The organism is Ochrobactrum vermis (assembly GCF_002975205.1).
In the GTDB taxonomy this organism is placed as follows: Bacteria; Pseudomonadota; Alphaproteobacteria; order Rhizobiales; family Rhizobiaceae; genus Brucella; species Brucella vermis.
Genome location: NZ_PCOC01000002.1, coordinates 346,030 through 401,135 on the forward strand (window position 1 = coordinate 346,030; position 55,106 = coordinate 401,135).

A 55,106-nucleotide genomic window follows, 5' to 3' on the forward strand; every position below is an offset into this window, starting at 1 on the left:
TTTCGCGGCGTCATGGCTGGTGCCTCGCCTGGGCCGATTTACCAGTAGGCAACCAGGGATAGAGGTGAGGGTTGAAGCAACGGCGAGCCTCGTTGATTTACAAAGGGACCGCGTAGATATCGCAATCCGGCATGGCCTGGGCAACGATCCCGGCCTTGTCGCTGAGCACCTGATGGCCCCCGTGCTGCTACCTGTTGCAAGCCCAAGTCTGCTGGGCGCCGGATTGCCGATTACTGATCCGGCTGGATGCCTGTCCTATCCGCTGCTCCAGGACTCGGATCGGGCAGATTGGCGTTTGTGGTTCAAAGCTCTTGGTGTTGCGGATGATCCGCGCGCCGAACGCGGAACTGCCTTCGAGGATGACTTCCTGCTCGTCCGCGCTGCGATAGCTGGCCAGGGTATCGCACTGGTACGAGATGTTTACGCGGCTGAAGAAATTGCATCGGGGCGCCTCGCTCTTGCACTAGATCAACCTTGGCCCACTGTGTTCGCATACTACGCGATGACGTTGCCGAATGCTGCCAAGCGACCGGCAGTGCTGCACTTCATCGACTGGCTGAAAGAGGAAGCAATGACCTGAAGAAGGTGTCGGTTCCGTTCGCATGCTGGTCTCAAAACCATCCGTGTCGAACGGCGGCGGCATCGCAATTTTGAAACCCGGCTCCTTGCCAGTCTCGACGGGTTGATGGCCAGCATCGAACTCGGCTTCAAGGAGCATGACCGGTTGCTGCTGGCGCGCCAGATGATGGAGCGGCGCCTTACGGGCCGACGCGCGTCCTCAAATCTTCCAGATATCATCGACCTCGTGCTTGCCAGGCTGTTGGTTTCGGGCATGGGGTGTATTGTGTGCTTTAAGAATAGTATCGAGATAATCATACTCACCGCGTGCCGAATGGACGACGTATTCATCTATAGAAGAGGCCATCGATGGCATCGAAGACGACGTTAAATGCAAAAAACCTTGAAGCTCTTGGCGTGGAACGTTTGGCCGAATTGTTGATCGAAATCAGCACCGGCAACGCTAATCACAAACGCCGTCTTCGAATGGAGCTTGTTGGCAATTCGAGCGGGGTGGAACTGGCGAGAGAAGTTCGCAAGCGTCTGGGCAGTATTGCGCGCGCAAAAAGCTGGATCGACTGGCAAAAGGTAAAATCAGTAAAATCTGATCTGGAAGCGCAGCGTAAAACGATTGCTGAGAAAATCGGTTTTTCTGATCCGGACGAAGCCTTTGAGCTGATCTGGCAGTTTCTTTCGCTTGCAGATTCGATATTTGAACGATCCCATGACGGCAGCGGTACACTGATTGAAAGTTTTCATGCAGCATGTGACGATGCCGGACGTATCGCGATGTTGGCAAAGATTTCGACGCAGCGTCTGATCGACAAAGTATTCGCGGCTCTTCAGGATAATGGCTATGGTCAATATGACGGATTGATCAATGCAATGGTTCCAGCTCTCGGTGAGGTTGGTCTCAGAAAACTTCAGAACGCGCTCGAACGCTGGGCAAAAGAACCAAAGTCCAGGATTGCCAATGCTGACAGGCAGGTTGTTGGCTGGAGCATGAACGGCCCCGTTTATCGCGAAGTGCTTTATGCCAATGGTCAGTCGATTGCGGTAAAAGTCGCGCTTGAGCAAATAGCGGATGCGCTTGGTGATGTGGATCTTTATGTTGCACAACAATCGGAGGCATCGAAGACGTTCGCAACGGTTGCGACTGAAATAGCCCAGCGGCTGTTGTCGGTGGGCCGAGTGGATGAAGCCCTGGATGTGCTCGATAAGGCCGAATTCGACAATCGGCGTGAAATCTCGTCACAGTGGCAAGCAGTGCGCGCGGAAACGTTGGAAGCCCTTGGCCGTTCACAAGAGGCGCAACAGTTTCGCTGGAATAGCTTTGAGCAGTCACTCAATGATGAACTCTTGCGCGCGTACTTAAAGCGGCTTCCTGATTTTGATGACATGGAAGCCGAAGAAAAGGCATTCGATTATGTTCAGCGCTTTCCTGACGTGAACCGTGCGCTTTCTTTCTTCATTCGTTATCCATCGCTCCACGAAGCATCAAAGCTTGTGCTGTGTCGCGCATCGCAGATGGACGGTGACCAGTATGAGCTCATGTCTGCCGCTGCAGAGGAGCTCGCTCAAAAGTACCCTTTGGCTGCGAGCATGCTTCTACGGGCGATGATCGACTTCACACTGGATGGTGGTCGGTCCAGTCGTTACAAGCACGCGGTGCGCCATTTGCTGGAATGTGGGACATTGGCTCGTCATATTACGGACTACGATGCGATGGTTTCTCACGATGTCTACATCGCAGGCCTTCGAAAGGTTCACGGACGAAAGCACGGCTTTTGGGCTCTGATGGATGAACGCTGAAGGTGACACGCTTGGTTGGGTTGGATCCGTCGTTTGACGCGGCGTTGATCCTGTTCACCGAGGTTGTTCATGTATTTGCTGGACCATCAGACCCCCAAAAGTCTCAAATCATTCGACGATGAACACTATGGGCCGTGTTGCCGTTGTGGAGGGTTAACCGCCAAGAATCTTGACTGGCAATCTGATATAGGTGTGAAGCGCATCTGCGCCACAACTGCCAGATAGAACTTGTCCTATCAATAGACTTGACGACGCGCACCTGACCACTGCGCTTATTTGAGATAGTGAATATGAGGCCGCCCGCTATATGGAGATGGTTCCACACGCGCATCGATCGAGAAAACTTGCTTGAGAATATTCTCGTTGATCACTTCTTCTGGTGTTCCCGAAGCCACGATCTTTCCTGACAACATAACGATCAATTCATCGCAGAACATGGCTGCATGGTTGAGATCATGCAACGCAATGATGCTTGTAATCGGTAGGCAGGAAATCAGCTTCAGCAAACTCATCTGATGCTGAATATCCAGGTGGTTGGTCGGTTCATCGAGGATAAGTTCTTTCGGTGCCTGCGCCAGCGCTCTTGCTATATGTGCACGTTGCTTCTCGCCGCCTGACAGGGTTTGCCACGGGTCATTTTTCTTGGCCGTCATGCCGGTACGTTCGATGGCATCTTGCACAGCTGTCTCGTCCGCACCCGTCCAGCCAGAGAACATCGACCTGTGTGGAAAACGTCCAAGTCTGACAACGTCCACCACCTTGAGATTGGTGTTTGTCGTTGCATGTTGCTCAACAAAAGCAATACGTTGCGCAATACTGCGCCGGGTAACGGTGCTGATATCTTCTTCATCAAGCAAGACACGCCCGGTGTAGGGGCGCTTTAACCCGGCGATCAGGCGCAGCAACGACGTTTTCCCAGAGCCGTTTGGCCCCAAAAGCCCCAGCATCTTTCCGGGCTTCGCTTCGAAAGTCACGTCTTCGATTATGGCTTTCTTGCCAATCTTCCAGATAAGGTTTTCGGCTTTGATCGTCATGATGGGCGCTGAAACCGGTAAAGAATGATCGAAAAGAATGGCACGCCGACGAGGGCGGTCACCACACCAATGGGCAGAACCTGTTGCGGTATCAATGCGCGCGAAGCGATATCGGCTAGCACCATGAAGATTGCACCGACAATAGCACACGCAGGTAACAGTCTTATGTGCAGTGGCCCGACGATGAAGCGTGCAGCATGAGGGACAACGAGCCCCACGAAGCCTATCGAACCAACCATGCTGACGATGGTGGCCGTCATCATTGCAGTGAGCGCAAAGAGAACGATGCGTGCGCGACCGACATTCACGCCTAGCGAGGAGGCGGCTTCATCGCCGAAAGCAAATGCATCCAGAACATGGGCATAGAGAAGGCAGGCGATCAGCCCGAACGTGATGACGACGGACACCAGCATGAATTCCGGCCAGCGAACGCCACCGAAGCTGCCAAGCAACCAGAACATCACGTCGCGGGCCTGCTGCGCATTGCCGGATGTGGTGACGATGTAGGATGTAGCGGCGTTGAAAAGCTGCGATGCAGCGACGCCTGCCAGAATGGTGCGATCCGCTCCACCCCGTGTGCCATTTGAGAGAAGTGCAACGAAGAAAAAGGCTGCAAACGCGCCAACGAATGCGCCTGCCGACAATGAAACAGCGCCAGCACCGATGCCGAGAATGACAACCGTTACAGCGCCGGTTGATGCGCCAGCGGAAATACCCAGAACATAAGGCTCGGCAAGGGGGTTGCGTAAAAGCGACTGCATAATCGCGCCCGAAAGAGCGAGACCCGCGCCGCAAAATGCTGCCACCAATGCGCGGCTGAGACGGTAATCCCAGATCACCGTCTCATGAATGCGATTAAGTTCGACTGAACTCCATCCCAGACGATTGGTTATTGCTGTAAACGTTGTCGATAAGGGGATCGGCAAGTCGCCAATTCCGACGCTGATACCCACCACGAATCCGATGGCGACAAGCGACGCCAGCAGCAATATGCTGAAGGCGCCCCAATGCCTTAAAGACTGGGTGGAAGCACTCACTTGAGAATCCCGAGTGCTTTCAATTGTTCTGCGACCTGTTCGGCACCGTAAATCGTACGGATGGTCGGGTTCATGGCTTGACCATCCATGACGGCTATTGACTTGTTCTTGACGACTGGCATCTGGCTGACCGCAGGATCTGTATTGAGAAACTGAATCTTGGCTTCAGGCTTGTCGAGCTCCCAACGATTACGGTCGAGATTAGCAACAACAATAACGTCGGGGTTGGCGGCGATAATGCTTTCCCAGCCCAGCGTCGGCCATTCAGCTTCCGCCTTGATTGCGTTTTCACCACCCAGAACATCCGCGATGAAGCTTGAGGCGCCATTTCCGCCGCCCAAATAGGCGTCTGCCGATGGTGACGGGCTGGAGAACCAGAATAGGTAAGAAAGCTTCTTGCCGCTTGCAGGAACGCTAGCGCGCAAAGCTGCCTCGCGTGCCTTGAAATCAGTGATGAGCGCCTGACCACGATCTGAAACATCGAAAATCTGCGAGAGTTCGTTGATCTCCTTATACAGAAGCTCCATGTTCCACAGCTTGTCGCGGCTGCCATACTCATCCTTGACTTGCTCTGTGCTCAGACACGTGCTCGGCGAAAGATAGGTCGGAACACCGACCTTATCGAAATCGTCGCGCTTTGCGACCTTGCTGTTTGGTCCGATCAGGCTTGGAAGGGCCGCTGCTACGAAATCTGGGTTCTCGGCTAGGATTGACTCAAACGTCGGGAACTCAACGGTCAGAAGTTTCACCTTGGAATTGGCAGCCTCAAGCTGCGGCAAAACCTTGCTTGGCCAGAACGCCGTTCCCGCCATTTTGTCCTCAAGGCCCAGCAGCAACAATATTTCGGCGCTGTTTTGACCGAGGCCGATAGCTCGTTCCGGTGCTTTCGCAAAGGTAACTTTCGTTCCGCAATTGTCGAGTGTCAGTGGATACTGCGTGGCCGCTGCTGCTGGATTGTTCTGGAGAGCGAACAAGGCGACAAGGCCTGTAGCGGCCATCAAAGTTTTCGTTGCGATCACTGATAATATCCTGAATTGCGGGTCGCGGTTTACCGTCAGCCTTGGGAAACCGGTTTCTCTATAATCTGAATATTGTTTTTAAAACAAGAGTTAATTGATCCTGTTTTATCCCTTCATCCTCCGGTTGATTGTGGCTGCGGCTTTTGGTTCGCTAAAGCGCGAGCCTGGTCAAGAAATCACAAACGACCTTGACCACGTAGATGGCGATCGTTCACAAGATGACGGATGATTAGCAGCTAATGGAATTTCTCCACGAGCTTCTAGCTAAGGTTAACGGAAATAATCATGCATGACATCATCTGCCCTCATTGCAATAAGGCATTCAAGATCGATGAAGCAGGATATGCTGATATCCTGAAGCAGGTTCGAAATAGCGATTTCGAGAAGCAACTGCATGAGCGCCTCGAGTTGGCTGAGCAGGACAAGCGGAACGCCGTTGAGCTTGCACAGGCTAAGGTTGCAAGTGAGCTGCAGAAAACTGCGGCAACCAAGGACTCTGAAATCCAGGAACTGAAGGCTAGACTTGAATCTGGTGAAGTTGCGCGAAAACTTGCAGTAACCGAGGCTTTGAGCGCTGTCGAGAAAGAACGTGATAATCTTTTGCACGAGCTTGAGAACGTCAGACGTGATCAGGAAGCTGCGTCAAAACTGGCTGAGATGAAGCTCTTTTCCGCATTGCAGAGCGCGGCGACTGCCCAGGACGCTGAGATTCAGAGCCTAACGGCCAGACTTAATGCAGGTGAGCTTTCGCAAAAGCTTGCCGTCACCGAAGCTGTCAGCGCGATTGAGAAAGAGCGTGAGGAACTGAGGAATGGACTCGCTCGGGTCGAACTCGAGAAACAGCTTGCGGAAACAGCCCTTAAGGACAAGTACGAAACGCAACTCAAGGATCGTGACGACGCAATCGAGCGTCTGAGGGATATGAAGGCTAAGCTATCGACAAAAATGATCGGTGAGACGCTGGAACAGCATTGCGCAACCGAGTTCGGCCGAATTCGCGCTACCGCTTTCCCGCGCGCTTACTTCGAGAAGGATAATGACGCGCACAACGGTAGCAAGGGCGACTTTATCTTTCGCGACACTGACGATGCAGGTTCTGATATCGTTTCGATCATGTTTGAGATGAAGAACGAGAGCCACGAGACGGCGACCAAAAAGAAGAACGAAGACTTTTTCAAAGAGTTGGACAAGGACCGCAGTGCGAAAGCCTGCGAATACGCCGTTCTGGTCTCGCTGCTTGAGCCCGAGAGTGAGCTCTACAACACCGGGATCATTGACGTATCTCACCGCTATCCGAAAATGTACGTCGTTCGACCTCAGTTTTTCATCCCAATCATCACACTACTGCGTAATGCGGCCTTGAACTCGCTTAAATACAAGACAGAACTGGCATTGGTGAAAGCGCAAAACGTTGACATTACAAACTTCGAATCCCAGCTCGATGACTTCAAAGCTGCATTCGGGCGTAACTGGCGTCTGGCTTCAGACGGTTTTGAGGAAGCCGTCAAACGTATAGATGAAGCCATTAAGGATCTGGAGAAGACGAAGGAAGCGCTTCACAAATCGGCCAACAACCTGCGGATTGCAAATGATAAGGCCGAGGATCTGACGGTCAAGAGGCTCACTCGTGGGAACCCGACGATGGCAATCAAGTTTGCTGAGCTCAATCAAAACGATAAGCCGGATACAGAATAAAGCAACCAAGCTCATCTTGACGATCTACAACCGTCCATCTCCGCAGCTGAGATGGATGCTTAGCTAGGTGGATGTTGTTTTATTTCCCTCAAATGTCAGAGGCTTATGTTACTGGCCGGCGACCTGGAAATGTAGCTGCACCACTCGGTATGAGCTGGTCGGCCAAGTTTTGACGCAACGCCAAATCAGAAATAGCCGACAAATTGCCCCGCACGCCAGTTCTGGTATGTGGACAAATTTGTTGGTTGTGTCGGTTTATTGGGGAACGGTTGTAGCGCAGCCGAGGTGAGGCAAGCGTAGGGGCAGCTGTGCGGCGGTTCACTGATAATCAGGAGTCGACAAACATAATCAGGGTATGGTACAAAATTCTCATTGGTCCAATTGTTGGACCAAATTGGAGGAAGTATGAGCCGAACATCTGCGGTGCAGGAAATCGTTCAGACGTTGCGCGAGGAGATCCCTCAGGAATACAAGCCAGGCGACCTCTTGCAGAACGAGCGTTTGATTGCAGAGCGGTTCGGGGTAAGCCGCAACACAGTTCGCGAAGCGCTCATCCATCTTGAAGCGCACGGTATCATTGAGAAAACCCAAAGAGGGCCCCGCGTTTGTGCGCCGGACGTTAGCGCTGTCTTCCACATTATGGATCAGTATTTCGATCGCAGCCCCAAGACCTGTGGCGATCTTCTTGAATTCAGGCGAATGATCGATATCGGTGCGCTACCGATGGTCATTGAAAGGATCACTGAGTCAGACATCGCTGTCCTCGGAAAACATGTCGACAAGGTTGAGCGGGCGCTAACCGCCAATCAGGCAGCTCAGGCTGATTACGCATTCCACAACGAGATCATCAGGATCTCAGGCAACAGTGTTCTCGAGAAGCTCTACACTGTTCTTTCTCATACACTCATTTTCTATATGGAAATAGGTAAGACCAATCCGACCAATAGTACAAAAACGATTGACGATCATCGGGCCATTATTGCGGCTCTCGAAGAACGCTCTCTCGCTAAGGCCATAGCGGCATTCACCGAGCACTACGACTACAGCGCGCGCAGTGTTGCTGCCGCATTCGAGAAGAATGGCCAAGCGGAGGAAGTGTGATGAAGGCGCTTCGAATAGAAAAGGAAGGCATTACACGCTTCCACAATTGCGAACGCCTCAGTCTGAATGCAGGAGAGGTGCGTGTTGCGGTACGCCATGTAGGACTTTGCGGCAGCGACTACAACACGTTTAAGGGGCTAAATCCGCTGGTGCAGCTGCCGCGAACTCCGGGGCATGAGATCGGCGGGGAAATCATCGAAGCGGCAAGCGACGTTGCGAGCGAGTACTGGCCGGGGCAGAGAGGAATTGTCATGCCCTACACCAGTTGCGGCGAATGCAGTTCATGTCGCAAAGGTCGGTTGAATGCATGCCGATATAATAAAACACTCGGTGTTCAGCAGGAAGGTGGCCTTGCCGAAGAGATTGTGCTGCCGGCGGAGAAATTTATCCTGAATGATACGCTCGAGCCGCGCCATCTGGCGCTTGTTGAGCCGCTATCAGTGGGATTTCACGCGGTCGAACGCGGTCAGGTCAAAGCTGGTGACACGGTTGCGGTACTAGGTTGCGGTATGATCGGGATGGGCGTTGTGATTGGCGCTGTGGCCAGGGGCGCCCGCGTGATCGCTATCGATCCGAGCGAGGACAAGCGGCGCCTTGCTTTGCAGTTGGGGGCTACTGAGGTTTTACCGGCTGGCGGCGAGGAGCTAGTGGCGAGAGTCCTCGCGCTTACCGACGGCGACGGCGCCGACGTGGCGTTTGAAGCTGTTGGACTGCCAGCGACGTTTGTCCAGACTATCGAACTCGCCGGTTATGCAGGGCGCGTTGTCTATGTCGGCTATTCCAAAGCGCCGGTTTCATATCAGACCCAGTTCTTCAATCTGAAAGAACTCGACATTCTCGGTTCACGCAATGCGACCAAACAGGATTTCTTGAATGTAGTCGCTTACCTTGAGGGAACCGGTGGCACAGTTGATCTGCTGATAACCAGGACATTTCCATTCGAGGACGCCGAAAGCGCGTTGCCGTATTGGGACAATCATCGAGATACACTAAAAATCGTAATCGAACGGAAATAACATGGCACAGCACATTGCTGCAGGCGGATCCTTGTCGCCGCTCGAAGAGGTATTCGGTCTTCACGGAAAGCACGCTTTGGTTACTGGCGGAGGAAGTGGCCTTGGGCGCGCAATAGCCTCTTGCCTTGCGCAAGCGGGCGCACGTGTCACCATCGCGGGGCGCAGAATAGACGTGCTGGAGCAAGCCGCCAGCGAGCTCGGTGCGCAAGTCAACGCGGCCCGTGTGGACCTGTGTGATATCGGATCGATCCAGGGATTTGCTGCGGAAGTCGAACTCAATCATGGTCCGGTGGACATATTGGTCAACAACGCCGGCAATACGGTCAAGAAGCCGTTCGAAGATCAGACGATCGAGGATCTTGACCACGTGTTTGACGTACACGTTCGCGGTGCGCTTGAGCTCACACGTTGCATTGTGCCTGGCCAAGCATCAAGAGGGCAGGGGTCGGTGCTGTTTATCGCGTCGATGACATCGTTCATCGGTCAGCCGTTCATTATTGGGTATACCGCCGCCAAATCTGCACTGACAGGTGTCGTCCGCGGGCTATCCGCCGAATATTCGAGCCGGAATGTGAGGATCAATGCGATTGCTCCCGGCTGGATCGACACGGAGCTTTTCAGAGCAGCCACATCTAACGACAAGTCCCGCTACGAAAAAATACTCGGTCGCATTCAGATGGGACACGTCGGACAGCCCGTGGATATCGGGTGGGCATCTGTCTATCTCGCATCACCGGCGGCTGCATACGTGACGGGCCAAACCCTTGTCGTGGACGGTGGAGCGTTGATCGGATTCTAATGTTCTTTGGGAGGAAGAATAAATGAATTTACTTCTGAAATACACCTTAGCTGTCGGCCTGTTACTGACCGGCAATGTAGTGGCCTTGGCCGATACAACTACCATCAAAGTTGCGTATGAGAACAATCCCGGTGAACCGGTTGATCAGGTCATGCACCATTGGAAGGAAGACCTGGAAAATCGTTCGGGGGGCGAGATCGTGTTGGAGCTTTATCCCTCCTCACAGCTCGGCTCCAAGAAGGACGTGACAGAACAGGCCATGATGGGCCTCAATGTTATTACCATCACGGACGTTGGCTTCCTGGCCGACTATGATCCTGACCTCGGCGTTTTGTTCGGGCCCTATCTGGCGGATGACCCGTCCAAACTCTTCAAGATCTATGACGGTGATTGGTTCAAGCAGAAGTCCGAGGCGCTCAAGGCCAAAGGCATTCATGTGGTGATGCGCAACTATCTCTACGGTGTGCGACAGCTGATCACACGAAAGCCGGTGCGTAATCCTGATGACCTGAAAGGGCTGAAGATCCGCGTGCCCAATAACAACATGCAGATCAAGATTTTTGAAGCCATGGGCGCTACTCCCACACCTATGCCGCTTGGTGAGACCTTTCCGGCACTGGCACAAGGTGTAATTGACGGTGTCGAGAATCCCATCTCCGTGCTGTACGGCCAGAAGTTTCATGAGGAAGCAAAAAACCTTAGCATGATTGGCTATCTCACCAATACCGCCATGTTCGTAGGTGGCGAGGCCTTCTTCTCAACTCTTACAGAAGAGAAAGTGAAGCTCATCGAGGCCACTGCTTACGATGCCGGTCTCTACAGCCAAAAGTTGACCACCGATCTCGACAACCAGATGATCGCAAAGATGAAAGAAGCCGGTGTCGAGGTGATCGATGTCGATAATACACCGTTCAAAGAATTGACGAAGAAAGTCTACTCGGAGTTCCCCGAGTGGTCGTCCGGCCTCTACGACCAAATTCAAGCGGAGTTGAACAAATAAGCGTGCTGGAAGACCAGGGAACGTGGGCCGGTCACGTACCCTTGACCGCGAATATTAATCAGGGCTGTCCCATTCCTAAAAATGGTGAGCAGCACTCGCCGGGCGTGCACCACAATGGACCACTCCCGGCATAGGAACGCTTCAATGAAACTCATATCCCGCTTAACGGACTGGTTGGCGGCATTGCCGCTGCTTGTCCTACTCGTAATATTCAATGTCGCCGTGGTGATGCGCTATTTCGTCGATAGGCCGTTGCAATGGACCGAGGAGGTCGCCGGCCTGCTAATGATCTGGATCGTTATGCTGGGCGGCATCGCAGCTGAACGCGACAATCAACATCTTGCTATCCCGGCGGTGGTAGACCTTTTGCGGCCAAAGGCGACCGCTGCCATCAACCTCGTCGTCTCGCTGCTGTCTGCAGCTTTCCTGCTCTATGTATCCTATGTCGGCCTGATTCTGGCGTTGACCGTGAAGTTCAAGGTCACCGACATACTACGTATTTCCTATTTCTGGATTGACCTCGCTATCCCGGTCGGCTTCGTCGCCATAGCCGCCTACATGGTAGGGCAAGGCGTCGCCCAAGCGCGCAAGGCGTTTGCGGAGGTTGTTCAATGAACCTGACGATCATTTTCCTCGTTATGTTGGCCCTCTTCGCACTCAACATGCGTCTTTACGTGGGCATCCTCATGGCGGTGTTTGCCTATTTCGTCTTCTTCAACCACATCCCAATCGCCATCGCCGTGCAGCGATTCATTGGCCCGGCGCAGAACACCTCGCTGCTGGCTATACCCTTTTTCATCATGCTGGGAACAGTTATGTCACATACCGGCATAGCCGAGCGTATGATCAGGGTGTCGGACCTGCTGGTTGGCCGCCTCCGCGGCGGCATGGCGCTAACCAACATCATGGTCTCGACGCTGATGGGCGGCGTCAGCGCCTCCAACCTCGCCGACAGTGCAATGTTGACGCGTATGATGGTACCCGAAATGGAAAAGCGAGGCTACGACCGCGCCTTCTCATGTGCCGTCACTGCTGCCGGTTCGCTGGTCACGCCGATCATTCCGCCCGGTATCGCGCTCATTATCTATGGTCTGATCGCTGACGTCTCTATCGGCAAAATGTTCATGGCCGGCATCCTGCCCGGAATCCTCGGCGCCATCTTGTTGATGGTGGCCGCCTACGTCACTTCGGTACGACGCGGCTACAAGCCGAGCCGCGAGCGAGCGCTTACTGGCGCCGAAATCCGGCAGACGCTGGGTTCGGCCTGGACAGCCGTACTGCTGATCGTAGCCATCCTGGGCGGCATACGCGCCAACATCTTCACGCCGACAGAGGCTGGCGCTGTCGCCGTCACTTTTGTGCTTATCATAGGCTTCTTCATTTATCGTGAGATGAAGTTGAAGCATGTGGTAGAGTCGCTAATCGAGACGGCTAAATCTACTTCTTCGGTGCTTTTGGTCATTATGGCCTCGTCTGCGCTTGCCTGGGTGTTCTCGTTGGAACAGGCGGGTCAGTCTCTGGCCACAGTTATCTCCACCGTCACGGATAATCCCTACCTGTTTCTGCTAGTGGTCAACGTTGTGCTGTTGTTCCTCGGTATGCTGATCGAGGGTACCGCGCTAATGATCGTGCTAGTTCCCTTGCTTATGCCGACCGTCAAGGCGATGGGAATCGATCCTGTTCACTTTGGCATCATCGTCATCGTTAACCTGTCTGTTGGCACTCTGACGCCACCTGTCGGAACGGTGATGCTCATGGTTTGCAACATCGCAAAGGTGAAGGTGAGCGATTTCACGCGTCAGGCTTTCAGCATGTATGCGGGGCTGTTCGTGTTTCTATTAATAGTCACCTACGTACCAACCATTTCCACTCTCCTAGCCAAGTAAAGGATTGCCCATCATGTCCGCTCTGAACTTTTCCTCTGACAAAACGATTTTTGAAGCTCTGAGGACTGAGCTGTTTACTGCCGTCGTTGGCGATGTTCTCGACGTGCTTGGCCATCGCCACCAGTTCCTGCCAGCTGGCATCGCACCGCTCCAGCAAGATATGAAAATAGTTGGCCGTGCTATGCCGGTGCTGGAGGCCGACGTGTTCTCCGATGGCTCATCGACGGCCCATGGCCCGTTGGCCAACAAACCTTTCGGTCTGATGATGGAGGCGCTGGACGATCTCCAGGAAGACGAGGTCTACATCGCTACCGGCGCATCGTTGCGCTACGCGTTGTGGGGCGGACTGATGTCCACGCGAGCTCAGCACCTTAAGGCGGCAGGCGCTATCCTCGACGGGTATGTCCGGGACACCAACGAAATCGAGAAGCTAGGCTTCAACGTATTCTCACGCGGGATTTATGCTCAGGACCAGGGACCACGTGGGAAGGTGATCGATTATCGTTGTGCTATCGAGATCGATGGCATCCGCATCGAACCGGGTGACCTAATCTTCGGTGACCGTGAAGGCGTGTTGGTTATTCCGCGGGCCGTCGAAGCCGAAGCCGTCGAACGCGCTTTGGAGAAGGTGCGTACCGAAAGCGAAGTGGCCGTTGCCATCCGCAAGGGGATGAGCGCCTGCGAAGCCTTCAAGACCTACGGGGTGATGTGATGTCGGCTCCGGATGCGCCACACGAAGTTACCGACACTGATAGCCGGCTGCTACTGCTTTCGGACACAGACAACGTGCTTGTTGCGCGTCAGCCCATCGCCGCCAGCGAGACCATTCGCGTTTCCGGCGTCAGCGTACGGACGGAAAAGGAAATTCTGCTGGGGCACAAGGTGGCCCGGCAGGCAATTACAGAAAATGGAAAAGTGTATAAATACGGCGCACCGATCGGTTCCGCTACTCGCGCCATCGCGATTGGCGAACACGTGCATGTGCATAACATGAAGAGCGACTACACCAAGACACATACCATAGATGCGTCGAATGAGGAGAAGTCGAAATGAGCGAAACCGCCGACCTGAGAGGTTACTTGCGTGCCGACGGCCGCAAGGGCATCCGTAACATCGTGATCGTGGCCTATCTAGTAGAATGTGCTCATCATGTCGGGCGCGAGATCATCGGCCATTTTCGCGGCAAGGACGTACACCTCATCGGTTTTCCCGGTTGCTTTCCCAATGAGTACGCGCAGCGCATGATGGAGCGGCTTTGTACTCATCCCAATGTGGGGGCAGTACTTCTGCTATCCCTCGGATGTGAGAGCTTCAACAAATTTTCACTTTCCAAGACCGTTGTAGCCAGCGGCCGCCCCGTGACGACGCTGACTATTCAAAACAATGGCGGAACGCTCTCAACTATTGAGGATGGAACTGCCTGGGTCGGTCAGCAGCTTGAAGTGTTGGCGGAAGCCGAGACCGTGCCGATGCGACTAGACGAATTGGTGATAGGCACCGTCTGCGGCGGCTCTGACGGGACCAGTGGGTTGACCGGCAATCCGGCAGTGGGTCGCACCTTCGATCGGCTGGTCGAGGCGGGCGCGACCTGCATCTTCGAGGAGACGGGGGAGCTGATTGGCTGTGAGGAGATCATGGCCGACCGTGCGATCACTCCACAGCTAGGTGACGAATTGCGTGGCGCCGTTGCCAAGGCCGCCCGCTATTATGCAACGTTAGGCTACGGTAGTTTTGCGCCAGGGAACGCGGATGGCGGGCTCTCTACCATCGAGGAGAAGTCGATGGGCGCCTATGCAAAATCCGGGTCGTCACAAATTTTAGGCATAATCAAACCCGGCGATATTCCACCGACCGGAGGATTGTTTCTGATGGATGTTGTGCCGGACGGCGAGGTGCGCTTCGGCTTTCCCAACATTTCCGACAATGCTGAGATCGTGGAGATGATTGCCTCCGGTTGCCATCTCACCCTGTTCGTCACCGGGCGTGGCTCGGTGTCGGGCTCTGCCATCTCGCCAGTCATCAAGGTCTGCGCCAATCCAGAGACCTATCGCAAGCTTGCAGGTGACATGGATGTCGACGCTGGCAGAATCCTCGAGGGTCGCGCCACGCTGGACGAGGTCGGCAATGAAATACTACATCTCATAAAGGACGTGGCGCGCGGTGTAACTACCAAGTCGGAGCATCTGGGCCACCGTGAGTTCATTCTGACGTACAAGACCTTTGAGCCGGTAGGCCCTGCTTGCCTACCTACGATCGCGACAAGAGTTTAAGAGCGGCGGCAGAACCTCTCACAACTCGCCTAATTGAGGATTGAATCTTATGAGATCTGATCCAGGCCATAGAATAATCACACTCAATTTGCAAAACTTACTGCAAAAGGGTGCGGACGGCTTCAGACTAATTGCGCTCATAGATGCCATCGGCCGCTTGGCAACGTGTTCCTGATCATGGGGGCTGTATTATGAAGACATTCGACGCCATATTTATCGGCGCAGGCCAGGCGGGGCCCTTTCTTGCTGCCCGCATGGCAGCGGAGGGTCGCAAGGTCGCTCTTATCGAACGAAAATACCTCGGTGGCACCTGCGTCAACGCCGGATGCATGCCGACCAAAACGCTGGTCGCGAGCGCTAGGGCAGCGCATATCGCCAGCCGAGCAGCGGAATTCGGTGTGACAATAGGCGGACCCGTCGGCATTGATATGAAAACCGTTCAGGCAAGAGCCGAGAAAGTCATATTGAACGCGCGCAACAATCTCAAAACATGGTTCGACGGGCTCGATACGTTGACTGTCATACAAGGACAGGCAGAGTTCGAAAACGCAACCACGGTCTCCGTCAATGGAGAGAGGATAACAGCACCGCAGATATTCCTCAATGTCGGAGCGCGTCCCGTCATCCCCGACTATCCGGGCCTTGAAAAAGTGCCCTATCTGACCAGTACGTCGATCATCGAGCTTGATAGGCTGCCGCATCATCTCGTGGTCATTGGCGGTAGTTATATCGGGCTTGAGTTTGCGCAGATGTATCGCCGATTTGGCTCCCAAGTCACCATTATTCAGCGAGGTCCCCGTCTTGCCCCACGCGAGGATGATGATGTGTCGGAAGCCATCGCAAAGGTCCTCGAAAACGAGGGCATCACGGTGTGCACGAATGCGAATATTGTTTCATTTGCCAACAAAGGGCCGGATATTGAAGTGACCATGGATCATGACGTGGTTCTCGGCAGTGATGTCCTGATTGCGACTGGACGAAAGCCCAATACCGATGATCTTGGCCTGGACACCACAGATGTGGAGACCGACAAACGTGGCTTCATCGTTACGGACGATACGCTATCGACCAATGTCGATGGTATCTGGGCACTGGGTGACTGCAACGGACGGGGTGCATTCACGCACACGTCCTATAATGATTTCGAAATCGTGGCGGCAAACCTTCTGGACGGGGCGGACAGAAAAGTGAGCGACCGCATTCCCGCTTATGCACTCTATATTGACCCGCCGCTTGGCCGGGTCGGCATGACGGAGCGAGATGCACGGGCATCCGGCAAAGACATTCTGGTTTCCGTGCGACCGATGAGCCGGGTCGGTCGCGCAATCGAACGTGCTGAAACGCAAGGTTTCATGAAACTCGTTGCCGATGCCGCGACAGGCCAGATACTTGGGGCGTCAATTCTAGGTATCGAGGGTGACGAAGCTATTCATGGTATCATCGATGCCATGAACGCACGCGTTTCCTATAGAGACTTAAAATGGGCTGTACCAGTACATCCAACTGTTTCGGAATTGATTCCCACGTTGATTGGCGATCTCAAATAAGGCGGAACAAGAAGCCATTCCAGTAGGCGCACTGAGGTCGATCCGCCTCGCAAGTATTATAGGAGGCCTTGGTGATAACAATACTACTGGGTTTCACCGAAGTCATTTACTTGCTGGCCGCCAGCGAATATTATTCATGGTAATCTCTAATTGTATATAGTACGATAAGATCGTTCTAATGCCGTATAGATCGACTATCGTCTGGGCCGAAATGAAAATAGCAATACCATTGTTTTCCTGTTTGAAGATGACTTCTCCGTCGGCAATGAGAAAAAATGTCGAGCCATGTCTGACAGAAACTGAGTGACAGAAAGGTTTAATTTTGTCTCCTATTCGCCTGGAGACCGCAATTGGTTCCGCCGAACGGATAAAAGTCTCTGCATTCAGTTCGTGCATTGCCAATCCTTTTCCTTAGTCTAGAACGTGGCCCAAACGCGCTTATAAGCCCAACTCCGCGGCTTTGATTTTCGCCTTCTTTCCAAGCCCTCGAACAGCATTGAAGGTGCTGATGTCAACAACTCTCCGCAATGAGGCCAGCAGCCCTACAAAACTTCTGAAACCGTCTTCGTCTTCCAGAGGTACTATTATTCCCATCGCAAAGCGGAACTGTCTGAGAAATTCAAGAAAGTCCTGACTTCGACTATCTCTATACCGGTCGTAAGTGCTGTCCCAGACAAATGCACGATTGCCACCTAATAACTGTGCGAGAAGTACATCATTCTCGATCAGGTTCATGCGCTTATACTCGCGCATGACGTTTAACGGGATCGTGCAGTACGTTGGGTCAAGCAACAACGCTTCTCTAGGTCGTAAACTCATAAAAGATGGCTTCAAACGGTCGTCTCGTCCAACTCGTCACCGCTGTAGATGTCGAGGTCGAGTTCCAATCCACGCAGTCCGATCGCGCAGGTTGTGGTTGGAGAAAGGCTTTGGCCCTCATTAAAGCCTGAGAGGAACAGGCCTACGAATATGTTTCCCCGGAAGCGTAAGGATAATGCTCTCCACGCCTCCAAATCCGTGCTCAAGGCGGCAAAGAGAGTGGCAACCTGCTTGTCGAGTTCGCCAGGACTTTCATCGGGTGCGGACAGCATCCAGTAGCCGCTCCAAGCCACAATTTCTTTCCCTTTAGGTGTAGTCCAAGTGCCGCCTTTTTTCACGCCCTTCGTCGGCTGCACCCCAAGAATGCGCGATATCTCTTCTGGATCGAGATCGTCCCCGTGAAAGCGGAGGGATGCAGCAGTTCGGTGCACTTCAGCCATTAGTCCTCAAGCCTTTCTGTCTTATACACGAGCGCGATTCCAAGCCGCTCAAAATCACTTTCTCCTACGCACAGTTCATGATTCAAGGGCCTTTATTTGAAGGAGGCAATTTATGACCCGTCGGCGTTTTGATCTGACCGATTTCGAGTGGGGTATAATCCAGCCGCTACTGCCGAACAAGCCGCGTGGAGTGCCACGGGTTGATGACCGTCGAGTGATCAACGGCATCTTATGGCGGTTCCGGACAGGCTCGCCATGGGCAGACGTTCCGGATCGATATGGTCCGTATACCACTTGCTACAACCGGTTCGTGCGATGGCGCAAGGCGGGTGTCTGGGATCATGTTCTGGGCGAGATTTCCAAGGCTTTCGATGGCGATATCGTCATGATCGACAGCTCCTGTGTCCGTGTTCATCAACATGCGGCGACAGGAAAAAGGGGGATCAAGACGATGGCTGCATGGGACGTTCCCGTGGCGGCTTGACCACCAAAATCCACGCAGTTGTCGATGCCGATGGTCGACCGATCCGCCTCGCACTCACAGCCGGCCAAGCCCATGATGGCCGCATGGCAGAACCATTGTTACAGACAATCTCCAAGGGTGCGATCCTGCTGGCGGACAAGGCCTACGATACCAACGCTATAAGAGCATTTGCAAAGCAACGGCAGGCATGGGCCAATATTCCTGCCAAGAGCAATCGGAAGGGAAGCTTCCCTTTCAGCCAATGGGTTTACCGACAGCGCAATCTCGTTGAGCGATTCTTCAGCAAACTCAAACAGTTCAGAGGAATCGCCACCCGTTACGATAAAAACCCGATGAACTTTCTCGCCGCCGTCAAATTGGCAGCAGCAAGAATTTGGATCAGATCGTTATGAGTCTACGGCCTAGTAGACTTGTGACAAGAGAGGATGAGGGCATCAAAACCAAGAGCGGTACAGGACTGGTCAAGTGCGGTGAAAAACTCCCCCGCATTCTCTGCGTTGTCAATCAGGTCTTCGATATTCTGAACGTGCGTAGAACGGTCACATAATATTCGAGGTACGTCCTCCGCATCCACATCGTGTGTAACGTCGAATGCCGCTGGCTCATTGTTGATGAGGGGAGATATCGCGCGCTGTCCCTTGAACAGCGGAATTTGCGATTGGCGAATGGCCTCAACGATTGCGTGTGTCTTATTCGTAGCTCGCAGCTTGATACGGGAATTTCTTAGATGAGTAATTACGGTCGTTTCCCTGATTCCGAGTATAGCAGCCACCTCCCAATGGGTCTTTCCTTCGCCCGTCCAGTAAAGAACACTTCTCTCCTGAGGGGTTAACGATCTTCGATTATCATGTCCATATAGTCCATCTATCTGCAACTGCTGAACCTCTGGTTGGGGCGAAACAGAACCGTATGGCTGCAGTGTGGTGGTTTCCTCTCTGAATGCCGCAGGAGCAAAACACGTCTGTTCGGCCCCGGCGCGCAAGCTGGTTGATTCAGTTATGAGGAGTATCGCGCTAAGCGGTGGCACTTCAAGGCCACGGGATACGTTTGATTACTATAGTAGGTAGCTATTTACGCAGTAATTGGGATTGTTATTATCTATGAGACTTACCGCCATCTTTGCGAGAAATCTGCGACTTTGTCGCCAGGAAGCCGGCCTTACTCAGGAACGTTTGGCCGAGTTTGCCGGACTTGATCGTAATTTTATTGGGAAACTTGAACGAGAAGACAGCTGTCCCACCCTTCAGACTGTCGAAGCCTTGTCTCTGGCTCTGCAAGTCCACCCTGAACGACTTATTGATCGCGATCCACCAACAAGAAAAAAATCAAGACTATAAGCGGAATTTACCTTTTCTTATCAGGCGCTTGATTTCGACGCAGGAGATCCTCAAGTTCAACGCCGAGCGCATCGGAAAGCGTCATAAGCGTCAGAATCGTTGGATTGCGCTTTCCCGCTTCCAACCCACTTATATAGGCGCGCGTCGTGTCTGCACGGAAGGCGAATTCTTCCTGCGATATAAGGCGTTCTCGCCGAATTCTCTGAACGTTAAGACCAATTACCGAACGTATATCCATACAACCACGGTTGCAGGGACGTACACTATATGACGACACACTATAGTGAACATTTCGCTTGACACTGCGCCTGCGGGAGGATTGTATTGCGCATTATAAGGAACACTGTTCTCATAATAGGAACACGCTATGAGCAGCAATCTGTCGCTGGAAAAAGGACTTCTTATCCTCAATTTGCTTAAAGAGGCACGTGAGTCTCTCGGGGTGCGAGAAATTGCTCGACGGCTTGATCTGACTCCCTCAGTAGCTCAAAGGCTGCTGAATACCCTGGCATCTCACGGATATGTCGAACAGGAAAGTAACCGCCGCTATCAAATTGGCTATGCCGTGCTTGGACTTGCTCAGCATGTATTCCAGCGCGGCAGGCTTCTGGCGCTTGCGGAAGAAGAGCTCAAAAAGTTGGCAGCGGGCGGCTGCTTCAACGGCTTCCTGGGCATCAGACGTGGATCGATCGGCGTATATGTCCTTGCCGTTCAATCTGATAGCCCAGTCGTCATCCGAGCTCAACCGGGCGAAGCGATGGCCCTCCACTCCACGGCTTTAGGCAAAGCACTGTTATTGGGTATGGGCGATACAGGGATCAGGACGCTGCTTGGAGATAAGCCGCTTGAGCGCCTTACGGAACGGACCGTCCTGGAGTTGGACAGGCTTGTCGATCAGCTACATTTGGGACGTTCGCTTGGCTACACGACCGCAATCTCTGAAAACCTGGAAGGTGTAATTTCGGTTGGTGCACCGATTTACGACGCATCAGGCACTGTAACGGCTGCAATTAGTGTCGCGTTCCCGCGTGCCGTTTACCCAAAAGTTAAAATCACCGACGTCGCACAAAGTATCGTCGCTGCCGCCCGCCGAATCTCTTTGGGGTTGGGCTTTGAACGTCAACGGAATTCTGAGGAGGAAGAAACAACAGATGTTGCTACATGAAGAGCGTATTCGCACTGCGATGACTAAGCATGATCTGGCCGCGGTGGTGGCCACGTCTCCAGAAAACGTTCTTTACACAAGCGGCTTCTGGTGTCTGCCACAATGGATCAGACGTGGACCGCAAGCATTTACGTTGCTCAGCGCAGAGTGTTCAGCTGCCTCATCGGTGGTAATAACCGGAACGTCGACACTTGATCTTCTTGCCGATCAGAATGTCGAAACAAAAGTCCGCCGCTTTGGTTCGTTCACTGTCGATAATCCCACGTTGCTTGATCTCGATGAGGTAAGCTTCAGGCAAAAAATGCTCTTCAGTCTTCCAGATGATAGGAGTGCTATTGACGCGCTCGTCGCAGAAATCAAATTACAGAAACTCACAAAGGCCAATGTTGGTATTGACGAAGCAGGTCTGTTGTCTGGCGATATGGAGAAGCTGCGTCGTGAATTGCCTGACGTTATGTGGATTATGGCTGCGTCGCTGTTTCGATGGGTTCGTGCGGTCAAAACCGCCGAAGAAGTGGAAAGGCTTGCGACCGTTGGTGCGATCACGGAAAGGTCCATCGGGGCTGCTTTGGAGATGGCCTCAGCTGGCGCATCAGAACGTGATCTCGCAAGAGCATTTCATAGCAGGACTGTCGGAGAGGATGGCTTTCCGGTCCTGGGATGCATCGGGTTCGGAGAACGCAGCGCACTCATGAACGTCCAGCCATCGGACCGTACTCTCAAAACAGGGGACATGATCCGATTTGATGTCGGAGGGCATTTCAAACACTATCGTGCGGACATTGCCCGGAATGTGAGCTTTGGAGAGCCGTTGCGGGAAAATCGAATAAAATACAATGCATTAAATCGTGGCGTTCAGCGCGGTATCGAGAAAATACGTCCTGGCATTTCTGCATCAGAAGTCTTCGAAGTGGTTGTCGATACTGTCCGCAAGGAGGGTATTCCCCATTACCGTCGCAGTCATGTTGGTCACGGTATCGGACTAGATGGTTATGACCTGCCACTTCTTGCTGCGAGTAGTTCTGACATCCTGGAAGAGGGGATGGTCCTGTGTATCGAGACACCCTACTACGAACTGGGGTGCATCGGTCTGCAGGTCGAAGACATGCTGGTTGTGCGCTCAGGTGGCGCGGAAATGTTGACCAATAACGGCGACAGCCTGGTGGTGCTTTGATGATGGGCCGGATCGCAGCATATTCCTGTTACCGGTGTAGCAGTGAGTTTCCGTCCAGCCTGCCGATTGACTCACGCGGATGTCCCTCATGTCTGGAAACCGCGCCATCGAACTTGCGGCTTGTTTATCGCACCGCCGAGTTGCCAGTACCGAACGACGAAAAGAAACCCGAACTGCCTTCGCTCTGGCGCTACGCTGAAAAACTCCCCTTCGACTCAAGAACTGCGATCTCAATGGGGGAAGGGCTGACACCACTTCTTCGTTCAGAACGGATTGGTAATGAGATCGGAGTGACAGATCTTTTCATTAAAAATGAGAGCTATAATCCAACCTGGTCACATAAAGATCGGTTCTCGACCGTAGCGGTAACCGCCGCAGTCGATACGGACGCACACGTGGTTGCAACAAGCTCGAGCGGAAACGCTGGGGCATCGCTCGCTGCTTATGCAGCGCGGGCGGGACTGGAATGTGTTGTCGCAACCATAGCCGGGTCAGCCGGACCAATGCTCACCCAAATCCAGAAATATGGCGCAAGAGTCGTAGCGTTTGAAAACAAGCATGATCGTTGGCCGTTTCTCGCTAAGGGTGTCGAACGCTACGGCTGGTTTGCGACGTCCCCTTACAGGCAACCCGTGGTCGGAAGTCATCCGATCGGTATCGAGGGGTATAAAACACTTGCCTTCGAGATCATCGAACAGTCTAACGGAACTGTACCGGACTGGTGTGCTTTTCCTGTTTGCTATGGAGACGCATTGGTGGGCGCATGGCTTGGCTTTTGCGAGTTGTTGGCGGACGGTTCGATTAATCGGATGCCCCGTCTCCTAGCGGCCGAAGCCTATGGTTCGCTCGCGCAAGCGCTTGAAACTGGGAGCGACCAAGTATCAGACATGACGGCGTCATTCAGCACATTGGCCGTTTCAGTTGGTGCAACGAGAAGTACCTATCAAGCTCTTAAAGCGCTACGTGTGTCCAACGGAGCTGCCGTTCCGGTCACGAATGAAGGTCTTATTTCCTTTCAAGACCGTATTGCGGCGGCGGAGGGTACGTTCTTGGAGCTTTCCTCCGTGATGGCGCTCGCTGCAATAGCGAAAGCACGACGTCAAAACATAATCCAGGGATATGAAAGTGTCGTTGCGGTGGTCACGGCTTCTGGCTTGAAGGACGTCGACAAATCCGTTTCGGGCAACAAGCTCCCGCGCTTCGTCAATATCGAAGATGCCCTAGAGCATTGCAGCATCTAACGAGGAAATATCGATGCAGATGCCATTCCACTAGTCAGTAAAAGGGGAAGCATTATGAAACGACGGAAATTTTTGGCTGCAACAGCCTTTTTGATAGGGTCTGGCCATCGTTTGGCATGGTCCACCCCACAACAATATACAGCAGGAAACCCTATGCTGCTCGTAGGTTTTGCTGCTGGCGGAGCGGGAGACATCGCATCGCGCGTTGTCACGAATTTTGTCAAGCAAGAACGCGGTCTCGCTGCGATGCCGGATTTCCGGCCGGGGGCGGGCGGCACAATTGCAACCGATCAGGTGCGTAGAGCGCCAGCTGATGGCTCGATCCTATCGTTATATTCGGTCAGCCCGATATTGGTCGCGCCTCATCTGCAGAAAGTACCGTACGACGTCACAAAGGACTTCACCTATATTGCAAGTTACGCTGGAATTTCTGTTCCCTGTTTCGTTCGCAAAGACAGTCCATTAGAGACTTGGGATCAACTTTTGGACTATTGCCGTAAAAGTCCATCGAAGCTGAAATGGGCGACTGCAGCACCGCGTGGCCTTGCTCATATCGCCACAGAGGCGGCGTTTCGCGAGGAGACTGCCAAAGCGACATTCGTACCCTTTCGCGGTGGTGCCGATGCTGTGACCGCACTCCTTGGCGGGCACATCGACATGGTAGTCTCATCAGATTTCGGTCCCCATCTGGCCGCTGGATCAATACGCCTTTTGGCCGAGACCAGTCCGAACCCGAGAGTCAGCCGACCTGGCATCGTGAGTTTTGCGGAACGCGGCTATCCAGTTGCAATTCCCGCTTCATATGGACTGTTTGGTCCAGCGGGGTTGCCTTCCGAAATCATCTCCTGGTGGGAAAGCGCCCTCAGAGAAATGGTGGATAGTCCGATGTATTCTGACTTTTTGAAACTCATTAACGGCTATCCGTTGTTCCATAAAAGTGAAGAGTTCACACACATGGTTAGAGAGGGATATACGAATATCGGACATCAGATCGAGACGATGGGGGTGCATCTGTGACCCTTGCTCGCCTCGTTCCTTACGCGCTGTCAATGATCGGACTTGGAGCCGCGGCAAGCGGATTTCGCATGCATCTATGGGAGAACGGCGAACCTGCAGCTGGTCTGTTTCCGTTTCTTGCCGCTCTGTTGTTGATTTTCACAAGTTTGCTCTGCACGGTACAGGCTGTCCCCGCCGAAGAGCCAGTCGAGCTCCCGCGCGTCTTCGCTTATTGCGCAGCGCTTGCGCTCTTCTGCGCGTCGCTAGAAATACTGGGATTTGCCGTCGCGACGTTCCTGTTCCTTGCGGGCGTTCTGATGTTCATTGAGAAAATGAGATGGCATGCCGCGGGATTGTTTGCGGCTGGGGCCGCGCTATCAACGTGGATTTTGTTTGAAACCCTTCTCTCCGTTCCACTGCCGCATGGCGTTTGGAGGCTGTAATGTTGGATTCCCTTTCGCAGCTTATGATGGGCCTCAGCATCGCTCTCGAACCGACCAATGTCGCAGTTGCTCTTCTCGGTGCTGTTTTGGGCACAGCTGTCGGGGTTCTTCCTGGCCTTGGACCATCGGCGACAGTCAGCCTTTTATTGCCTGTTACGATGGCACTCGATCAAACAAGTGCCATCATTCTACTCGCAGGCATCTATTATGGATCCCAATATGGTGGTTCTATAACGTCAGTACTCATGCGGGTTCCAGGTGAGGCTTCCAGTGTGATGACCTGTTTCGACGGCTATCCGATGGCCAAACAAGGCCGAGCTGGAGCCGCACTCGGTATTAGCGCGTTTGGAAGCTTTATCGCAGGTATTTCGGCAACCCTGGCAATCGCCGTTGTGGGTCCGGCCTTTACCAAAGTGGCCCTTGCATTTGGGCCAGTCGAAAAATCGGCGATTGTTTTGTTGGGGCTTGTACTGGCCGCCAGCGTTGGCGAGGGACCGCGTATCCGGGCTTGGGCTATGGTCGCGCTTGGCTTGCTTCTTTCAACTGTTGGCGTCGACCTGATATCCGGGCAAGAACGGTTTACTTTTGAAGTTAGCTTCCTGCGCGATGGGTTCGATATAGCTGTTCTCGCGATGGGTCTGTTTGGCATGAGCGAGGTCTTGATGCTGATACAGCGGAAAGAAGCGCACGAGACAACAAAAATGCCTTCGTATCGATTACGTGAACTACTTCCGAGCCGAACAGAATGGAGGGCGTCAGGCGGGCCGATTGCGCGTGGGACGGTTCTTGGCTTTTTCCTCGGTCTTCTGCCTGGAGGGGGTGCACTTGTGGCGGGCTTCGCAAGCTACTTGATGGAGAAAAAGCTGTCTCGTTCGCCTGAGCGCTTCGGGAAAGGGGCCATTGAAGGAGTCGCAGGTCCGGAAAGTGCCAATAATGCTGCTGCACAGGCCAGTTTTATTCCGATGCTCTGTCTCGGAATTCCAGCCAATGCCGTGATCGGTATCATTATGGGAGCGCTCTTGATGCAAAACGTCGTTCCCGGGCCGCAGATAATCTCGGAACATCCGCAACTCTTCTGGGGCATTGTCGCAAGCATGTTAATCGGCAATGCAATGCTCGTTGTTCTCAATGTGCCTCTGATCAGGGTTTTTGTCCTTCTATTGAAGGTTCCGCAAACCGTCCTGGCGCCGCTGATTGTCCTGTTTTGCGTCATTGGCGCATTCAGCCTTAGCAACAGCATGTTTGATGTTGGTGTGGTCGTCGGATGTGGTGTATTCGCCTATGGATTGCGCAAAGCTGGCTTCGATATGGCCCCGCTTCTGCTCGCATTTCTGCTAGGCTCCTTGCTTGAGGAAAATCTGCGACAAAGTCTTATACTTGGTGAGGGTCATCCCGTGATTTTCCTAGAAAGCCCAATCAGTGTCTGCCTTATTCTGTTTACCCTAGCTATCCTGATTGTGCCTCTGGTAAAATCCATCGGAATGCGGCTCGTCAGTGGAACGGCATAGCAAGATTGGTGCGCCAGCAAATGAGCTGTCGTGCTCTGACCGATCTTCTTAAACTCGAACACTTTCCCGGCACAGTGATGAAGCTTGAATCATGAGTGCCAATCATATGCGACAGAAACATGAGAGACGGATATGCAGAACGAGTACCTCAAAACGATCGAACAACGGCTTTTGTGGCTTTCGCATTGGATGATCCACCATGCCAACCACGTCCGACCTAAAGAAGACGGGATCAAGGTAGGTGGTCATCAGGCTTCTTCTGCCTCTCTGGTGTCGATTATGACTGCCCTTTATTTTTCAGCGCTTCGTCCGCAGGACCGTGTTGCAGTCAAACCACATGCCTCGCCGGTTTTTCACGCAATTCAGTATCTAATGGGCAATCAAACGCGAGAAAAGATGGAGAACTTTCGAGGGTTCCAAGGGGTACAGAGTTATCCCAGCCGGACGAAGGACGTGGATGACGTTGATTTCTCGACGGGTTCCGTTGGCCTTGGTGTTGCGATCACCTCCTTTGCCTCACTGATTCAGGATTATATCGTTTCAAAGGAATGGGGCAGGGATGAATTTCCTGGCCGTATGATCGCACTGGTGGGCGATGCCGAACTTGATGAGGGGAATATTTACGAGTGCCTGCAGGAAGGTTGGAAGCACGGCTTGCGCAACACCTGGTGGATTATCGATTATAACCGACAATCGCTGGATGGGATTGTTCAAGAAGGATTGTTTCGCCGGATTGAGGACATTTTCAATGCTTTCGACTGGGATGTCATCAGGATCAAATATGGTGCGCTACAACGTGCCGCATTTGAAGAGATGGGCGGGGAACAGCTTCGGGATTGGATCGATAACTGCCCGAACCAGCTTTATTCTGCGTTGACGTTCATGGGCGGCGCTGTCTGGCGCAAGCACCTGATGGATGATCTGGGCGATCAGGGCGACGTCTCCGCCCTGATCGAAAGGCGCAACGATGTTGAACTTGCAGAATTGATGGAAAATCTTGGGGGCAACTGCGTCGCCACTATGGCCGAGACGTTCGCTGCGATTGACCATGACAGACCGGTCTGCTTCCTCGCTTACACTATTAAGGGTTGGGGCACGCCGATCGCTGGGCATAAGGACAATCATGGCGGCCTCATGACCAGGGCTCAGATGTCGGCATGGCAGTCACATATGGGTGTTTTAGAAGGAGAGGAATGGGAGAAGTGGGCAACCGTCGCTGCCCCCCAGGAGCTTCAGTCTTTTCTTGATACCATACCGTTTTTTACTGGTGGCGAACGCCGTTATCATGACATTCCCGTCCCAGTGCCTTTGATCGTAGCAGGGGAGGAACGGGAAATCTCGACGCAGATGGCGTTTGGTAAGATTCTGGACGAATTGTCGAAGTCCGATTCGGAGCTTGCTGCGCGCATCCTGACCGCGTCGCCTGACGTGACCGGTACGACCAATCTTGGACCCTGGGTCAACCGGCGAAAACTGTTTGCCCGCGATCAGCGTCCTGACACTTTCATAGATCAGAAGATCCCTTCGACCGCGAAATGGGAATTTGGGCCAACTGGCCAGCACATCGAACTAGGCATTGCTGAAATGAACCTGTTTCTACTGCTGGGAGCGGCTGGTCTATCGCATTCTCTTTTCGGAAAGCGGTTGATACCGATTGGGACGGTTTACGACCCATTCGTGGCACGAGGTTTGGATGCATTGAATTACGCCTGCTATCAGGATGCGCGCTTCATGATCGTAGGAACCCCATCAGGTGTGACATTGGCGCCGGAAGGCGGTGCCCATCAATCTATCGGATCTCCCTTGATTGGAATCTCACAGGATGGACTTGCGGCTTTTGAACCGGCTTTTGCTGACGAACTTGCCGTAATCATGGGGTGGGCATTTGACTATATGCAGCGGGATGGAAGTGCTGATCCTGATGAACGGACCTGGCTAAGAGATGAAACTGGTGGATCGGTCTATCTGCGGCTTTCAACAAACCCGATCGAACAACCGGCAAAGCGGCTCGACGATAGTTTTCGACAGGGCACCATTGATGGCGCATATTGGCTACGTAAGCCTGGACCGAATTGTGAAGTAGTCATAGCCTATCAGGGAGTGATCGCTCCTGAGTCCATTAAAGCTGCCGGTCTCATCGGCGAGAGTAGGCGCGATATAGGGGTGTTGGCGGTAACATCTGCCGATCGCTTGCATGCAGGCTGGACTGCGGCGCAGCGGGCCCGTGCTCGAGGTATCACACAAGCTGAGTGCCACGTGGAGCAACTGATGAAGGACGTCCCTTCGCACTGCAAGCTTGTGACAGTTATCGACGGCCACCCAGCAACCCTGTCTTGGCTTGGATCAGTCACAGGCCACCGAACTATCCCGCTCGGCGTCGAACATTTTGGGCAGACCGGAACTATCGGCGATCTTTATCGCCATTTTGGTATAGACGCCCGAGGGATAGTCGAGAAGGTGAATGGGCTGACTCCTGGCAAACCTGCGCTGGACTTCGTTGCCTGACGGAATTCACCACGCTATTTGCCTTCGGCTGGAGCGCGTTCGTATACCAATGCGCTCCATTCCTACTTTTATCTAGCTCGATACGATTTGTTTCTAATCCATAGTCATCACGGCAGCATTATCGGTGCTGCTGAAGTTGCGGTTCAGTGACAACCTCCACAATCTTGCGTGAGCGAATAAAGCCGCCAAGGTCTTTTCCATGCATTCCGTTGAAAAGATTAACGAGCGTTCTGCGAGATATGGGTTTGGTACGAAGCTGCACGATCTTCATGTCTCGCAGTGGTTGATCTCTATCTTCATCCTCGATCAACGAGTTGCGAAAAGAGACTAGATCCTCGCGTGCTTCCTCGCGCGTTTCATAAAACTGTCGCGCAGATTGTGCCGGATCTTCGCCGTAGGTGTAAGTGTAGAAAGTGAAGCAATGCCCGGCTTCCTGTTTGGTAATAGCCATTTTTCACGGTTCCAGTTAGAGCAATCGCGGTACGCCCCCGCTTCAATGCTCATTGACCCCTTGGTGATCGGGGAGTTGCAACCGTCACGAAACGGCCCTGTGGCCTTTAGCCGGAGGCCTGTTGCATACGCCACAGGCTCCCCGACCAGAAGGTCAAGGAGAAATGGTGCCGTAGCAGCCGACACCAACTTTCGTGAGGGGTTTGCACGCCCCAAGGCAGCGCGTCACTGCCTTAAGTTCACTCTAGTATACTGAACTCACGTTGTCGCTTTCTTTCTGCAAGCAATTTCATGCTTCAACAGCTTCAACCAAGCTAATAGCGGCGGCGCAGGCGTACGATTGGGGAAACCGCAGTCATCCGAATAAAGCGTGACGTCGGTTCAGTCAGCTAACCGTCGCCGGGCCCAGTCCAGGCAGGTCCAGTCGGCTTCACCAGCTGGCGAAATGTCTTGAAGCCGGGTCGGCTCCCGCTTTTTGACAATTGGCCATTCAGACGAATGGCTGCTCAGCCAATCGTCTGAATGAACAGTTGATTGGTAACGATATCCCTCGTCGGCCATTATCGAGACGATTGTCTTATCCGGCGCCTGTCGCGCTAGCCAGCTTCCTACAAGAGCAGACGCTCCGCTGGTGGGGCCAACAAATATAGCCTTGTTTCGATACAAACTACGCGTTTTTGAAAAGGCTTGTAGAGCTCCGATCCAATGTACCTCATCAATCAGTTCATGATCGAGGTTTTTCGGTAAGATGCTGTTTCCAAGTCCGCGTAAGAGACGCGGACCGGCTTGTTGTCCAAACAATACGCTGTTGTTTGTATCGACCGCAACCGCCCGCATTTTAGGGTAGATTTCCCTTAGATAACGGGTTGTACCACAGAGTGAGCCGCCGGATCCAACGCACCCAACCAAACAATCGATCTGGCCCAAATGATTAACGATGACTTCCGCAAGCCGCGAATAAGCCGCCGAATTGTCAGGATTGTCGTACTGTCTCGGCCAGTAGGTCCCCGGTTTCTCACCAAGCACGCGATATAATTCAGCGAGGCGGCCGTCCTGATTTCCTGTTTGACCTGGATCTTTCACCAGCTTCACTGTGCTACCCAGTTGCTCGAGCCGGTTCTTGAACGGTTGATCCATAAGACTTGTGGCGCTGACAACGGTAAGTTGATAGCCTCGGATGGCTGACAGCATTGCTAGTGCAAGCGCAAATGTTCCGGAACTCGTTTCAACTATATGACCACTAGGCTGTAACAAACCGTTTTGTTCTGCTCTGTCCAACACGTAACGGGCCGGTAGTAGTTTCATCAGGCGGAACTGTGCTGCATAAAAATTTGGACGCAGCTCGATTATTTGTGGTGTTTCGTAACCATGGAGAAAGGACTTCGTTTTCATGGTTGTTCCTTCAGCAATTGCACGTCGAGGTTCACGGCGAACTGGTGGACGTTTGTGAAGCCTTGCTTGGAAGCTGTTTTAGCAGCCGTTTCGACCTTGTCCGCTACATCGGGGTCGCGGGCGTCCATTAAGAGGCCCATTCGGTTTCCACTGTGGGCGATTTGTACGCCGAGTGCGCCGCAATTTTCTGCAAGTCTCAAAAGGTCGGCAAGGTGCGTCTTGGGGAGATAGCGTTGGTTTATCCGCGCACTTGCTGTTGCGACGTGGCCCAGCAAACCAACGTTCTGTTCCAGAATTGCCTTCCGAGCAAGGCCGCGCAGGACGCGAAAGCTCTCGATCTCGGATCGATCGTAGCGAGCAGGTGCAAATGTGAGGGTATCTACGGGTACATCGTTGGGAGAGATGAATCCTACAATCAGCAAAGGCGGATAGTCACCAGGGAGGTATTCAATCACATGGCCTTCCCTTTGCGCGAACAGAACTGCCTGCGGGCCGAATACTATGGAGTCGCTGGCGGTTTCGGCCGCAACAGCCAGGCGACAAATGATTGCCCGGTTTAATTCAACGCCCATAGCCGCAGATACGGCTCGTATTGTCGCAACGACATCCGCAGTCGATGAACCATAACCAAGGCTCATGGGTATCTTTGATTCAATAGTAAGACAGCCTCCAGCATCAAATTGCCCTAACGCCTCGAATGTCAACCGAGCCGCACGGGCTGCTTTCAACATACCCGCCGGGCGAGTGCGGACCTCGTTTCTCTCGTCAGGCCAGAACGTGGCGACAGATTCGAAAGATGGGCAGGGCAGCGTGATTAAACCTCTGTGTAAGCGTTCGTCGTCATCAGTGAACACGCCTTGGAGGATCTCACCGTGATGAGCGGTTGCTCGACCGGTTCCGACACCAAGGGATCTTGGGTGCCGAAGGTCTCTGGAAAAACTTAAGTCATCTGGAAGTGAACGGGGAAAAGACATCGATTTTCCTCCCATAATGATGGACTTAGTAGTATGGGGACTGAATAGATTGGTGTCTCTCCTCATTTTTGAGGAGAAAATTTAACTTGACGCGCCCTACTCGAAGGAAAATTTCCTGACGGTGGACGAATTCCAGTTTGTACTAATAAAACTCTGCGCGTGAAGTATTGAGGCTAGATATCGCGTAGAGCGAAGAACGACTGCATTGTGGAAGCGCGCCTTGGCAAGGCTTTTTTACGCGCCTGCCTCTGATTTCGAACGATTGAGGCAAGGAGGGGCGTCCTCCGAGCGCATGATGGAGTGGCTGACCGTTGAACAAACGAATAGAATACCGGTCACCAGGCGAAGCGACCCTGGCTTGGCTCATAATATAAAAAATATGACAAGTTAAATCATTCTGCGGTAGAGCGGATTTGTTCAAACACATTGCGTGTGAATTCAAACTGCCGCGCAGTTCCTCGTCCCATTGAATTGCGTCCAAGTGTCTCCGTGAGGATGCCACGTTGTACTAGCTGATCCATCGTTTCGATGACGCCACCACGAGTCAATCCGGTAATTTTCATGACAGATGAGAGGGTTAAGGGTTCGTGTGCCTGATGCATCATGTAAAGTACATTCAACATCCCGATCTGTTTGATCCGGGATTGCGGAGATTCACCTTCTGTCGGTTTTTCCAAGATCTCTCGAAGGCCAAAAAGAGCCAATGCCTGATTTTGCCATCGTTCGCTTAAATTGCTTGCCATTCTTTTAACTATCGATTATTTGTATAGTAATGAAGTTAGGGCACAACGACATCTGACAACGTGTCCAACAACAAATCGGAGGATGGGAGGCATGAACAGCTTTCTCTTTCGTGGTGCCGTAGCAGCTTTCGGGTTCGCTTCATTATACCTTAGTTCGGATCAAAACGCTCGCGCCGATGACTGGGGCTGTACGGTTATCCTGTGCTTATCCAATCCCGGTGGACCGACACAATATGCAGAATGCCGTCCACCGGTGCAAAAGTTATGGCGGTGGCTTGCCAGAGGAAAGTCTTTTCCGAGCTGCAATGGTGCAGGATTTCAGTACTCCCGACCTCGTTATGATCCGTTTTATTGCAAGGACGGGTATCGTCTAACCGTCGCATATACGGGTAGAGGACGTGAAGCATCTTGCGTTTCCATGACGACGCAGGTCGTCAGCAGAATCTTGTGCAGACATAACCGCGATGGGCTAGGCAATGATGATCGCGTGATTGTCGACGCCAGATGGAGGTCGGAAAACGGATACCTTCAGTGCGTAGGCAATACGACTGCGCGACCGCGTGTTCGGGAAAAGCCAAACTATATTGATGTAACGATCGATGGAGTCGGTAAGAAGAGGGTGTGGTTCTAGTCATGCCCGTGTCTTTTGTAGATCTTGCACAAAGCTGTGCGCCGTTAGTTGCGCACGAAACACTTGCCGGTGTTGTCAGCCTCGAAAGCCGCTTTAAACCATTCAACATCCGCATCAACAGCGGCCCTTCACTAGAGCGACAACCGGCATCGAAAGCCGAGGCGATAAAGATCGCCACCGCTCTGGCCGTCGAACACCAAGATATTCAACTAGGTCTCGCGGGAATAGGTCTTGATGATCTGAGGAAACTCAAGCTGACGATTTCTGATGCTTTCGATCTATGTCTGAATCTAAAGGCTAGCGCCACACTGCTGGACAGCTTCTATCGCCGCGCAGTGAAGGCTGGTGCCGATAATGCCAGAGCCGAACGGGCAATGCTCCAGTCATTTTACGGTCGCGGAGATCCCTCTGTCGGTTCAACAGTCAAATACGACAGGCAGGTGCAGCGTGAGATTCAACGGTTGAAACCGACGATTGCCAGCTTAACTGTCGGTGATCCTCAGGACGGACCTGCTTCGCCCGACATGATCGCAGATGTTGTAGCTGAAAACTCCGACAAGTGGGGTGCCTCCAACATTACCGCACCGTCATGGGATGTCTTCAATTCTCGGCGTCGCCAGTCCTCAATCTTCGTTTTCCAGAACAAGCATGGAGAAGAATGAAATGATCAATGGTTCCCGTATGAGCTCGGCTGCAACTTCAGCCTTTATGACGGCGGCAATCGTCGCAATCCTAGTTGAACCGGCCTTCGCCCAGGCCGCCGGGGTCGAATCCATCCTTCAAAACATCGTCGATCTCCTCACAGGCAACATCTTCAAGTTGATCGCGACTATCGCGGTGATCCTGATCGCGATCGCGTGGATGTTTGGCTACATGGACCTCCGTCGCGCTGGCTACTGGATCATTGGCATCGGTGTGATCGCCGGCTCTTCCGAGCTCGTCAGCACGATTGTCGGGAGTTGAGCGATGACGATATCGAGGCCAGCGCTTGAGGAAGATACGTTGTTCATCGCCTGCACGCGACCTGCAATGTACGCAGGCGTCACCATGGAAGCCATGGGAATGAACGTCATTGCGACGACGATTTTCTATCTCGCGGCCGGTTCTGTCGCCTATGCGCTCGTCGGGGTGGTTTTTCATTTTATCTTCCGCGCACTCGTCAAACATGACCACAACATGTTTCGCATTGTCGTGGCCTGGGTCGAGACGCGTGGGCGATCACGGAATACTTCCCATTGGGGTGGTAGCTCGATCTCTCCGCTGCGACTTTCCCGCCGGTTTTGACCTGCCACTAAGAATTTCCTCCAGATTGGATTAGAGTTCGGCCCATTGAGGACGGACTTATGAAGAAGCAGAGATTTACGGAAGAGCAGATCATTGGGGTGTTGAAGGAGCAGGAGGCGGGCGTTAAGGCCGCTGATCTTTGCCGCAAGCACGGGATTTCCGAGGCGACCTTTTACAACTGGAAGGCCAAATACGGCGGCATGGAAGTGTCGGAGGCCAAGCGTCTGAAGGCGCTTGAGGACGAGAATGCCAAGCTGAAGAAGTTGCTGGCCGAGCAGATGCTGGATGTTGCCGCTCTTCGTGAGCTTCTCGGAAAAAAATGGTAGGGCCTGCCGCAAAGCGTGACGCCGTTGCACATCTGAAGGATATATTGGGTCTTTCGGAGCGGCGGGCCTGCCAGATTGTGTCGGCTGATCGCAAGATGATCCGCTATCGGTCCTGCCGACCGCCGGAGGTCGAATTGCGAGCAAAGTTGCGCGATCTGGCCAACGAGCGACGACGGTTCGGCTACCGACGGCTGTTCATTCTGCTTCGGCGAGACGGAGAGCCTTCCGGGGTTAATCGCATCTATCGGCTGTATCGCGAGGAAGGTCTTTCCGTGCGCAAGCGGAAAGCCAGGCGTCGTGCTGTTGGCACGCGTGCCCCGATCCTCGTCGAAGCAAAGGCGAATGCTCGCTGGTCGCTGGATTTCGTCCACGATCAGTTCACCTGCGGCAGACGCTTCCGCATCCTCAATGTGGTTGACGACGTCACACGTGAATGCCTGGCGGCGATCCCGGACACATCTATCTCCGGTCGCCGTGTCGCGAGGGAGCTGACGACGCTTGTCGAGCGAAGAGGCAAGCCCGGCATGATTGTTTCAGACAACGGGACCGAACTGACCTCAAATGCCATCCTCGCCTGGTCGAAGGATCACAAGGTCGAGTGGCACTACATCGCGCCGGGAAGACCGATGCAAAACGGTTATGTCGAGAGTTTCAATGGCCGCATGCGCGACGAGTTACTCAACGAGAGCCTGTTCTTTGGTCTCGATCATGCCCGGAGCGCCATTGCCGAATGGGCCGACGATTACAACAATTTCCGGCCCCACTCATCGCTCGGATACCAGACCCCGGCAGATTATGCAGGGATCATCGCCGCAACCGGCTCCAACGCTACGCAATTTGGAAGCTTCGCGTTTCCGCCGGTTGCTCCCATCACGCCATGTGGCGTATCAAAAACCGCCGAGGCTCTAATCGCAGCCGGATGAAACTTCAGTGGCAGGTCAGTTTGACGAAAGGGATCTCGGCTTTGCCTGATATTTCAACGCTCAAATCCCGGGAGCTCGGGCCAGAGACTTTCATTCCCTATGTGCGTCATATTGATGAAGTGACCGTCGCTTTGGACTCGCGGGCGCTAATAGTGATGATCGCCCTCGAAGGCGTCTCGTTCGAGACCGCAGATATTCTGGATCTCAATGCTCTACACCGCGATCTCAACACGCTTTACAGGAACGTCGCCGACGAGCGACTTGCTTTATGGACCCATTTGATCCGACGTCGCGACAATTCTTATCCCGACGGGAGGTTTACAGCGACGTTCTCCGCTCAGCTCAACGAAAAATATCGCGAGCGCATGGTGGATGAGGATCTTTTTCACAATGGTCTCTATCTGACAATAGTGTGGTCGCCGCCAAGTGACCCTGCGGAAAAGGTAGCGAAGTTGCTTTCGCGTTTAACCCGTGCTCGCCATTCGGGTGACGAACTCGATGAGGAGGCACTGAAGAAACTCCGCGACAAGGTGGTCGATATCACGGCGGGGTTGAAGCGGTTTGAACCGCGGGTGTTGTCGCTTTACGATCATGACGGTCTACTATTTTCTGAGCCAAGCGAGGTCTTGCACCAACTCGTCGGCGGGCGAAAGGAGCCGGTCCCGCTCACCGAGGGCCGCATCGCTTCCGCAATCTATTCTGACCGTGTTATTATTGGTCGAGAAACGATCGAAATCCGGCAAGAAGCTGAAAGCCGCTTTGCCGGAATGCTGAGCTTTAAGGAATACCCCGCCACCACAAGGCCCAGCATGTTAGACGGCGTCTTGACCAGTCCCTTTGAACTGATTTTGTCGCAATCTTTTACCTTCGTCTCCAAAGCCGACGCCCGGACAATAATGGGCCGAAAGCAAAATCAGATGCTCAGTAGCGGTGATAAGGCAGCGTCGCAGATCGAAGAGCTCGACGATGCCATGGACGATCTGGAATCGAACCGGTTCGTTCTCGGCGAGCATCATTTGACGCTGACCGTTTTTGCTCCAACGGTAAAAGGACTGACTGATCATCTGGCAAAGGCACGCGCGAGCCTGACCAATGGTGGCGCTGTCGTCGCTCGCGAAGATCTCGGTCTCGAAGCTGCATGGTGGGCGCAGCTCCCTGGTAATTTTAGGTTTCGCGCGCGGTCTAGCGCAATCTCGTCGCGGAATTTCGCAGCACTTTCGCCATTCCATTCCTATCCGGTCGGCCAGAAAGACGGCAACGAATGGGGGACAGCTGTCGCGCTTCTCAAAACCGCATCCGGTTCGCCATACTATTTCAATTTCCATTATGGCGATCTCGGCAACGCTTTCATTTGTGGTCCCTCAGGCGCAGGCAAGACCGTGCTGCTCAACTTCATGCTGTCCCAGCTTGAAAAACACGATCCGCATGTGATCTTCTTTGACAAGGACCGCGGTGCTGATCTCTACGTCCGTGCCACCGGTGGCACTTATCACCCCCTTAAAAACGGCAAGTCCACCGGCTGCGCTCCTCTTAAGGCTCTGGACCTGACGCCAGAAAACAAGGTCTTTCTGGCAGACTGGATCGGAAAGCTGGTCGGGTCGGCGTCACGGGAGTTGTCTGTTACCGAGTTACGCGACATTTCAGCCTCTATTGATGGGCTCGCCGACCTCCCGGTCGAACAGCGCACGATCGGTGCGCTTCGGACTTTCCTCGACAATACGAACCCCGAAGGCATCGCCGCCCGGCTACGCAGGTGGGAAAAGGGAGGTCCGCTTGGCTGGGTCTTCGACAATGTCAATGAGGAGATAGGCTTCGGAAATTTCAGCGTCAGCAGAAAGATGGTTGGATACGACATGACTGATTTCCTGGATAATGAGGAAATACGCTCGCCCCTGATGGCTTATCTTTTCCATCGTGTCGAACAACTCATTGACGGTCGGCGCATCATCATCGTCATTGATGAATTCTGGAAGGCTTTGCAAGATGACGCCTTCCGGGACCTTGCGCAAAACAAGCTGAAGACGATCCGCAAACAAAATGGTCTCATGTTGTTCGCGACGCAAAGCCCGCGCGACGCGATCAATTCGCCGATTGCCCATACCATCATTGAGCAATGCCCAACCCAGATTTTTCTCCCGAACTCACGCGGAAGTCACGTCGATTATGTCGACGGCTTCAAGCTGACAGAGCGGGAATACGAGCTGATTGCACGTGAACTTAGCGTCGAAAGTCGCCGCTTCGTTCTGAAGCAGGGGCATAACAGCGTCGTGGCCGAACTGAACCTCAACGGCTTCGACGACGAACTCGCCATTCTTTCCGGCAGGACTGCCAACGTCGAGCTTGTGGACGCAATCCGCGGCGAGATCGGCGACAGGCTTGAGAACTGGCTACCCGTTTTCCAACAGCGAAGGAGTGCAAGCTGATGATTGCGAGCAGAGTTCACGGCGCAGTAGTTGTTGCGGTGTTGATCATTTCAGCTGGTACAGCAGCAGGGGAGGGAATTCCTGTGATCGACAGGACGTCCATCCTCAAACACATAGAAAGTATCACGCAGCTGAAATCACAGCTCGATGCGCTCCATCAGCAAATCGAGCAGGCGCAGCAACTCTATGGCTCGCTCAACAAACTGACCAACATGGCCGACGTCGCTGGTGTCCTGAACGATCCGGCAATTCGCAAGGCGCTTCCGCCTGATTTCGAAGCAATCGAGAAATTATTCAAAGGCAATGGATCAGGTGCGATCGGACAGTCTGCTTCCAAATTTCTCGAAGGCAATTCGAGCTATCGCACTGATGCCGATGATTTCTATGCGAAGGAGCTATCACGCGCCCAGAATAATAATGCTGGCCAGATGAGCCTCGGTCAGCAGGTCTACGATGCAGCTACGAAACGCATCGACGGAATCGACGAGTTGCGAGAGAAAATCTCTTCGGCCGGCGATGCCAAGGAGATCGCGGACCTCCAAGCCAGGCTTCAGGCCGAACAGGCATTCCTCCAGACAGATGTTTTACGGATGGAGGGATTGCAAATGCTCCAGCGCGCGCAGACCCGGGTCGACGGGCAGCGCAAGGCGGAAGATTGGCGCAAGCGCATGGATTCCATGAAGGCGGCGCTGCAATGAGGGTTCTTGTCACGATGGTCGTGCTTCTCGTCGTGACCGGCTGCTCCGAAGAGAAAATCACGACCTATTCCGTTGAGGAGTTGACGGCGGACGAGACGTTGCTCGTACGTGTCTTGTCCGAATGCCGCAATGATCCAGGCAACCAGCGTGATACGGCCAGGTGTGTGAACGCAGAAACTACCGACGGGAAACGAAGACTGCGCAAGATGCGTGAATTGCTGGGGAATTGATATCGTGTATCAGGTGTTCGACTTCATCGATGGGCAGTTTAAACAACCATTAGAGACGTTCGTTTCGGATGGCACGTCAAATATCGCACAATGGGTGACCGGGCCGTTGACCGCGGCCATCACCCTTTACATCGTGCTTTATGGCTATCTGGTGCTGCGCGGCTCGGTTGCTGAGCCGATCCTCGAATTCGTGTTCCGCACGATCAAGCTCGCCATCATCGTAATGCTGGTCAAAAACGCCGGTGAATACCAGACCTACGTCACGAACATTTTCTTCAATGTGCTACCGCATGAAATCGCGCAGGCGCTGAATTCCGGGACTACTCCAAGCGCCAGTACCTTTGACGGCCTTCTGGATAAAGGACAGACATCTGCCACCGACATCTGGTCGCGTGCCTCCTGGCCGATTGATATCGTCACAGGCGTTGCGGGGATGTTGGTGATCGCGGTGAGCTTTCTGGTTGCCGGTATCGGCTACGTTGTTTCGCTTTATGCACGTCTGGCACTGGCCATTGTGCTGGCGATTGGTCCCATCTTCATTGCATTAGCCATGTTTCAATCCACGCGACGTTTCACCGAAGCGTGGATAGGTCAGCTCGCAAACTTCGTCATCCTGCAGGTCCTCGTCGTCGCGGTGGGGGCGCTGCTGATCTCGTGCATCGATTCCACGTTTACCGCAATCGATGCTTACTCCGATGTCCTTATGCGTCCGATTGCTCTTTGCGCTATCGGGATCGCTGCCCTTTACGTCTTCTATCAACTCCCCGGCGTTGCTTCGGCGCTTGCTGCTGGTGGAGCATCGCTTGCTTACGGTTACAGTGCTGCGCGCGATGCGCATGAGGGCATGCTTGCCCGTGGGACCAGAAGTACAGGTCGTGCCATCAAACACACGGCTCGGTTCGTTGGGCGAACGGTTGGTTCCAGGGGCATGAGTAAATGACATGCTCCACAACAACAGGAAAAGGTCTTTTCGAATGATCAGGTTTTCCTTGCTGATTGCGCTGGCAGCGGTGCTTTGTGGCTGCGCATCGCTGAACTATCCCTTGCCGAAGTGTGATGGTCAGTCCCGCCGTCCACTCAATCGCTCGATGTGGGAATGGGAAGGTGTGCGAGACCTGAAGCCCCCTCGGTTCGATACAAAATTGACGACGTCAACGACGCCTTACGCTGAGCAGACCGCTGAGTCAGCGGCCTTCGCTTGTTTCGACATCGATGCTTCGCGTCGTTCTTGCGCGGAGTGAAAAGATGGTATCGACAGAAAATCTGAAAAGCTATTTTGAAAAAGCTCGCCGTTTCGATCAGGACCGGATGATCCAGATCGAGCGATCGAACCGGTTTGCCTGGTCAATCGCAGTTGGCGCAGTCCTCATCGCGGTTGTTTCGATCGTCGCGGTTGCTGCGCTGGCACCGCTTAAGACCGTTGAACCCTTTGTCATCCGGGTCGACAATTCGACGGGTATCGTCGACGTGGTGTCCGCCCTGACGTCGACGGCTGGTACTTACGATGAAGCAGTGACGAAATATTTTGCTGCAAAATATGTTCGCGCCCGCGAAGGATATGTCTGGAGCGAAGCACAAGAGAATTTCAGAACTATCGCGCTCCTGTCCACACAAGCCGAGCAAGATCGTTTTTCGAGCCACTATCGAGGAAGCAATCCGGAGTCGCCGCAAGTTATCTATGGTCGGTCGGCGACGACGATTATTAGGATCGCTTCGATCTCGCTGATCAATCAGAACGTGGCTTCAGTGCGTTATATGCGCACTGTCACCCGAGGAGACGAAGTCCGCACAACCCACTGGGTTGCCAGCCTGACTTATGCTTACGCCAATGCACCCATGTCCTCCACGGACCGGCTTGTGAACCCACTCGGCTTTGCGGTTAGCGAATACCGCTCCGATCCGGAGGCGATCAATTGATGCGAAAGACAGTCCTTCTAACCGCTCTGTTTGTAGGTATCGCCTCCATGGGTCATGCGCTCGAGGTTCCGCACAGCGCCTCGCAGGATAGTCGTGTCCGCTTCGTGAATTATCATCCTTACAACATTACCAGGATCGTCGGATCGTTGCGTTCTTCCGTGCAGGTGGAGTTCGACAGGGGCGAGGAGATCGCTCATGTCGCACTTGGCAACAGTGTGGCCTGGGAAGTCGCGCCGGCCGGAAACATACTTTTTTTGAAACCGCGCGAAAAGCAGCCGGTAACTAACATTTCTGTGGTGACAACCCGACGCGACGGTTCCGTCCGCAGTTATCAGATGGAGCTGACCGTACGCGAAGGAACTGTTGAGGTGGGCCAGAACACTTACTTCTATGTAAAATTTCGATATCCCGGAGATGAAGCAGACGCTCGGCGCCAGCAAGCTGCAGCGCGGGCGCGCGCTGAGCAGGCAAAGGAGGCTGACAAGGTGCTGGCGCTCCACGAAGCTAACGGCCCGCGCAACTGGCGCTATTCAGCACAGGGGGCCCAGTCGCTTGAACCGCAAAGCATCTACGATAATGGTAAGATCACGACCTTCGCATTCGTCGACAATCAAGAGATGCCCGCAATTTATATGGAAAACTCTGATGGTTCGGAGAGTTTGGTGCCAAAATCGGTCGATGGCAATCTCGTAATGGTTCACGCCATCAGTGAGAAGTTCATCCTGCGCCGCGGCAACGACGTTCTGTGCGTCTTCAACGAGGCTTACGACCGCGTCGGTATCAATCCCGACACGAACACCACGTCGCCGTCTGTGGAGCGTGTCATAAAATCCGTTTCCGCGGCTCGGTAGGGAGGCGTTCACCATGGCACAAGAAGAAGAAACCCAGATCCCCGGTGAACGCGCCGAGACTGCCAACGGTCGACGCATAGATAATAATCCGGCCCTCAAACGGGGTGTAATTGCATTCGCCGTAGTGACGTTCGTCAGTTTTGCGATCTGGTCGACCTCGGGACGCAATAACAAGGATGACCGTACACAGCCTGAGCGCGTTGTCATTCGCCAGACTAACGCATTTGAGCCGGCAAAGGAGAAAGCCCAGCCAGTGGCCCCCGTTCCTTTGCCGAAGGTGGTGTTACCAACGCCCACAATTGCCCCTGTTACGGAAGTCGAAGACAAGTTGCTCGATTCCGCACGTCGCGCGCCCGTATTGGCCTACAGCCGCGAAAAGAATAAAGCACCGTTGCATCATGCCGCTGACGATCAGGCGCCATCAATGGAAAGCAGTTTCGTGCCGCTCGGCACCAACATGATGAGCCAGAACCAGTCGAATAGCGACGAACAGAAGTTCGATAGCCTATTGCGGCCGACACGCCTTGAAGGTTCACGCGCCGGCACGCTTGGAAATCGGGATTTCATAGTCGCGATGGGAACCTCCATCCCTTGCGTGCTTGAGACCGCGTTGGCGTCTGATCAACCGGGCTTCACGAGTTGCGTCATCAACCGCGATGTCCTCTCCGACAATGGTAGAGTGGTCCTTATGGAAAAGGGGACGCACGTCGTTGGCGAGTACCGTGGAGGACTTCAGCGCGGCCAAAAGCGATTGTTTGTCCTATGGAACAGGGCCAAGACCCCCAAAGGCATTATCGTTACGCTTGCATCTCCAGCGACGGATGCCCTAGGTCGTGCCGGCGTCGACGGCTATGTCGACACCCATTGGTGGGAACGGTTCGGAAGTGCGCTGCTTTTGTCTATCGTAAGCGATGCGACCAGCTATGCGAACAGCCGTCTGCAGGACAGTGGTGCTGATGCGCAAAATACCATGAGCGCCGGTCAGCAGGCGGCTGCGATCGCTGTCGAGCAATCGATTAACATTCCACCGACATTGAACAAACATCAAGGAGCAATTGTCTCAATCTTCGTGGCTCGTGATCTCGACTTTTCAGGGGTATACCGTCTTCGCGTTACCGAACCGAAGAATCGCATCTTCGACCGAGCCGTTTTGGGCGATTTCAACCCAGATTCAAAGATTGTAACGAAGTAGGTGTGGTCAATGACTGACGGAACCGACGCGGCAGTCGTTCGCGAACTGTTGTCACCAGTTGCGATCTTCCTCGAAGATAAATCACTTTATGAAGTGATCATCAATAGGCCCGGGCAAGTGCTCACGGAAGGGCCTAATGGGTGGCAAACCCATCACGCGCCAGAGCTGAACTTCGAAAAACTGATGCGCCTTGCCCGGGCCGTTGCTACGTTTTCGAACCAGTCTATTGATGAAAAACACCCCATTCTTTCGGCTACACTTCCCAATGACGAACGAATTCAGATCGTCATACCGCCAGCAACAACGAGCGGTACGGTCAGTATTACGATCCGCAAGCCTTCGTTCGTGGATTTCGCGCTTAAGGACCTTGAGAAAAATGGGTTCTTTTCAGAAGCAAGAAGCACAGGGGCGGCGTGCTCTGAGCAAGACATTAAACTGGCAGAACTATATCACGACGGTGCCTACATGTTGTTTCTACAGCAAGCGGTCATTGCCCGTAAGAACATCGTAATTTCCGGTGCGACGGGTTCCGCCAAAACAACCCTGTCAAAGGCCCTGATAAAGCACATTCCCAAAAATGAACGGGTTATTTCGATCGAAGACACGCCGGAGCTGGTTATTCCTCAACCCAATCACGTCCGTTTGTTCTATTCAAAGGGCGGTCAGGGGATTTCAGGGGCGGGACCTCGTGAACTTCTTGAATCGTGCCTTCGTATGCGACCAGACCGTATCCTTCTCCAAGAACTTCGGGACGGGACGGCGTTTTATTATGTTCGAAACGTCAACTCCGGGCATCCCGGTTCGATAACCACCGTTCACGCAGGATCAACGCGGCTGGCATTCGAGCAACTCGCCACCCTGATAAAAGAATCTGAGGCGGGTCGCGCCCTTGAACGGACAGAAGTGCTTTCATCGCTAAAGATTGCTATTGATATCGTCGTACAATGTAAGCGGATCGACGGGTCTTTCAGGGCTACGGAGATTTACTATCGCGATGGGATGAGTAGCTATGGCTGAGCTCTACTCCCATCCTTGCTCAATGCACACAATGCACGCGCGCTGCTCACGCCACAGCCGGATACAGCGCCGTTTTGAGTGCGGTGCCTCGGCTTAGCGGCAAGCCGTTGATGGCGAGCTGCTGCCCCTCATGGCTGACGGAAACGCGGTCCCAGCATTTCAATCCGGCCGACGCAATTCCCCTTACTAAGCGATCAGTTCTGACCTATTACGGTGAATGCTATTCATGTGGCGCGGCGCGACAAATCGGCCCCGATTTCAAGCGAGCAGCTTGCTCATATTGATGCCTGTCACCTGGAAGCCCGTGGCTTCATAAACATGCCTGGCTCGTTTGTTATCGGGCGCTACCCGGAGCTTCATCTGTTGGAACCCCTGACGTTTCAATTCCTGTTCGAGAGCTATCAAGGCTTGCTTACCGAAGCCTTGCCCCTGATAGGCAGGAAAAATGGAAAAATCCATGGTGAAGGCCATGTGGGTTTCCAGGCTCTGCCTGTACCAGAAATACCCAACGAGCCTTTCGGGATCGATAGAATCGACCAGACATAACAAGACCTGATCGATCGTATTGATGCCGTCGGGTAGATCCAGTTCCATTTCCCGTTTGACCTGTTCCTCAGATGCGCTTTCTGGAATGCCGCAAGTAGAAGCGACTTCGGCAGCAAATTCGGGTACAAAACTGTCAAGAATGGCGAGAACTCATCTTCTTGCATCGGGCGTAACGAGATCATCAAATTATTCCTTTCATGGAAAGGCGGTCATGCCGCATGGAGGATTGGCCGAAGGCAATGTCATTTCGCTGGCTGCGACAAAGCAGGTTTTGCTGAACAGGTGCCGTTTTCACCTATCGCCAGCATGCAACAGAAAGCAGCTGTTACGACAGCCATCAACGGTCTCGTTTTAGCTTGTCGCCAATTAGATCTATCAAAAGACGGACGCGACGCGGTTGGACGGACCCCGCCGGATAGACAATCCGAAGATCGGTATTACCTGGCGAAAACTCCTTCAGGATTTCTACGAGGACACCTGAGGCAAGGTCCATCTCCACATCAAGAAAGGACTTGAGCGCAATACCTTGACCGGCAACGCACCAGTCGCGAACAAGCCCCCCATCGTTGGCTGCTCGTCGTCCGCGAACCATGACATGCCTGATTTCACCGCCGATCCGAAACGGCCACTCTGCATAGAGATCCTGACCAAAACGGACGATCAGACAATCGTGGGCGGTGAGGTCATTTGGATGCAGCGGTGTACCGTTTTCTTGAAGGTAAGCCGGAGAGGCACAGACCAGCCGACGGTTGGTGCCAAGAGAACGGCTGCGAAGTGAGCTATCGACAAGAACTCCGTGGCGGATGGCAAAATCGAACCCCTGGCCGACTAGATCGACATAACCATCGCTCAAATGAAGATCGACAGTGACGTTCGGATGCTCTGCCAGGAAAGCATCGACAATCGGCACGATATGAGTTCGCCCGAGGTCCTCGGCAACGCTTAACCGGATTGGACCAGAAATGGTTTCGGTACCGAGCTTGATACGACTTTCCAGTTCTTCGGCCTCAGCAAGCAGACGCCTGGCACCCGCAACGAGCAAACGGCCTTCTTCAGTCAGGCTTATCGCGCGCGTCGTTCGGGTAAGCAGGGTTGCGCCATAATAGGCTTCGAGCGTCGCCAACCGCTCTGTGACGGTAGCGGGTGATAGCCCTACCTCCCGTCCAGCGGCAGCCAAACCGCCTTTTTCCACGATGCGCAGGAAGAGTGCGAGATTGTTCAGAACCATTATTTAGAATATCCAAATTATGTTTTCGAGTTTTCATCAATTATCCGGATTTTCTGCATGATGTAAATCTGTTTCCGAAAGGAGACGGATATGCAACTCGACCACGTGACCCTGCGTACCCGCAATATTTCCGCCACTCGCGACTTCTTCGTCAAGCTATTCGGAATGGTGCCGGGCGAGCGACCGGCTCAGATTCAGCGCATCCCCGGTTGCTGGCTGTACAGTGAAGGTCATCCGCTCGTTCATATTATTGGTTCGTTTGGCAACCATCTAGATTGCGCTTCAGAGGCGATAGATCACGTCGGGTTCCGATTGAGCGGTTATGCCGATTTCCGATCTAGGCTTGAGCGTCTCGAAATCCGTTACAGCACGATGGATCTGGCTGACATTCATGAGCGGCGACTGTTTTTTCGCGCGCCCGGTGGGCCATTGCTCGAGGCAGTCTTCGCCGAGCCCATAACTGCCGGTGAGGAGAATACGCCACCAGCATCATCCCCGTGAATTCGCTCGAGCCGCATCGTGGACCGCAGTTTTACACCATCTAACAAAAAGGGAAAGTCACTATGAAAACGCAATCTCTTCAATCGATCTTGCGCCAAGGCGTCATCGCTTTGACCTTGGCTGGCACAATCGCGATTTCCACGGCATCTGCTGCACAACCGGGTGACTATTGGAGCCCCAGCTGGATGGCCGCAACCCAGCCGATGTGGGACAGAAATTTCGTCCTGCCACTTGGCGTTCCCTCTCATTATAATCAGCAAACAATACGCCAGACGGCGCGGCTGAGCATCGGCGGTAGCAAGCTGCGCGTGGTCATCAGCAATGAGGACGGTGTTGCTCCGCTGCATATCGGCGCTGCCCATCTGGCTCGTCATGACAAAGGCTCGGCCATCGTCGCTAGTACCGATCGCGTGGTGCACTTCGGCGGAAAACAGGAAGTCGTCGTTCCTGCTGGTGGGCGTTTGATCAGCGATCCGGTCAATCTGTCATTGCCGTCGCTCACTGAAGTTACGGTATCGCTATATCTTCCAAAAAACACCGAGCCTTCCGGATTCCACTTCGATGCGCGCGACACGGCATACGTCGTAAACGGTGATATGACAGGAGCCGAGGACCTGCCCGGTACCGCGTCCCAATACAGCACCCGTGTTTTTCTCAGTGGCCTGATCGTGGAAACAGAAAAGGCGCCGACCACTGTCGTAGCTCTTGGCGACTCGCTGACCGACGGCAACGGTTCTACTCCCGGTTCCAACAACCGCTGGCCGGATGCGTTGGCTGATCGACTGGCGGAACGTGGTATCGGTGTTCTAAACGCTGGCATTTCTGGTGGCCGACTGCTGAAAGACGGAATGGGACGTGCCGGTCTGGTACGGGCAGCCCGTGACGTTTTTGCGCAGCCCGGCGTGAAAGCAGTTATCGTAAAGTTTGGAACCAATGACATCGGCTGGCCAGGCGGTGGTTTTGCTCCCGAAGAGGCCATGGTCAGCGCCGAAGAAATCATTCAGGGCTATCGTGAACTGATAGAAATGGCGCACGCTAATAATGTGCGCATCATCGGCGGCACGATTGCCCCCAATGAAGGCGTAGCGAAAGGTTCGTTGATCGAAGGTCACCATTCGCCTGAAAAAGAAACGATCCGGCAAGCAGTGAACCAATGGATTCGCGAGAGCGATGAGTTTGACGATGTTGTCGATTTTGATGCTGTCCTGCGCGACCCAGCAAATCCCGCACGGATGAAGACTGAATTGGATTCTGGTGACCATCTTCATCCAGGCGATGCCGGATACAAGGCGATGGCAGCCGTGATCGACATTGATGCCCTGCTCGGCGGTTCCGTGAAACCATGAGGATCAGCGCCGGGGTTGGTTCATCGGGGAACCTGCCCCGGTCTTGCCGCGGGAACCCTCGATGTCATTGGCCCGCTCTTCAGCAAGTGGATAATTCGGACGTCACCGAAGCGCATCACCTCGTCGACATCCACCAGCTTCATACCTTCGACGCTAACACCGTCGGTCGAGAGGAATTGCCATCAACGCTCGACACGCTCGGGTAGGCAGGCAAGGTTCACTTTACCCGCGTTTCCAATTCCGCTAGGTGGCAAGCATTGAAGTCATCGGCTGTGGCCGACCGTTACGTCTGGCCGCGCGACGCTACCGACCAAGTCTATTACTTGCCGATCGGACGCGGTCACGAAGGGGATCTGATGCTGTTTTGTGTGGATTACCGGCATCATTGCGATCGAACGCCACCATGAGTCGCTTTGATCATTTAGGTGAACTTGTGCCGTTTTTCAGATCCAGCTCCGGATTATTGTTTGCAACGTATTTGTCCTTTTTCTTTGGCGCTTTGCCCACCTTTGGTTCTACTGGACGGTCAGGAGTGCTTGTAAATTTAATCGCCATGAACTTCGTCGCACCTTTAATTGCAAATGTTGCTAAATTGTTCTCGCGGATGGGTATGTCAGATATCCTCGCCAGTGTCTATCGATCTGACGCATTCGCCGTGCCTAACATCGTGTTTTACCGTTTGAGGTAGGATGCGAAAATCAACGCCTCGTCTGCCTGATCATAATCACAACGACAATTAGTAGCGCTATGATAAGCGCGCCCTCAATTATGAAATACCATGTCATCCGCCCAATCCTGCACACTTTAAAAAGCTGCCCCGCGATCAGAATGGCCGGGAACAGTACAAAAGTCACGCGAAGGGCGAAGTTTGGTCGCCTTAAATCAAGCTTGCTGGTGCGTCCTCATCATCATTACCTGAGTTGAGGTCGATCAGATCGGCGCCAAGCAGGGCTTTTGCATGTCCTTGGCTTCATGTTCCCGAACGTTGGAAACAGGCGGCGCATCGCCCATGTGTCGTAGTGATATTATAAAAATTGCACATACGCTCCTCTTCGTTGCAGCTATTCATCTGCCCGGATCTGGGCATGAGAGATCAGCCCGAAGATGAATGTTCCGCCGATAATGTTCCCGAAAAGTGTAGGTAGTCCGAATTTAAAAATGCTGTCGAACGGGGAAACTTCGCCAATGAAAAGCAGAAAGAGGACTTCAATCGATCCCACAACGATATGGGTTAGGTCACCGATAGCGATGAGGTAGGTGATCAAGAATATCAGAAATATATGGCCTTGTTTGGTACTGTGAAGCATCCAAACCAACGTCGCAATCAGCCATCCAGACATGATGCCCTTGCTGAATAACTCATTGCTTGTATTGTCCATAAGGTGTTTGCCCATCTCGATAAATGTTCGAGTTACCTCTTCAGAAAAAATGGGCATCGACACCATAACGAAGCCAGCGATCGCTCCACCAATAAGGTTTCCTAGAAGTACGATGGACCACAAGCGTATCACTTTGAAAAAGTGAGAAATTGTAGGCTCTGTCATAAAGGGCAGAACCGGGGTGATCGTGTTTTCAGTGAATAGTTGCTGATTGGCAATTATCACAATTATAAAGCCGACGGTGTAGCCAGCTGAGCTGAGAAGAAAGAACAAATCGCCGTCAGGAAGGTAGGTCTCGAGGATGCCACGTGCGATCATCGACGTGCTCATCGATATTCCACCAGCAATTGCCGACCAGAGCAGCGCCATCGCCTCTCTATTCATTTCCTTTTCGCCTTCACGACGAATGAGTTCATGAATAGCCGCTGCCTTTGAGGGGAGACTTTCTTTTAGAACCTCTGCTGATTGGGCGGCTTCTTTCGGTTCAGGCATTATGGCGTCTCCTCATTGCGCCCTATTGTTGCTTCGCATTCGAAAGCATTCGGTACGAGATAACTAGCGCTCTTATTTGCGGCGTCCAGCTAGAGCATCCTCGCCTTCCTGTTTATGAGAACGACAGAGCCAAAGGTGGCCGTTCGGCAGTTTATAATCGAATGATCCCCATTCCTTGCAGTCCTTCGAATTGCACAAGTGTTCGAACAACTTCCCGGCCCTGGCCACGTGCGTGTTGTCGTTCTTGTATCCAGCCATTCATCACCTCGGCATCGTCGTAATTCCAAACTGGCATCGCCTTTTGCCGTACAGGTTTTGCAGCGCATGCGCCTATGCAAGTCAACGAAGTAGGTGTGTGTCCCGAACTTGTGCAGAGGGGCATCGTTCTATCGACCGACCCGGTATGTCCACAGCGGTAGTGGTGTCCGTAGAGTGTACCATGTGAACAGATCCATGATCCGCGTCGAAACCGGTATTTCGGTTAAATAAGGTGGTCGTAGTTTCATTGATGAAAATACGTCTCCCACGGCTTGGATTTTTTGTCCGTTGGGTCGTAGGAAACTCCGCCGTATAGTCGGATGAATTGCGGCCCGCACATCGCCTTTTATAGTAGGCGAGAACCGATTCAATTTCGTCTTCGTTTTTCTGCGCACCTGTATTCATTATCCTGTTCCGGTGAAGCAAGAGGTGGCTCGGTTTGTCTGAACAGTTTCGGGCGTTTCGCTAAGTGGATTTCCGCCTCGATTATGCCGCCACCATCATTGGTGCCAGCGCGTTGAAGTAGGCCTGATCCGGTGTCTGCCGGTCAAGGGATGAATGTGGGCGTCGGCTATTGTAAAAGGTCAGATAGCGGCCGATGCCAGCGCGGGCCTCGGACACTGTTTTATAGGCGTGGAGGTAGACTTCCTCGTATTTGATCGAACGCCAGAGCCGCTCGACGAAGACGTTGTCCCGCCACGCACCCTTGCCATCCATCGAGATGGCGATTTCCGCCTTCTTCAGCACCGTCGTGAAGTCCATCGAGGTGAACTGCGAGCCCTGATCGGTATTGAATATGTCGGGTCTGCCATAACGGGCCAGCGCTTCCTCGACTGCTTCGATGCAGAAGGCTGCCTCCATCGTGATCGACAGTCGCCACGACAGAACCTTCCGGCTGAACCAGTCCACAACGGCGCAGAGATAGACAAATCCGCGAGCCATCGGAACATAGGTCAGGTCCATCGCCCAAACCTGATTGGGTCTGGTAACCGCCAGCTTGCGCAGGAGGTAGGGATAGATTTTGTGCCCAGGTGCCGGTTTCGACGTGTTCGGGCGACGGTAGATCGCCTCGATGCCCATCTTCTTCATCAGCGTGGCGACGTGCAGTCGACCGGTTTGTAACCCTTCTCCCCTCAAGAGCCCTTGCAACATCCGGCTTCCGGCAAACGGGTATTCGAGATGCAACTCGTCGATCCGGCGCATCAGAGCCAGATCGCCGTCAGACACCGGACGCGGCGAATAATAGACACTGCCACGGCTGAAGCCGAGAAGCTTCGCCTGACGCACGACGGACAGCTTGTGCTCGCGGTCGATCATTTCTTTCCGCTCAGCAATCCCGCCTTGCCGAGCGCTCCGGCTAAAAAATCATTCTCCAGCGTCAGCTCCCCGATCTTGGCGTGCAGCGTTTTGACATCGACGGTTGGACCCGTCGGTTCCGCCTTCGCTTCATCGCCGAAAACGCCTGTCGCCCCCTCAAGGAGCTGGTCTTTCCATTGCTTGATCTGGTTGGCGTGCACGTCAAACTGTTGGGACAGTTCCACCAGCGTCTGCTCGCCTCGAATGGCGGCGAGCGCCACTTTTGCCTTGAAAGCCGGGCTATGGTTCCGGCGCGGTCGTCTCGTCATGGTATCTCCTGTTCACGGCATCTAAGCCGAAGTCAGGCAGAAATTCCACTTATCCCCCCTGTTCAAATTTCCCGAGCCAGCTCTGCAGACACAACGCCCAAAGTGTCTGTGAATGTGATCGGGCAGCCTTCTGATGTACCTAGAATGTTCTCATTCTGAAAAGAATCAATCGCGCTTTCGCGGTTGTGGTACGGTGTGAATAGGCGATACCGGGGCAACTGACGGACGCGCGACAGTCACAGCAGAGGTTCGACCCCGATCTCGGATCGTTCGCACTTTGGAGCAGCGGCTTCGTGAATTTTGGTGAGCGTGATAGCGGGAAGCTCGATCTGGACTATACGCTTGTTGGCGTAAGCGGGGGTATTGACTATCGTTTTTCGCAACAGTTCGTTGCCGGTTTTGGTGTTGGCCACGGGCGGGATCGGACAGATATTGGCGGCAACGGTTCAGAAAGCCGGGCCAATGCCTACAGCGCAACGATTTACGGCAGCTACAAGCCTATCGACAACTTTTTTATCGATGCGCTCGTGGGCGGCAGCATTCTGGATTTTGATTCAACCCGATTCATTACTGCCGACGGCAGTTTGACCGATGGAAAACGTGACGGCAGTCAGTTTTTTGTATCCTTGACGGCTGCATACGAATTTCGTCAGGAAACTTGGTTGGTTTCACCATACGGCCGGTTGGAAGCGTCGCGCTCCTGGCTTGATAGTTACTCCGAAGACGGTGATAGTATCTACCGGCTAACCTATGGCGATCAAACCGTCGACACCGTCACAGGTGTGGTTGGTTTGCGCGCGAACTATTCCATCGACTACACATGGGGCGTTTGACACCAGGTGTCAGGGGGGAATACACGCAAGATTTCCAGGATTCCAGCCGGGCTGCAGTGGGTTATAGCGCGCTTGGCGGGCTTCCCTATGCTCTCGATGTAGAAGATGATGGCAGCAATAGCGGCAATGTGGGTCTGTCGCTCGATTTCAATTTCGACAATGCCATGGGCCTCCGGCATTGAGTATCGAACCGGCTTCGGTGGTTCTGGCGCCAGAGACCATGCGATCGTGCTGCGGGTTGGTGCGAAATTTTAGATTAGGGCGGCATGTCATGTATGCACCTTATCGGCGGTTTAGAAAGCGGGGCTTCGGCTCCGCTTTTTTGATTTCAAGGACTTACTAATGATCGGATGCATGCCACCGCTTATCTTACTGATACTAGGAGCGGGCATTGGTGCGCTAACTAGCAGTAATTACGGCCTCGTTTATGGCGCCCTTATTGGTCTGGCTGTCGGGCTCGCCGTCATGATGGTTCTGACTTGGGTGCTGATTAAGGCACGCAACCGATAAGTTGTCAGCCTGACGCCGAATTCGAGGAAAAGCCTTCAAAATGCGAAGCGCGGCGTTTATTGAAGCACATCGGTAACAATCATTTGAGGCGTTTCGGTTCGGGTCAACTCAAACCGTGCTCTCTCCAGGATAGACCAAGCTAAGAATAACGTGCAGGCAACAATGATCGTGGCCACATATGTGTTCGGTTTCATGGGATCATCCATTGTGCTGTAACTGTAGCGCAAATGGTATGTTCGATGGTAACCGACAACGCCTAAATCTACATGGCTGATATGCAAGTCAGCCTTTAGTCCCGCTCCCGCGAAGCTTTTCATTCTACGGCTTTTATGCCGAAGTCATCGATTGAGCCGGATCTACCTTCCTCTCCAAGAGCGGTCGCAACAGCCAGCAGTTTGTCTGGTGTGTCCAGATGGAGCTCTGAGGCGATGGCTTCCAAAGCTTGAACATCAGTGTCATTGTCATCTGTCCGGTTTTCTATGTGTGACACGCGGCACCTTATCCATACTTGCTCTATCGAATGAACGCCGGATGTAAAAGAAGAGCCGCACACCATTGCCGCGCGGAGCTGGAAAGTCATATGCAATCGCTAGGCCGTGTGGACGGATTTGATTAAGATGAAAGCAGAAGCGATTGCGACGATGGATCGGAAGTTTCTTGCTGTTTTCTCGCAGCGTAATGCGACACGTTTGAACCGTTTGAGCTTCCCCATCATTTGTTCGATACGTGCGCGACCTCGATAAAGCGCCGTGGCAAAATGCTTCGGAATATTACGTCTGTTTGATCTGTAAGGGATCACAGGGATAGCGGCAGCCTTTCGCGCAATCTCTCGATTAACGTCGCTATCATAGCCTTTGTCGGCAATGATAGCGCGGTGCCTGACTTGAGGGCCCGTGTCCATGAGGCTTTCAAACTGTTTGCTATCGGAGGCTTCGCCTCCGGTCAGTTCAAAGCCAAGGGGCTGACCATTTCGGTCGGTTTTCAGATGGATTTTGGTTCCGAACCCTCCACGAGACCGGCCGAGCGCTTGACCTTCCTGCCCCCTTTAGCGCCTGCTGCAGATACATGGGCGCGAATGACGGTGCTGTCGAACATAGCGATAAGATGAGCGCTTTCATCAAGCCCAGCCAAAATGGAAAAATAGTCCTCGAAAACACCTGCTTTACCTAAACGGTCAAAACGCTTCCATACGCTGTTCCAGTTACCAAACCGCTCAGGCAAAGCCCGCCATGAGATGTTGTGAAGGGTGAAATAATGCAACGCCTCAAGGAATAGGCGGTCATTTTTAGCTTTCGCGCCAACGGCTGGCAGACAAGTCCGAAAAACCTCAAGTGCCAGTTCATAGTCATTTTCTGTCATCTTGGTGCACATTACTGACCTCCAAATCACGTCAGCAATATGTGAATCACGTCGAGAGAAAGTCTGGAACCGGAAAACTTATACCTGAGTCAATTCGTCCACACGGCGTAGGTCAAATGTTATTCAAGGACGATATAAGTAAAGCCCAACACGCACCGAAGAACCGTAGGAAACAATCACGCGCAATGTCTTTGTGTTATGACCTAGAGCGGGTGATAGCGTGCTTCTTCCATGTGTCGGCCGTTCAGCATTAACGGTAATTCACTCCGCTGGGCTTAATTCTTTTCTGCCTTTTTAGCGCACCGGTTTAGCTTTACCGAACCTCACTTTACTATCGCGCTCCAACCTAGCGGCCTTAAGCCGTTCCGTTTTGGCGTCCACCGAGGTCTTTTCGGTATGGAGGATTCCTTTTACAGTTTTGTCCGTTATCGCACTTTTGACGTCCCTATTCGGTCGCGATAACTTGAAAAGTGTATCTTTGGTAAGTTCAATAGGCTTTTGTTCGAGCATGGTACGCTCCAAAGAAAATGAATTCTTATTTGCGCAAAGAGCGCGTTCGCGATGACCCGCCACAAGATCGCCGCAGTATATTTGACAGTTTTGACCAATCTTCTGATGGCGGCTTCATCTGGTTGCGGGCATCTTTTATGTCACGCTGGGTTGCAGCTAGGTGATTTAAACTGCTCAGACCGCTATTCGGGTTGACCGCGGAATTAATACCTTTTTCATTGCTATTCATTTTGAGTATTTCTTTCGGGTTTATCGCCGCTGGCGAACGGTTTAAATAAAAAAGGCCGGGCAACTGCCCGACCCCCAAAGTAAACTTCCTCATCTGTGCCAGTACATCCGTGGTCACAAGATTGGAGAAGCTTCAATCAGGCAGCCTGCAAATTACATGCTGTCATTTTGCCAGATTTGCGATCTTGTTCCAGATCATAAGTCAGCTTCTGGCCTTCATTTAGAGAGTGCATGCCTGCGCGTTCTACCGCAGAGATATGAACGAACGCATCACCACTGCCATTGTCAGGCTGAATAAAACCAAAACCTTTTGTGGCGTTAAACCATTTAACTGTACCGGTGTTCATTTGAACC

Annotated in this window: 61 protein-coding genes and 1 pseudogene (1 of these 62 running past the window's edge); 42 read left to right on the plus strand and 20 right to left on the minus strand. The window is 53.2% G+C overall.

Going from position 1 to position 55,106, the window contains the following annotated elements:
* From CQZ93_RS15830 to CQZ93_RS15840, 3 genes and pseudogenes are all read left to right on the plus strand, one after another.
* On the plus strand, window positions 1-580 hold the 3' portion of the coding sequence (locus CQZ93_RS15830; RefSeq protein ID WP_105543597.1) for a LysR substrate-binding domain-containing protein. It extends 305 nt beyond the left edge of the window; only the last 580 of its 885 coding nucleotides appear in the window; its start codon lies off the left edge, out of view; its stop codon occupies window positions 578-580.
* A gap of 27 nt (window positions 581-607) precedes the next feature.
* Window positions 608-829: pseudogene (locus CQZ93_RS27410) on the plus strand (DUF1612 domain-containing protein); the annotation flags it as partial.
* A gap of 98 nt (window positions 830-927) precedes the next feature.
* Window positions 928-2,370 carry a DUF6880 family protein gene (locus tag CQZ93_RS15840; protein WP_105543598.1) on the plus strand — a complete coding sequence of 481 codons (1,443 nt, stop codon included), beginning with the start codon at window positions 928-930 and terminating at the stop codon, window positions 2,368-2,370.
* A 272-nt stretch (window positions 2,371-2,642) separates the two neighbouring features.
* Here the strand turns inward: CQZ93_RS15840 and CQZ93_RS15845 are convergent, their stop codons facing one another.
* From CQZ93_RS15845 to CQZ93_RS15855, 3 genes are read right to left on the minus strand one after another with little or no spacing between them, the layout of a single operon-like run.
* On the minus strand, window positions 2,643-3,404 hold the full coding sequence (locus tag CQZ93_RS15845) for an ABC transporter ATP-binding protein (RefSeq protein ID WP_105543599.1): 762 nt from the start codon (window positions 3,402-3,404) through the stop codon (window positions 2,643-2,645).
* A complete protein-coding gene (locus tag CQZ93_RS15850) occupies window positions 3,401-4,441 on the minus strand; it encodes a FecCD family ABC transporter permease (protein ID WP_105543600.1) in 1,041 nt (346 codons plus the stop codon). The genes CQZ93_RS15845 and CQZ93_RS15850 overlap by 4 nt, the downstream gene beginning before the upstream one ends.
* Window positions 4,438-5,439 (minus strand): ABC transporter substrate-binding protein, encoded by a 1,002-nt coding sequence (locus CQZ93_RS15855; protein WP_422616109.1) that lies wholly within the window; start codon window positions 5,437-5,439, stop codon window positions 4,438-4,440. The genes CQZ93_RS15850 and CQZ93_RS15855 overlap by 4 nt, the downstream gene beginning before the upstream one ends.
* 306 nt (window positions 5,440-5,745) lie before the next feature.
* On the opposite strand from CQZ93_RS15855, the gene CQZ93_RS15860 reads away from it, so the two are divergent.
* From CQZ93_RS15860 to CQZ93_RS15910, 11 genes are all read left to right on the plus strand, one after another.
* Window positions 5,746-7,155 carry a DUF2130 domain-containing protein gene (locus CQZ93_RS15860; protein WP_105543602.1) on the plus strand — a complete coding sequence of 470 codons (1,410 nt, stop codon included), beginning with the start codon at window positions 5,746-5,748 and terminating at the stop codon, window positions 7,153-7,155.
* Between the two features lie 405 nt (window positions 7,156-7,560).
* Complete coding sequence (locus CQZ93_RS15865) at window positions 7,561-8,256, plus strand: FadR/GntR family transcriptional regulator (protein ID WP_105543603.1); 696 nt, start codon at window positions 7,561-7,563, stop codon at window positions 8,254-8,256.
* Entirely contained in the window at window positions 8,256-9,272 is a 1,017-nt protein-coding gene (locus CQZ93_RS15870) for a zinc-binding alcohol dehydrogenase family protein (protein ID WP_286153730.1), read from the plus strand. Before CQZ93_RS15865 ends, CQZ93_RS15870 begins: the two co-directional genes overlap by 1 nt.
* Window position 9,273: 1 nt before the next feature.
* Entirely contained in the window at window positions 9,274-10,071 is a 798-nt protein-coding gene (locus CQZ93_RS15875; protein WP_105543605.1) for an SDR family NAD(P)-dependent oxidoreductase, read from the plus strand.
* Window positions 10,072-10,093: 22 nt separating this feature from the next.
* On the plus strand, window positions 10,094-11,071 hold the full coding sequence (locus CQZ93_RS15880; protein WP_105543606.1) for a C4-dicarboxylate TRAP transporter substrate-binding protein: 978 nt from the start codon (window positions 10,094-10,096) through the stop codon (window positions 11,069-11,071).
* A 144-nt stretch (window positions 11,072-11,215) separates the two neighbouring features.
* On the plus strand, window positions 11,216-11,686 hold the full coding sequence (locus tag CQZ93_RS15885; protein ID WP_105543607.1) for a TRAP transporter small permease: 471 nt from the start codon (window positions 11,216-11,218) through the stop codon (window positions 11,684-11,686).
* Window positions 11,683-12,957, plus strand: coding sequence for a TRAP transporter large permease (locus CQZ93_RS15890; protein ID WP_105543608.1), 1,275 nt, complete (start codon window positions 11,683-11,685; stop codon window positions 12,955-12,957). Before CQZ93_RS15885 ends, CQZ93_RS15890 begins: the two co-directional genes overlap by 4 nt.
* A 13-nt stretch (window positions 12,958-12,970) precedes the next feature.
* Window positions 12,971-13,669, plus strand: coding sequence for an RraA family protein (locus CQZ93_RS15895; protein ID WP_105543609.1), 699 nt, complete (start codon window positions 12,971-12,973; stop codon window positions 13,667-13,669).
* Window positions 13,669-14,010, plus strand: a complete 342-nt coding sequence (locus CQZ93_RS15900) for a UxaA family hydrolase (RefSeq protein ID WP_105543610.1) — start codon at window positions 13,669-13,671, stop codon at window positions 14,008-14,010. The genes CQZ93_RS15895 and CQZ93_RS15900 overlap by 1 nt, the downstream gene beginning before the upstream one ends.
* Window positions 14,007-15,227, plus strand: coding sequence for a UxaA family hydrolase (locus CQZ93_RS15905; RefSeq protein ID WP_105543611.1), 1,221 nt, complete (start codon window positions 14,007-14,009; stop codon window positions 15,225-15,227). Before CQZ93_RS15900 ends, CQZ93_RS15905 begins: the two co-directional genes overlap by 4 nt.
* 191 nt (window positions 15,228-15,418) lie before the next feature.
* Window positions 15,419-16,774, plus strand: a complete 1,356-nt coding sequence (locus CQZ93_RS15910; protein ID WP_105543612.1) for an FAD-containing oxidoreductase — start codon at window positions 15,419-15,421, stop codon at window positions 16,772-16,774.
* Window positions 16,775-17,212: 438 nt separating this feature from the next.
* On the opposite strand, the gene CQZ93_RS15920 is transcribed toward CQZ93_RS15910, so the two are convergent.
* Window positions 17,213-17,593 (minus strand): autoinducer binding domain-containing protein, encoded by a 381-nt coding sequence (locus CQZ93_RS15920; RefSeq protein ID WP_286154269.1) that lies wholly within the window; start codon window positions 17,591-17,593, stop codon window positions 17,213-17,215.
* An 11-nt stretch (window positions 17,594-17,604) separates the two neighbouring features.
* Window positions 17,605-18,033 (minus strand): DUF4279 domain-containing protein, encoded by a 429-nt coding sequence (locus CQZ93_RS15925; RefSeq protein WP_071634668.1) that lies wholly within the window; start codon window positions 18,031-18,033, stop codon window positions 17,605-17,607.
* A 112-nt stretch (window positions 18,034-18,145) separates the two neighbouring features.
* Between CQZ93_RS15925 and CQZ93_RS15930 the strand changes: the two genes are divergently transcribed.
* A protein-coding gene (locus CQZ93_RS15930) for an IS5 family transposase (protein WP_105535320.1) occupies window positions 18,146-18,909 on the plus strand; the annotation gives its coding sequence in 2 pieces (ribosomal slippage) (window positions 18,146-18,467 and window positions 18,467-18,909; 765 coding nt in all).
* A 2-nt stretch (window positions 18,910-18,911) separates the two neighbouring features.
* Here CQZ93_RS15930 and CQZ93_RS15935 read toward each other — a convergent pair.
* Window positions 18,912-19,544: a helix-turn-helix domain-containing protein gene (locus CQZ93_RS15935; protein WP_286153737.1), complete on the minus strand. Its 633-nt coding sequence runs from the start codon at window positions 19,542-19,544 to the stop codon at window positions 18,912-18,914.
* 73 nt (window positions 19,545-19,617) lie between these two features.
* On the opposite strand from CQZ93_RS15935, the gene CQZ93_RS15940 reads away from it, so the two are divergent.
* The gene (locus CQZ93_RS15940) at window positions 19,618-19,854 is read left to right on the plus strand and encodes a helix-turn-helix domain-containing protein (RefSeq protein WP_105543614.1); all 237 of its coding nucleotides are present in this window, start codon (window positions 19,618-19,620) and stop codon (window positions 19,852-19,854) included.
* A gap of 7 nt (window positions 19,855-19,861) precedes the next feature.
* Here the strand turns inward: CQZ93_RS15940 and CQZ93_RS15945 are convergent, their stop codons facing one another.
* Window positions 19,862-20,092, minus strand: coding sequence for a helix-turn-helix domain-containing protein (locus tag CQZ93_RS15945; RefSeq protein ID WP_105543615.1), 231 nt, complete (start codon window positions 20,090-20,092; stop codon window positions 19,862-19,864).
* A 129-nt stretch (window positions 20,093-20,221) separates the two neighbouring features.
* On the opposite strand from CQZ93_RS15945, the gene CQZ93_RS15950 reads away from it, so the two are divergent.
* The 7 genes from CQZ93_RS15950 (at window position 20,222) to CQZ93_RS15980 (ending at window position 28,886) form a co-directional block, all read left to right on the plus strand.
* A complete protein-coding gene (locus CQZ93_RS15950) occupies window positions 20,222-21,019 on the plus strand; it encodes an IclR family transcriptional regulator (protein ID WP_105543616.1) in 798 nt (265 codons plus the stop codon).
* Window positions 21,006-22,193, plus strand: a complete 1,188-nt coding sequence (locus CQZ93_RS15955; RefSeq protein WP_105543617.1) for a M24 family metallopeptidase — start codon at window positions 21,006-21,008, stop codon at window positions 22,191-22,193. Before CQZ93_RS15950 ends, CQZ93_RS15955 begins: the two co-directional genes overlap by 14 nt.
* Window positions 22,193-23,434: a pyridoxal-phosphate dependent enzyme gene (locus CQZ93_RS15960; protein ID WP_181153409.1), complete on the plus strand. Its 1,242-nt coding sequence runs from the start codon at window positions 22,193-22,195 to the stop codon at window positions 23,432-23,434. Before CQZ93_RS15955 ends, CQZ93_RS15960 begins: the two co-directional genes overlap by 1 nt.
* Before the next feature lie 54 nt (window positions 23,435-23,488).
* The gene (locus tag CQZ93_RS15965) at window positions 23,489-24,451 is read left to right on the plus strand and encodes a tripartite tricarboxylate transporter substrate binding protein (protein ID WP_105543618.1); all 963 of its coding nucleotides are present in this window, start codon (window positions 23,489-23,491) and stop codon (window positions 24,449-24,451) included.
* A 32-nt stretch (window positions 24,452-24,483) separates the two neighbouring features.
* Window positions 24,484-24,873 (plus strand): tripartite tricarboxylate transporter TctB family protein, encoded by a 390-nt coding sequence (locus tag CQZ93_RS15970; RefSeq protein ID WP_286154270.1) that lies wholly within the window; start codon window positions 24,484-24,486, stop codon window positions 24,871-24,873.
* Window positions 24,873-26,381: a tripartite tricarboxylate transporter permease gene (locus tag CQZ93_RS15975; RefSeq protein ID WP_105543620.1), complete on the plus strand. Its 1,509-nt coding sequence runs from the start codon at window positions 24,873-24,875 to the stop codon at window positions 26,379-26,381. Before CQZ93_RS15970 ends, CQZ93_RS15975 begins: the two co-directional genes overlap by 1 nt.
* 132 nt (window positions 26,382-26,513) lie before the next feature.
* The gene (locus CQZ93_RS15980; protein WP_105543621.1) at window positions 26,514-28,886 is read left to right on the plus strand and encodes a thiamine pyrophosphate-binding protein; all 2,373 of its coding nucleotides are present in this window, start codon (window positions 26,514-26,516) and stop codon (window positions 28,884-28,886) included.
* 118 nt (window positions 28,887-29,004) lie between these two features.
* Here CQZ93_RS15980 and CQZ93_RS15985 read toward each other — a convergent pair whose 3' ends face one another.
* The 4 genes from CQZ93_RS15985 to CQZ93_RS16000 all read right to left on the minus strand — a co-directional run bounded on the left by CQZ93_RS15985 (window position 29,005) and on the right by CQZ93_RS16000 (window position 32,445).
* Window positions 29,005-29,337 carry a hypothetical protein gene (locus CQZ93_RS15985; protein WP_105543622.1) on the minus strand — a complete coding sequence of 111 codons (333 nt, stop codon included), beginning with the start codon at window positions 29,335-29,337 and terminating at the stop codon, window positions 29,005-29,007.
* Between the two features lie 380 nt (window positions 29,338-29,717).
* Window positions 29,718-30,728 carry a cysteine synthase family protein gene (locus CQZ93_RS15990; RefSeq protein ID WP_105543623.1) on the minus strand — a complete coding sequence of 337 codons (1,011 nt, stop codon included), beginning with the start codon at window positions 30,726-30,728 and terminating at the stop codon, window positions 29,718-29,720.
* On the minus strand, window positions 30,725-31,702 hold the full coding sequence (locus tag CQZ93_RS15995; protein WP_105543624.1) for a GHMP family kinase ATP-binding protein: 978 nt from the start codon (window positions 31,700-31,702) through the stop codon (window positions 30,725-30,727). The genes CQZ93_RS15990 and CQZ93_RS15995 overlap by 4 nt, the downstream gene beginning before the upstream one ends.
* 392 nt (window positions 31,703-32,094) lie before the next feature.
* Window positions 32,095-32,445, minus strand: coding sequence for a transcriptional regulator (locus CQZ93_RS16000; protein WP_105543625.1), 351 nt, complete (start codon window positions 32,443-32,445; stop codon window positions 32,095-32,097).
* 91 nt (window positions 32,446-32,536) lie between these two features.
* On the opposite strand from CQZ93_RS16000, the gene CQZ93_RS27000 reads away from it, so the two are divergent.
* The 14 genes from CQZ93_RS27000 (at window position 32,537) to virB11 (ending at window position 43,937) form a co-directional block, all read left to right on the plus strand.
* Window positions 32,537-33,076 (plus strand): hypothetical protein, encoded by a 540-nt coding sequence (locus CQZ93_RS27000; protein ID WP_105543626.1) that lies wholly within the window; start codon window positions 32,537-32,539, stop codon window positions 33,074-33,076.
* Between the two features lie 2 nt (window positions 33,077-33,078).
* On the plus strand, window positions 33,079-33,738 hold the full coding sequence (locus CQZ93_RS16010) for a lytic transglycosylase domain-containing protein (RefSeq protein ID WP_105543627.1): 660 nt from the start codon (window positions 33,079-33,081) through the stop codon (window positions 33,736-33,738).
* 1 nt (window position 33,739) lies between these two features.
* Window positions 33,740-34,039, plus strand: a complete 300-nt coding sequence (locus CQZ93_RS16015; protein ID WP_105543628.1) for a TrbC/VirB2 family protein — start codon at window positions 33,740-33,742, stop codon at window positions 34,037-34,039.
* Window positions 34,040-34,042: 3 nt separating this feature from the next.
* Window positions 34,043-34,360 (plus strand): VirB3 family type IV secretion system protein, encoded by a 318-nt coding sequence (locus tag CQZ93_RS16020; RefSeq protein WP_105543629.1) that lies wholly within the window; start codon window positions 34,043-34,045, stop codon window positions 34,358-34,360.
* Between the two features lie 59 nt (window positions 34,361-34,419).
* A protein-coding gene (locus CQZ93_RS16025; RefSeq protein ID WP_105543491.1) for an IS3 family transposase occupies window positions 34,420-35,609 on the plus strand; the annotation gives its coding sequence in 2 pieces (ribosomal slippage) (window positions 34,420-34,672 and window positions 34,672-35,609; 1,191 coding nt in all).
* Between the two features lie 41 nt (window positions 35,610-35,650).
* Complete coding sequence (locus CQZ93_RS16030; protein ID WP_105545171.1) at window positions 35,651-38,032, plus strand: VirB4 family type IV secretion/conjugal transfer ATPase; 2,382 nt, start codon at window positions 35,651-35,653, stop codon at window positions 38,030-38,032.
* On the plus strand, window positions 38,032-38,730 hold the full coding sequence (virB5, locus tag CQZ93_RS16035; protein WP_105543630.1) for a P-type DNA transfer protein VirB5: 699 nt from the start codon (window positions 38,032-38,034) through the stop codon (window positions 38,728-38,730). Before CQZ93_RS16030 ends, virB5 begins: the two co-directional genes overlap by 1 nt.
* Window positions 38,727-38,960, plus strand: a complete 234-nt coding sequence (locus CQZ93_RS16040; RefSeq protein ID WP_105543631.1) for an EexN family lipoprotein — start codon at window positions 38,727-38,729, stop codon at window positions 38,958-38,960. Before virB5 ends, CQZ93_RS16040 begins: the two co-directional genes overlap by 4 nt.
* Window positions 38,961-38,964: 4 nt before the next feature.
* Window positions 38,965-39,900, plus strand: coding sequence for a TrbL/VirB6 family protein (locus tag CQZ93_RS16045; RefSeq protein WP_105543632.1), 936 nt, complete (start codon window positions 38,965-38,967; stop codon window positions 39,898-39,900).
* A 34-nt stretch (window positions 39,901-39,934) separates the two neighbouring features.
* Entirely contained in the window at window positions 39,935-40,201 is a 267-nt protein-coding gene (locus CQZ93_RS27005) for a hypothetical protein (protein ID WP_105543633.1), read from the plus strand.
* Between the two features lie 4 nt (window positions 40,202-40,205).
* Window positions 40,206-40,877: a VirB8 family type IV secretion system protein gene (locus tag CQZ93_RS16055; protein ID WP_105543634.1), complete on the plus strand. Its 672-nt coding sequence runs from the start codon at window positions 40,206-40,208 to the stop codon at window positions 40,875-40,877.
* Window positions 40,877-41,728 (plus strand): P-type conjugative transfer protein VirB9, encoded by an 852-nt coding sequence (gene virB9 / locus CQZ93_RS16060; protein ID WP_105543635.1) that lies wholly within the window; start codon window positions 40,877-40,879, stop codon window positions 41,726-41,728. The genes CQZ93_RS16055 and virB9 overlap by 1 nt, the downstream gene beginning before the upstream one ends.
* A gap of 13 nt (window positions 41,729-41,741) precedes the next feature.
* A complete protein-coding gene (gene virB10, locus CQZ93_RS16065) occupies window positions 41,742-42,920 on the plus strand; it encodes a type IV secretion system protein VirB10 (RefSeq protein WP_105543636.1) in 1,179 nt (392 codons plus the stop codon).
* Between the two features lie 9 nt (window positions 42,921-42,929).
* Window positions 42,930-43,937 carry a P-type DNA transfer ATPase VirB11 gene (gene virB11, locus CQZ93_RS16070; protein WP_105543637.1) on the plus strand — a complete coding sequence of 336 codons (1,008 nt, stop codon included), beginning with the start codon at window positions 42,930-42,932 and terminating at the stop codon, window positions 43,935-43,937.
* A 258-nt stretch (window positions 43,938-44,195) separates the two neighbouring features.
* Here the strand turns inward: virB11 and CQZ93_RS16075 are convergent, their stop codons facing one another.
* Window positions 44,196-44,531 (minus strand): GNAT family N-acetyltransferase, encoded by a 336-nt coding sequence (locus CQZ93_RS16075; protein ID WP_286153752.1) that lies wholly within the window; start codon window positions 44,529-44,531, stop codon window positions 44,196-44,198.
* Window positions 44,532-44,820: 289 nt separating this feature from the next.
* Complete coding sequence (locus CQZ93_RS16080; protein WP_105543638.1) at window positions 44,821-45,711, minus strand: LysR family transcriptional regulator; 891 nt, start codon at window positions 45,709-45,711, stop codon at window positions 44,821-44,823.
* Window positions 45,712-45,801: 90 nt separating this feature from the next.
* On the opposite strand from CQZ93_RS16080, the gene CQZ93_RS16085 reads away from it, so the two are divergent.
* The 3 genes from CQZ93_RS16085 (at window position 45,802) to CQZ93_RS26390 (ending at window position 48,246) form a co-directional block, all read left to right on the plus strand.
* A complete protein-coding gene (locus CQZ93_RS16085) occupies window positions 45,802-46,212 on the plus strand; it encodes a VOC family protein (protein WP_105543639.1) in 411 nt (136 codons plus the stop codon).
* A gap of 62 nt (window positions 46,213-46,274) precedes the next feature.
* Window positions 46,275-47,558 carry an SGNH/GDSL hydrolase family protein gene (locus tag CQZ93_RS16090; RefSeq protein ID WP_105543640.1) on the plus strand — a complete coding sequence of 428 codons (1,284 nt, stop codon included), beginning with the start codon at window positions 46,275-46,277 and terminating at the stop codon, window positions 47,556-47,558.
* 403 nt (window positions 47,559-47,961) lie between these two features.
* Window positions 47,962-48,246 carry a hypothetical protein gene (locus CQZ93_RS26390; RefSeq protein WP_146114460.1) on the plus strand — a complete coding sequence of 95 codons (285 nt, stop codon included), beginning with the start codon at window positions 47,962-47,964 and terminating at the stop codon, window positions 48,244-48,246.
* A gap of 373 nt (window positions 48,247-48,619) precedes the next feature.
* Here CQZ93_RS26390 and CQZ93_RS16095 read toward each other — a convergent pair whose 3' ends face one another.
* Window positions 48,620-49,429 carry a formate/nitrite transporter family protein gene (locus CQZ93_RS16095; protein WP_105543641.1) on the minus strand — a complete coding sequence of 270 codons (810 nt, stop codon included), beginning with the start codon at window positions 49,427-49,429 and terminating at the stop codon, window positions 48,620-48,622.
* A 744-nt stretch (window positions 49,430-50,173) separates the two neighbouring features.
* Window positions 50,174-51,312 (minus strand): IS3 family transposase gene (locus CQZ93_RS16110; protein WP_105541261.1). Its coding sequence is split into 2 segments (ribosomal slippage): window positions 50,174-51,045 and window positions 51,045-51,312, totalling 1,140 coding nucleotides; the frame shifts between segments, so codons are not numbered across the junction.
* Between the two features lie 218 nt (window positions 51,313-51,530).
* On the opposite strand from CQZ93_RS16110, the gene CQZ93_RS16120 reads away from it, so the two are divergent.
* Window positions 51,531-52,145 (plus strand): autotransporter outer membrane beta-barrel domain-containing protein, encoded by a 615-nt coding sequence (locus tag CQZ93_RS16120; RefSeq protein WP_286154271.1) that lies wholly within the window; start codon window positions 51,531-51,533, stop codon window positions 52,143-52,145.
* The gene (locus CQZ93_RS26395) at window positions 52,133-52,327 is read left to right on the plus strand and encodes a hypothetical protein (RefSeq protein WP_146114462.1); all 195 of its coding nucleotides are present in this window, start codon (window positions 52,133-52,135) and stop codon (window positions 52,325-52,327) included. The genes CQZ93_RS16120 and CQZ93_RS26395 overlap by 13 nt, the downstream gene beginning before the upstream one ends.
* A 641-nt stretch (window positions 52,328-52,968) precedes the next feature.
* Here CQZ93_RS26395 and CQZ93_RS26400 read toward each other — a convergent pair.
* From CQZ93_RS26400 to CQZ93_RS16145, 5 genes are all read right to left on the minus strand, one after another.
* The gene (locus CQZ93_RS26400) at window positions 52,969-53,235 is read right to left on the minus strand and encodes a hypothetical protein (protein WP_146114463.1); all 267 of its coding nucleotides are present in this window, start codon (window positions 53,233-53,235) and stop codon (window positions 52,969-52,971) included.
* Window positions 53,236-53,244: 9 nt separating this feature from the next.
* Window positions 53,245-53,646, minus strand: a complete 402-nt coding sequence (locus tag CQZ93_RS27275; RefSeq protein WP_105543646.1) for an IS5 family transposase — start codon at window positions 53,644-53,646, stop codon at window positions 53,245-53,247.
* Window positions 53,637-54,026, minus strand: a complete 390-nt coding sequence (locus tag CQZ93_RS16135) for a transposase (protein ID WP_095444932.1) — start codon at window positions 54,024-54,026, stop codon at window positions 53,637-53,639. The genes CQZ93_RS27275 and CQZ93_RS16135 overlap by 10 nt, the downstream gene beginning before the upstream one ends.
* Before the next feature lie 282 nt (window positions 54,027-54,308).
* Entirely contained in the window at window positions 54,309-54,524 is a 216-nt protein-coding gene (locus CQZ93_RS27010; protein WP_105543647.1) for a hypothetical protein, read from the minus strand.
* A gap of 365 nt (window positions 54,525-54,889) precedes the next feature.
* Window positions 54,890-55,099, minus strand: coding sequence for a cold-shock protein (locus CQZ93_RS16145; RefSeq protein WP_105545172.1), 210 nt, complete (start codon window positions 55,097-55,099; stop codon window positions 54,890-54,892).
* Window positions 55,100-55,106 lie beyond the last annotated feature (7 nt).

Excerpts from the sequence above, each read along its gene's own strand:
- CQZ93_RS15840 (WP_105543598.1), top strand. The coding sequence starts at position 928 with ATGGCATCGAAGACGACGTTAAATGCAAAAAACCTTGAAGCTCTTGGC.
- CQZ93_RS15845 (WP_105543599.1), bottom strand. The coding sequence starts at position 3,404 with ATGACGATCAAAGCCGAAAACCTTATCTGGAAGATTGGCAAGAAAGCC.
- CQZ93_RS15855 (WP_422616109.1), bottom strand. The coding sequence starts at position 5,439 with ATGGCCGCTACAGGCCTTGTCGCCTTGTTCGCTCTCCAGAACAATCCA.
- CQZ93_RS15860 (WP_105543602.1), top strand. The coding sequence starts at position 5,746 with ATGCATGACATCATCTGCCCTCATTGCAATAAGGCATTCAAGATCGAT.
- CQZ93_RS15865 (WP_105543603.1), top strand. The coding sequence starts at position 7,561 with ATGAGCCGAACATCTGCGGTGCAGGAAATCGTTCAGACGTTGCGCGAG.
- CQZ93_RS15870 (WP_286153730.1), top strand. The coding sequence starts at position 8,256 with ATGAAGGCGCTTCGAATAGAAAAGGAAGGCATTACACGCTTCCACAAT.
- CQZ93_RS15875 (WP_105543605.1), top strand. The coding sequence starts at position 9,274 with ATGGCACAGCACATTGCTGCAGGCGGATCCTTGTCGCCGCTCGAAGAG.
- CQZ93_RS15880 (WP_105543606.1), top strand. The coding sequence starts at position 10,094 with ATGAATTTACTTCTGAAATACACCTTAGCTGTCGGCCTGTTACTGACC.
- CQZ93_RS15885 (WP_105543607.1), top strand. The coding sequence starts at position 11,216 with ATGAAACTCATATCCCGCTTAACGGACTGGTTGGCGGCATTGCCGCTG.
- CQZ93_RS15890 (WP_105543608.1), top strand. The coding sequence starts at position 11,683 with ATGAACCTGACGATCATTTTCCTCGTTATGTTGGCCCTCTTCGCACTC.
- CQZ93_RS15895 (WP_105543609.1), top strand. The coding sequence starts at position 12,971 with ATGTCCGCTCTGAACTTTTCCTCTGACAAAACGATTTTTGAAGCTCTG.
- CQZ93_RS15900 (WP_105543610.1), top strand. The coding sequence starts at position 13,669 with ATGTCGGCTCCGGATGCGCCACACGAAGTTACCGACACTGATAGCCGG.
- CQZ93_RS15905 (WP_105543611.1), top strand. The coding sequence starts at position 14,007 with ATGAGCGAAACCGCCGACCTGAGAGGTTACTTGCGTGCCGACGGCCGC.
- CQZ93_RS15910 (WP_105543612.1), top strand. The coding sequence starts at position 15,419 with ATGAAGACATTCGACGCCATATTTATCGGCGCAGGCCAGGCGGGGCCC.
- CQZ93_RS15920 (WP_286154269.1), bottom strand. The coding sequence starts at position 17,593 with ATGAGTTTACGACCTAGAGAAGCGTTGTTGCTTGACCCAACGTACTGC.
- CQZ93_RS15925 (WP_071634668.1), bottom strand. The coding sequence starts at position 18,033 with ATGGCTGAAGTGCACCGAACTGCTGCATCCCTCCGCTTTCACGGGGAC.
- CQZ93_RS15940 (WP_105543614.1), top strand. The coding sequence starts at position 19,618 with ATGAGACTTACCGCCATCTTTGCGAGAAATCTGCGACTTTGTCGCCAG.
- CQZ93_RS15945 (WP_105543615.1), bottom strand. The coding sequence starts at position 20,092 with ATGGATATACGTTCGGTAATTGGTCTTAACGTTCAGAGAATTCGGCGA.
- CQZ93_RS15950 (WP_105543616.1), top strand. The coding sequence starts at position 20,222 with ATGAGCAGCAATCTGTCGCTGGAAAAAGGACTTCTTATCCTCAATTTG.
- CQZ93_RS15955 (WP_105543617.1), top strand. The coding sequence starts at position 21,006 with ATGTTGCTACATGAAGAGCGTATTCGCACTGCGATGACTAAGCATGAT.
- CQZ93_RS15960 (WP_181153409.1), top strand. The coding sequence starts at position 22,193 with ATGATGGGCCGGATCGCAGCATATTCCTGTTACCGGTGTAGCAGTGAG.
- CQZ93_RS15965 (WP_105543618.1), top strand. The coding sequence starts at position 23,489 with ATGAAACGACGGAAATTTTTGGCTGCAACAGCCTTTTTGATAGGGTCT.
- CQZ93_RS15970 (WP_286154270.1), top strand. The coding sequence starts at position 24,484 with ATGATCGGACTTGGAGCCGCGGCAAGCGGATTTCGCATGCATCTATGG.
- CQZ93_RS15975 (WP_105543620.1), top strand. The coding sequence starts at position 24,873 with ATGTTGGATTCCCTTTCGCAGCTTATGATGGGCCTCAGCATCGCTCTC.
- CQZ93_RS15980 (WP_105543621.1), top strand. The coding sequence starts at position 26,514 with ATGCAGAACGAGTACCTCAAAACGATCGAACAACGGCTTTTGTGGCTT.
- CQZ93_RS15985 (WP_105543622.1), bottom strand. The coding sequence starts at position 29,337 with ATGGCTATTACCAAACAGGAAGCCGGGCATTGCTTCACTTTCTACACT.
- CQZ93_RS15990 (WP_105543623.1), bottom strand. The coding sequence starts at position 30,728 with ATGAAAACGAAGTCCTTTCTCCATGGTTACGAAACACCACAAATAATC.
- CQZ93_RS15995 (WP_105543624.1), bottom strand. The coding sequence starts at position 31,702 with ATGTCTTTTCCCCGTTCACTTCCAGATGACTTAAGTTTTTCCAGAGAC.
- CQZ93_RS16000 (WP_105543625.1), bottom strand. The coding sequence starts at position 32,445 with ATGGCAAGCAATTTAAGCGAACGATGGCAAAATCAGGCATTGGCTCTT.
- CQZ93_RS27000 (WP_105543626.1), top strand. The coding sequence starts at position 32,537 with ATGAACAGCTTTCTCTTTCGTGGTGCCGTAGCAGCTTTCGGGTTCGCT.
- CQZ93_RS16010 (WP_105543627.1), top strand. The coding sequence starts at position 33,079 with ATGCCCGTGTCTTTTGTAGATCTTGCACAAAGCTGTGCGCCGTTAGTT.
- CQZ93_RS16015 (WP_105543628.1), top strand. The coding sequence starts at position 33,740 with ATGATCAATGGTTCCCGTATGAGCTCGGCTGCAACTTCAGCCTTTATG.
- CQZ93_RS16020 (WP_105543629.1), top strand. The coding sequence starts at position 34,043 with ATGACGATATCGAGGCCAGCGCTTGAGGAAGATACGTTGTTCATCGCC.
- virB5 (WP_105543630.1), top strand. The coding sequence starts at position 38,032 with ATGATTGCGAGCAGAGTTCACGGCGCAGTAGTTGTTGCGGTGTTGATC.
- CQZ93_RS16040 (WP_105543631.1), top strand. The coding sequence starts at position 38,727 with ATGAGGGTTCTTGTCACGATGGTCGTGCTTCTCGTCGTGACCGGCTGC.
- CQZ93_RS27005 (WP_105543633.1), top strand. The coding sequence starts at position 39,935 with ATGATCAGGTTTTCCTTGCTGATTGCGCTGGCAGCGGTGCTTTGTGGC.
- CQZ93_RS16055 (WP_105543634.1), top strand. The coding sequence starts at position 40,206 with ATGGTATCGACAGAAAATCTGAAAAGCTATTTTGAAAAAGCTCGCCGT.
- virB9 (WP_105543635.1), top strand. The coding sequence starts at position 40,877 with ATGCGAAAGACAGTCCTTCTAACCGCTCTGTTTGTAGGTATCGCCTCC.
- virB10 (WP_105543636.1), top strand. The coding sequence starts at position 41,742 with ATGGCACAAGAAGAAGAAACCCAGATCCCCGGTGAACGCGCCGAGACT.
- virB11 (WP_105543637.1), top strand. The coding sequence starts at position 42,930 with ATGACTGACGGAACCGACGCGGCAGTCGTTCGCGAACTGTTGTCACCA.
- CQZ93_RS16075 (WP_286153752.1), bottom strand. The coding sequence starts at position 44,531 with ATGGAACTGGATCTACCCGACGGCATCAATACGATCGATCAGGTCTTG.
- CQZ93_RS16080 (WP_105543638.1), bottom strand. The coding sequence starts at position 45,711 with ATGGTTCTGAACAATCTCGCACTCTTCCTGCGCATCGTGGAAAAAGGC.
- CQZ93_RS16085 (WP_105543639.1), top strand. The coding sequence starts at position 45,802 with ATGCAACTCGACCACGTGACCCTGCGTACCCGCAATATTTCCGCCACT.
- CQZ93_RS16090 (WP_105543640.1), top strand. The coding sequence starts at position 46,275 with ATGAAAACGCAATCTCTTCAATCGATCTTGCGCCAAGGCGTCATCGCT.
- CQZ93_RS26390 (WP_146114460.1), top strand. The coding sequence starts at position 47,962 with ATGAGTCGCTTTGATCATTTAGGTGAACTTGTGCCGTTTTTCAGATCC.
- CQZ93_RS16095 (WP_105543641.1), bottom strand. The coding sequence starts at position 49,429 with ATGCCTGAACCGAAAGAAGCCGCCCAATCAGCAGAGGTTCTAAAAGAA.
- CQZ93_RS26395 (WP_146114462.1), top strand. The coding sequence starts at position 52,133 with ATGGGGCGTTTGACACCAGGTGTCAGGGGGGAATACACGCAAGATTTC.
- CQZ93_RS26400 (WP_146114463.1), bottom strand. The coding sequence starts at position 53,235 with ATGACTTTCCAGCTCCGCGCGGCAATGGTGTGCGGCTCTTCTTTTACA.
- CQZ93_RS16135 (WP_095444932.1), bottom strand. The coding sequence starts at position 54,026 with ATGTGCACCAAGATGACAGAAAATGACTATGAACTGGCACTTGAGGTT.
- CQZ93_RS27010 (WP_105543647.1), bottom strand. The coding sequence starts at position 54,524 with ATGCTCGAACAAAAGCCTATTGAACTTACCAAAGATACACTTTTCAAG.
- CQZ93_RS16145 (WP_105545172.1), bottom strand. The coding sequence starts at position 55,099 with ATGAACACCGGTACAGTTAAATGGTTTAACGCCACAAAAGGTTTTGGT.